This is a genomic window from Alistipes sp. UBA1686, from assembly GCF_002320215.1.
Classification (GTDB): Bacteria; Bacteroidota; Bacteroidia; order Bacteroidales; family Rikenellaceae; genus Alistipes; species Alistipes onderdonkii.
Map to the genome: position 1 here is coordinate 517,684 of NZ_DCKA01000021.1, position 57,671 is coordinate 575,354.

At 58.0% G+C, this 57,671-nt stretch carries 48 protein-coding genes, 1 tRNA gene and 1 pseudogene (1 of these 50 running past the window's edge); 27 read left to right on the forward strand and 23 right to left on the reverse strand.

Annotated elements, in window-relative coordinates; all coding sequences use genetic code 11:
- From B3C38_RS12250 to B3C38_RS12280, 7 genes are all read right to left on the reverse strand, one after another.
- Positions 1–638, reverse strand: the beginning of a protein-coding gene (locus B3C38_RS12250; RefSeq protein ID WP_022333461.1) for a beta-N-acetylhexosaminidase. Its footprint begins 997 nt before the window's first position; 638 of the gene's 1,635 nt are visible here — the first part of the coding sequence; the start codon lies at positions 636–638; the stop codon falls past the left edge of the window.
- Between the two features lie 83 nt (positions 639–721).
- Positions 722–1,543 carry an ROK family protein gene (locus B3C38_RS12255; RefSeq protein WP_055211164.1) on the reverse strand — a complete coding sequence of 274 codons (822 nt, stop codon included), beginning with the start codon at positions 1,541–1,543 and terminating at the stop codon, positions 722–724.
- A 7-nt stretch (positions 1,544–1,550) separates the two neighbouring features.
- On the reverse strand, positions 1,551–2,555 hold the full coding sequence (locus B3C38_RS12260) for a metallophosphoesterase family protein (RefSeq protein WP_237957693.1): 1,005 nt from the start codon (positions 2,553–2,555) through the stop codon (positions 1,551–1,553).
- 16 nt (positions 2,556–2,571) lie between these two features.
- Positions 2,572–4,155: an MGH1-like glycoside hydrolase domain-containing protein gene (locus B3C38_RS12265; RefSeq protein WP_286727299.1), complete on the reverse strand. Its 1,584-nt coding sequence runs from the start codon at positions 4,153–4,155 to the stop codon at positions 2,572–2,574.
- Between the two features lie 39 nt (positions 4,156–4,194).
- Entirely contained in the window at positions 4,195–6,126 is a 1,932-nt protein-coding gene (locus B3C38_RS12270; RefSeq protein WP_286727270.1) for an alkaline phosphatase, read from the reverse strand.
- Positions 6,127–6,135: 9 nt separating this feature from the next.
- Positions 6,136–6,978, reverse strand: a complete 843-nt coding sequence (locus B3C38_RS12275; protein WP_022333457.1) for an endonuclease/exonuclease/phosphatase family protein — start codon at positions 6,976–6,978, stop codon at positions 6,136–6,138.
- Positions 6,979–6,989: 11 nt separating this feature from the next.
- Positions 6,990–9,902 carry a GH92 family glycosyl hydrolase gene (locus tag B3C38_RS12280; RefSeq protein WP_256166445.1) on the reverse strand — a complete coding sequence of 971 codons (2,913 nt, stop codon included), beginning with the start codon at positions 9,900–9,902 and terminating at the stop codon, positions 6,990–6,992.
- A 311-nt stretch (positions 9,903–10,213) separates the two neighbouring features.
- Between B3C38_RS12280 and B3C38_RS12285 the strand changes: the two genes are divergently transcribed.
- From B3C38_RS12285 to B3C38_RS12310, 6 genes are all read left to right on the forward strand, one after another.
- Entirely contained in the window at positions 10,214–11,392 is a 1,179-nt protein-coding gene (locus B3C38_RS12285) for a DNA-binding transcriptional regulator (protein ID WP_286727271.1), read from the forward strand.
- Between the two features lie 124 nt (positions 11,393–11,516).
- Positions 11,517–13,514: a glycoside hydrolase family 97 protein gene (locus B3C38_RS12290; RefSeq protein ID WP_286727272.1), complete on the forward strand. Its 1,998-nt coding sequence runs from the start codon at positions 11,517–11,519 to the stop codon at positions 13,512–13,514.
- A gap of 192 nt (positions 13,515–13,706) precedes the next feature.
- Positions 13,707–14,807, forward strand: a complete 1,101-nt coding sequence (ychF, locus tag B3C38_RS12295; protein WP_022333453.1) for a redox-regulated ATPase YchF — start codon at positions 13,707–13,709, stop codon at positions 14,805–14,807.
- Positions 14,808–14,864: 57 nt separating this feature from the next.
- Positions 14,865–15,143, forward strand: a complete 279-nt coding sequence (locus tag B3C38_RS12300) for a hypothetical protein (protein WP_087403273.1) — start codon at positions 14,865–14,867, stop codon at positions 15,141–15,143.
- 1 nt (position 15,144) lies between these two features.
- Complete coding sequence (gene gltX, locus B3C38_RS12305; protein WP_286727274.1) at positions 15,145–16,680, forward strand: glutamate--tRNA ligase; 1,536 nt, start codon at positions 15,145–15,147, stop codon at positions 16,678–16,680.
- A gap of 1 nt (position 16,681) precedes the next feature.
- A complete protein-coding gene (locus B3C38_RS12310; RefSeq protein ID WP_286727275.1) occupies positions 16,682–17,737 on the forward strand; it encodes an aldose epimerase family protein in 1,056 nt (351 codons plus the stop codon).
- Positions 17,738–17,890: 153 nt separating this feature from the next.
- Here the strand turns inward: B3C38_RS12310 and B3C38_RS12315 are convergent, their stop codons facing one another.
- Complete coding sequence (locus B3C38_RS12315; RefSeq protein WP_237957690.1) at positions 17,891–19,591, reverse strand: SulP family inorganic anion transporter; 1,701 nt, start codon at positions 19,589–19,591, stop codon at positions 17,891–17,893.
- 276 nt (positions 19,592–19,867) lie between these two features.
- Between B3C38_RS12315 and B3C38_RS12320 the strand changes: the two genes are divergently transcribed.
- The gene (locus tag B3C38_RS12320) at positions 19,868–22,096 is read left to right on the forward strand and encodes a TonB-dependent receptor (RefSeq protein WP_286727276.1); all 2,229 of its coding nucleotides are present in this window, start codon (positions 19,868–19,870) and stop codon (positions 22,094–22,096) included.
- A 6-nt stretch (positions 22,097–22,102) separates the two neighbouring features.
- A complete protein-coding gene (gene pnuC, locus B3C38_RS12325; RefSeq protein ID WP_237957688.1) occupies positions 22,103–22,672 on the forward strand; it encodes a nicotinamide riboside transporter PnuC in 570 nt (189 codons plus the stop codon).
- 88 nt (positions 22,673–22,760) lie between these two features.
- Here the strand turns inward: pnuC and B3C38_RS12330 are convergent, their stop codons facing one another.
- Positions 22,761–23,393, reverse strand: coding sequence for a 3-keto-disaccharide hydrolase (locus B3C38_RS12330; protein ID WP_286727277.1), 633 nt, complete (start codon positions 23,391–23,393; stop codon positions 22,761–22,763).
- Between the two features lie 60 nt (positions 23,394–23,453).
- Positions 23,454–23,837, reverse strand: a complete 384-nt coding sequence (locus tag B3C38_RS12335; RefSeq protein WP_022333447.1) for an MmcQ/YjbR family DNA-binding protein — start codon at positions 23,835–23,837, stop codon at positions 23,454–23,456.
- 86 nt (positions 23,838–23,923) lie between these two features.
- Between B3C38_RS12335 and B3C38_RS12340 the strand changes: the two genes are divergently transcribed.
- Positions 23,924–24,499 (forward strand): hypothetical protein, encoded by a 576-nt coding sequence (locus tag B3C38_RS12340; RefSeq protein ID WP_022333446.1) that lies wholly within the window; start codon positions 23,924–23,926, stop codon positions 24,497–24,499.
- A gap of 92 nt (positions 24,500–24,591) precedes the next feature.
- Here the strand turns inward: B3C38_RS12340 and B3C38_RS12345 are convergent, their stop codons facing one another.
- The 5 genes from B3C38_RS12345 to B3C38_RS12365 are packed head-to-tail and all read right to left on the reverse strand — an operon-like array spanning position 24,592 to position 29,830.
- Positions 24,592–25,584 (reverse strand): diacylglycerol/lipid kinase family protein, encoded by a 993-nt coding sequence (locus B3C38_RS12345; RefSeq protein ID WP_018695337.1) that lies wholly within the window; start codon positions 25,582–25,584, stop codon positions 24,592–24,594.
- 6 nt (positions 25,585–25,590) lie between these two features.
- Positions 25,591–27,054 (reverse strand): aminoacyl-histidine dipeptidase, encoded by a 1,464-nt coding sequence (locus B3C38_RS12350; protein WP_153919504.1) that lies wholly within the window; start codon positions 27,052–27,054, stop codon positions 25,591–25,593.
- A 2-nt stretch (positions 27,055–27,056) separates the two neighbouring features.
- Positions 27,057–28,049 carry a PhoH family protein gene (locus B3C38_RS12355; RefSeq protein ID WP_022333443.1) on the reverse strand — a complete coding sequence of 331 codons (993 nt, stop codon included), beginning with the start codon at positions 28,047–28,049 and terminating at the stop codon, positions 27,057–27,059.
- Between the two features lie 3 nt (positions 28,050–28,052).
- Entirely contained in the window at positions 28,053–28,649 is a 597-nt protein-coding gene (locus tag B3C38_RS12360) for a porin family protein (RefSeq protein WP_022333442.1), read from the reverse strand.
- Positions 28,650–28,660: 11 nt separating this feature from the next.
- Positions 28,661–29,830, reverse strand: a complete 1,170-nt coding sequence (locus tag B3C38_RS12365; protein ID WP_229107374.1) for an MFS transporter — start codon at positions 29,828–29,830, stop codon at positions 28,661–28,663.
- Between the two features lie 514 nt (positions 29,831–30,344).
- Here B3C38_RS12365 and B3C38_RS12370 point away from each other — a divergent pair.
- Positions 30,345–31,079 (forward strand): hypothetical protein, encoded by a 735-nt coding sequence (locus B3C38_RS12370; RefSeq protein ID WP_055203192.1) that lies wholly within the window; start codon positions 30,345–30,347, stop codon positions 31,077–31,079.
- Between the two features lie 339 nt (positions 31,080–31,418).
- Positions 31,419–33,482, forward strand: coding sequence for a cation:proton antiporter (locus B3C38_RS12375; RefSeq protein ID WP_286727279.1), 2,064 nt, complete (start codon positions 31,419–31,421; stop codon positions 33,480–33,482).
- 649 nt (positions 33,483–34,131) lie between these two features.
- On the opposite strand, the gene B3C38_RS12380 is transcribed toward B3C38_RS12375, so the two are convergent.
- A complete protein-coding gene (locus tag B3C38_RS12380; RefSeq protein WP_256166443.1) occupies positions 34,132–35,475 on the reverse strand; it encodes a toxin-antitoxin system YwqK family antitoxin in 1,344 nt (447 codons plus the stop codon).
- Positions 35,476–35,783: 308 nt separating this feature from the next.
- Here B3C38_RS12380 and B3C38_RS12385 point away from each other — a divergent pair, with 308 nt between their 5' ends.
- From B3C38_RS12385 to B3C38_RS12415, 7 genes are all read left to right on the forward strand, one after another.
- Entirely contained in the window at positions 35,784–35,996 is a 213-nt protein-coding gene (locus tag B3C38_RS12385) for a 4Fe-4S binding protein (RefSeq protein ID WP_117506581.1), read from the forward strand.
- On the forward strand, positions 35,993–36,361 hold the full coding sequence (locus B3C38_RS12390; RefSeq protein WP_022332303.1) for a hypothetical protein: 369 nt from the start codon (positions 35,993–35,995) through the stop codon (positions 36,359–36,361). The genes B3C38_RS12385 and B3C38_RS12390 overlap by 4 nt, the downstream gene beginning before the upstream one ends.
- Positions 36,362–36,372: 11 nt before the next feature.
- Complete coding sequence (locus B3C38_RS12395; protein WP_022332302.1) at positions 36,373–36,546, forward strand: hypothetical protein; 174 nt, start codon at positions 36,373–36,375, stop codon at positions 36,544–36,546.
- Between the two features lie 20 nt (positions 36,547–36,566).
- Positions 36,567–36,980, forward strand: coding sequence for a hypothetical protein (locus tag B3C38_RS12400; RefSeq protein WP_276791293.1), 414 nt, complete (start codon positions 36,567–36,569; stop codon positions 36,978–36,980).
- 82 nt (positions 36,981–37,062) lie between these two features.
- Positions 37,063–37,941, forward strand: coding sequence for a hypothetical protein (locus tag B3C38_RS12405; RefSeq protein WP_286727281.1), 879 nt, complete (start codon positions 37,063–37,065; stop codon positions 37,939–37,941).
- A gap of 7 nt (positions 37,942–37,948) precedes the next feature.
- Positions 37,949–38,947 carry an XAC2610-related protein gene (locus tag B3C38_RS12410; protein ID WP_022332299.1) on the forward strand — a complete coding sequence of 333 codons (999 nt, stop codon included), beginning with the start codon at positions 37,949–37,951 and terminating at the stop codon, positions 38,945–38,947.
- Complete coding sequence (locus tag B3C38_RS12415) at positions 38,944–39,600, forward strand: hypothetical protein (RefSeq protein ID WP_022332298.1); 657 nt, start codon at positions 38,944–38,946, stop codon at positions 39,598–39,600. The genes B3C38_RS12410 and B3C38_RS12415 overlap by 4 nt, the downstream gene beginning before the upstream one ends.
- A gap of 79 nt (positions 39,601–39,679) precedes the next feature.
- Here B3C38_RS12415 and B3C38_RS12420 read toward each other — a convergent pair.
- Positions 39,680–40,116, reverse strand: a pseudogene (locus tag B3C38_RS12420) (Arm DNA-binding domain-containing protein); the annotation flags it as partial.
- 477 nt (positions 40,117–40,593) lie between these two features.
- Between B3C38_RS12420 and der the strand changes: the two are divergent.
- Complete coding sequence (gene der / locus B3C38_RS12425; protein WP_022332296.1) at positions 40,594–41,898, forward strand: ribosome biogenesis GTPase Der; 1,305 nt, start codon at positions 40,594–40,596, stop codon at positions 41,896–41,898.
- A gap of 245 nt (positions 41,899–42,143) precedes the next feature.
- Here der and B3C38_RS12430 read toward each other — a convergent pair whose 3' ends face one another.
- On the reverse strand, positions 42,144–42,737 hold the full coding sequence (locus tag B3C38_RS12430; protein WP_286727283.1) for a DUF417 family protein: 594 nt from the start codon (positions 42,735–42,737) through the stop codon (positions 42,144–42,146).
- 87 nt (positions 42,738–42,824) lie between these two features.
- On the reverse strand, positions 42,825–43,658 hold the full coding sequence (locus B3C38_RS12435) for a helix-turn-helix domain-containing protein (RefSeq protein WP_286727284.1): 834 nt from the start codon (positions 43,656–43,658) through the stop codon (positions 42,825–42,827).
- A gap of 237 nt (positions 43,659–43,895) precedes the next feature.
- Between B3C38_RS12435 and B3C38_RS12440 the strand changes: the two genes are divergently transcribed.
- Entirely contained in the window at positions 43,896–45,395 is a 1,500-nt protein-coding gene (locus B3C38_RS12440) for a catalase (protein WP_286727285.1), read from the forward strand.
- A 253-nt stretch (positions 45,396–45,648) separates the two neighbouring features.
- Here B3C38_RS12440 and B3C38_RS12445 read toward each other — a convergent pair whose 3' ends face one another.
- From B3C38_RS12445 to B3C38_RS12455, 3 genes are read right to left on the reverse strand one after another with little or no spacing between them, the layout of a single operon-like run.
- Positions 45,649–47,142 carry a DEAD/DEAH box helicase gene (locus B3C38_RS12445; protein ID WP_286727286.1) on the reverse strand — a complete coding sequence of 498 codons (1,494 nt, stop codon included), beginning with the start codon at positions 47,140–47,142 and terminating at the stop codon, positions 45,649–45,651.
- 24 nt (positions 47,143–47,166) lie between these two features.
- Positions 47,167–48,543 (reverse strand): tRNA (N6-isopentenyl adenosine(37)-C2)-methylthiotransferase MiaB, encoded by a 1,377-nt coding sequence (miaB, locus tag B3C38_RS12450; protein ID WP_390613183.1) that lies wholly within the window; start codon positions 48,541–48,543, stop codon positions 47,167–47,169.
- On the reverse strand, positions 48,540–49,529 hold the full coding sequence (locus B3C38_RS12455; protein WP_117506571.1) for a YitT family protein: 990 nt from the start codon (positions 49,527–49,529) through the stop codon (positions 48,540–48,542). The genes miaB and B3C38_RS12455 overlap by 4 nt, the downstream gene beginning before the upstream one ends.
- A 141-nt stretch (positions 49,530–49,670) precedes the next feature.
- Between B3C38_RS12455 and plsY the strand changes: the two genes are divergently transcribed.
- The 4 genes from plsY (at position 49,671) to B3C38_RS12475 (ending at position 54,182) form a co-directional block, all read left to right on the forward strand.
- Positions 49,671–50,375 (forward strand): glycerol-3-phosphate 1-O-acyltransferase PlsY, encoded by a 705-nt coding sequence (plsY, locus tag B3C38_RS12460; protein WP_018695323.1) that lies wholly within the window; start codon positions 49,671–49,673, stop codon positions 50,373–50,375.
- Positions 50,376–50,501: 126 nt separating this feature from the next.
- Positions 50,502–52,202, forward strand: coding sequence for an AMP-binding protein (locus B3C38_RS12465; protein ID WP_018695322.1), 1,701 nt, complete (start codon positions 50,502–50,504; stop codon positions 52,200–52,202).
- 173 nt (positions 52,203–52,375) lie between these two features.
- Complete coding sequence (locus tag B3C38_RS12470; protein ID WP_286727288.1) at positions 52,376–53,446, forward strand: sensor histidine kinase; 1,071 nt, start codon at positions 52,376–52,378, stop codon at positions 53,444–53,446.
- Positions 53,439–54,182: a LytR/AlgR family response regulator transcription factor gene (locus tag B3C38_RS12475; protein WP_055211197.1), complete on the forward strand. Its 744-nt coding sequence runs from the start codon at positions 53,439–53,441 to the stop codon at positions 54,180–54,182. Before B3C38_RS12470 ends, B3C38_RS12475 begins: the two co-directional genes overlap by 8 nt.
- On the opposite strand, the gene B3C38_RS12480 is transcribed toward B3C38_RS12475, so the two are convergent.
- A complete protein-coding gene (locus tag B3C38_RS12480; protein WP_055203175.1) occupies positions 54,177–54,629 on the reverse strand; it encodes a type I restriction enzyme HsdR N-terminal domain-containing protein in 453 nt (150 codons plus the stop codon). The genes B3C38_RS12475 and B3C38_RS12480 overlap by 6 nt on opposite strands.
- Positions 54,630–54,749: 120 nt before the next feature.
- On the opposite strand from B3C38_RS12480, the gene B3C38_RS12485 reads away from it, so the two are divergent.
- The 3 genes from B3C38_RS12485 to B3C38_RS12495 all read left to right on the forward strand — a co-directional run bounded on the left by B3C38_RS12485 (position 54,750) and on the right by B3C38_RS12495 (position 57,632).
- On the forward strand, positions 54,750–56,054 hold the full coding sequence (locus tag B3C38_RS12485; protein WP_279143657.1) for a glycoside hydrolase family 2 TIM barrel-domain containing protein: 1,305 nt from the start codon (positions 54,750–54,752) through the stop codon (positions 56,052–56,054).
- A 127-nt stretch (positions 56,055–56,181) separates the two neighbouring features.
- A tRNA-Lys gene (locus B3C38_RS12490) sits at positions 56,182–56,254 on the forward strand.
- Positions 56,255–56,420: 166 nt separating this feature from the next.
- Complete coding sequence (locus tag B3C38_RS12495) at positions 56,421–57,632, forward strand: site-specific integrase (protein WP_117506566.1); 1,212 nt, start codon at positions 56,421–56,423, stop codon at positions 57,630–57,632.
- The last annotated feature ends 39 nt before the right edge of the window (positions 57,633–57,671 follow it).

A 57,671-nucleotide genomic window follows, 5' to 3' on the forward strand; every position in this document is an offset into this window, starting at 1 on the left:
GGGTATTTCTTAATCTCGATACGCCATCCCTGGTCGTCGGTCAGGTGCCAGTGGAACACGTTGAGCTTATGCAGGGCCATGATATCGAGCGCCTCCTTCACTTCGTCGACCGTGAAGAAATGGCGGCAGACGTCGAGCATCATGCCCCGGTAGCCCAGGCACGGTTTGTCCTCGATCGTCACGACGGGCAGCTCCACGGCCCGCACGTTGGCCGCACCGTAAGCCGCAGCGGGGATCAGCTGGCGGAGGGTCTGCACCGCATAGAACGCCCCGGCTGCGCTCCCGGCAACAATCTCCGCACGCCCGGGCGTAATCTCCAGGCGGTAGCCATCCGCCGGCATCGCCGCGTCGCACGAGATATTCAGCGCCCCGTCGAGGGGCACGTCGGCATGCCGCACCCGCAACCCTTTGCCGAACACCGGTTCCAGTACCTGGTCGAGCGCCCCGGTCACACAGGCCAGACTGTCGTCGCCGGACAGCAGCACCGCTTCGGTCGAAGCGGTCAGCAAAAAAGTTCCCTGCCCCTTCGCGACGCGTTCGGGGAGCGGTACCACCGCGACTTCATCGTCGGCGGGGATTACCTTACCGCAGCCGCAGAGGGCTGCACAAAGGACAACGAGGGGTATAAGTCTCTTCATATCCGGGTTATTTTAAATGGAGGTTCCTCCGAAACACAAGGTAAAAATAAGGCAAAAAACGGACAAATCAAAACCCCGGCCCGTTATTCGCACGCCGAAGCCCCCAGCAGCCCCACGTGTTCGACCGACGAACAGCAGATATGGAGCCGTTCGACCGTCTTGGCATACGGGAACTGTTTCAACTGCTCGTACATCGCTTCCCGGAAAAACCCGAAGGCATGGGCGATGCTCCCGCCGAAAACGATCGCTTCGGGGTCGTAGGCATAGAGGATCATCATCACCAGCCGCCCGATATGTCCGCCGAATTCGTGCCACAGCGCCAGCGCCGCGGGATCGCCCGCCAGGGCACGCTCGTAGGCTTCCTTGCCCGTCGTGCCGCGGCCTACGAAGAAACGGCTGCTGCAATAGTATTCGTAATCGCGGTCGAGGTACGGAATGCTCCCGATCTCCCCGGCACCCGTATCGTGCCCGCAATAGAGTTCGCCACCGATCACGATCCCTGCGCCGACACCCGTGCCGAGCGCCACGCACACCACGTCGCTATATGCGCTCGCCTCGCCGAAGCGGCTGACGCCCAAAGCAAAGCAATTGCAGTCGTTGTTGACATATACGGGGACACCGAACCGTTTTTCGAGCAGGTCTTTGAGGTATACCTCGCGCCACGACGGGATGCCTACGACATTGTAGACGATCCCGCGCGCCGCATCCACGACCGACGGCACGCCGATACCGATGCGGGCGACGTCGGGGGTGATGAGCTTCCCGATGAGCGAGGCAATTTGATCCACGACCTCCCCTTCGGGGCGGTCGGCTTTGCAGGGTTCGGAGAGCAACCGCACGATGCGGCCATCCTTCACCAGGCCGGCGCGCACGTTCGTGCCGCCCAAATCCACACCAATCCTCATCGTGCAATCAGTTGTTATTTTTGACTTTCGCAACTTTCCCGCCGCGGAATTCCACATGGTCTGCAATTCGGCCGTCGCGCTCGTGTATCCACGTCTCGAAGCCTCGTTCGCCCTCGGTCAGCACGAGGATGCGCACCCCCGGCCGCAGGTTGTTGTAGGTCGTATCGTCGCCCGAAAAACGGCCGTAACCGAGGGCGATACCCTTCTCGGCCACCACATAGTCGATGTCGTGGTCGTGCCCCACGAAGATGCCCATCACATCGCCGCACTCGGCCATCGCGGCGAACATGCCGGGGTTCAGCGCCCCGGGGCATTCATCCTCGGCGGCACGGCCGACATGCGTATTGTCGGGGTTCCGCCATGCAGCGACGTATTCGGGCAGGGCGATATGGAAAAACGCCAGCGCCGGCAGCGGCTTCCCGCCGTTGGCCGCGGTATAGGCGGCGCTGCGGGCGCGGTACCAGCCCACCTGCTCCTGCGTGAACCAGCCGTAGCCGTCGATAGACGGGATTGTTGAATAATCGTGCGAATCGAGGCAGTAGAGCAATGCCGCAGGTTGCGTCGTCCCGGCGATCTCCAGCACCACGTCGGCCAGTTCGCCCCCGGCGCCGAGCGTATTGAGCGTGCCGGCATACGAGGTGACGATGCGGCCGATCTCCGCGCGTGTGAGATCCTGCTCGGCGTCGTGGTTCCCCAGCACCACGCAAAACGGCAGGTTGCGTTCCGCGACGGGCTCCAACACGCGGTGCCACGCTTCGGCGGCGGGCTTGCCCGTCACCACGTCGCCCGTGAAGACCACCAGGTCGGGATGCTCCGCATCGAGGATGTAGCGCATTTGGGCGATGGTTTTTTCCGCCTGCGCCCGGCGGTAAGGCGTACCGAGGTCGAGGTGCACGTCGGTGAACTGTGCGATCCGGAATTTGCCGTCCCGGCCGAAATGCAGGGCGGGCGCCTGTGCCTGTGCCGAACACCACAGGGCGACGGCACACATAAGAGTCGTTATCTTTTTCATAGGTAGGTTAGGTTCCTTAGTTCAGTTTCACGCTGCCGCTTTTCTCCACGCGGACGGTGCGGCTCTGCCCGTCGCCCCACGTCACCGTCAGGTCGAACGGCACGTTGGTCGTAACGCTCACCGCAGGCACGTCCCCGGCTGAATTGCGGCCCTTGACCTTCAGCCCCACGACACCCTCGGGGCCATAGGGATAGCGGTCGATGCCGTGGGCCTCGGTATGGTTGATATCCCATACGATACGCCCCTCGGAATAGTCGGATTTGATGCCGAGGATATACTCGATGAACACCGCGATCGGCGGCAGCCCCGCCCAGCCCACGAAGTCCTTGCGGGCCATGAACCCGGGTTCGATCTTCTCCGGGGCATAGTACTCCCAGAAAGTCCCGGTATTCTTCCACACTTCGAATACGGCGTTGAAATGGTTTTCGGCCACCTCCAGCGCAAGGTCATGGTAGCCCTTGCGGTAGAGGCCGTCGATGACCATGTAATTGGCACCCGGCCATACGCCGCCCTGCCAGTAACGGCCCGTCGGGTTGTATTTCGGGTGGTCGGCCGAGAGCGACGGCACGCGGTGCGGACGGTCGAATTCGGCCGTGTCCGCCAGGTGCGCCACCATGCGATCCATCCGCCCCTTGTCCAGCGCGTCGGCCTGCAGGGCCCAGAAGGCGCCGATCCCCTTGGTCGTGCAGAGCGACCCGTCGCCGTAGCGGTCGTAGAGGAAACCCGTCGCGTCGTTCCACAGGTGCTCGTTGACATAGGCGCGCAGCCGTTTCATCTCGTCCTCCATGTCCTCGATCTCCTGCCAGCGTTCGATGTGGAAACCGATGTTGAGCAGCGATTCGTCGACCAGCATCTGCTGCAGGTTGGTGTCGAGCCATACCATGTGGCCGTGCGAGAAGATCGGGTTGTATTCGGGCTTCACGCGGGGCATGTTGTCCATGCCCGTCCCCCACCCGCTCGACCAGTAGGTGCCGTCGGGCCACGTGCGGTTGAGCCGCCACCACTTGGCATAGGCGCACAGGGCGGGGAAAACCTTGTGCAGGCGGTCGATGTCGCCGAACTGGCGGTAATACATCAGTTCGACCCACGGCAGCAGGTTGGGCCCCGTCGAGGTGGGATCGTAGCGCTCGAAGCAGTCGGAGCCGTCGGCACGGATCTCGCGGCAGATAAACCCGTCGGGATGCTGCTTGGCGTAGAAGTTGTCCAGCGTGCGCTGGAACGGGAAAAAGCGGTAACCGTAGCGGGCGAACATCATCATGAACGAAGCGTCCCACATGAAGATATTGCCGTTGTAGGCAATATCGAGGTAAGGCGACACGAACCCGGAGCCCTCCTGCGGCTGGCGGATGTTGCCCACGGCGATCTGCCAGGCGTGCCAGTACATCTCGACCTCCTTTTCATGCCCTTCCCACACGGGCGAGGGCAGGATCTTGCGCGCCTCGGCGAACGTCCGGGGTTTGATGTGTTCGGGTTTGGCCGTGCGGAACTCGTTCTCGGCCACGAATACCTCCTTTACATAGGTGTTTTTGTAGGGCAGCTTGTAGGGCCCCGATTTGAGGTCTTGCGCCCCTGCCGTGCCCGCTGCGAAGACCAGCGACATGAATGCCGCGATTTGTTTGCGTAGCGTCATAGTATGCGGTTATTTTATCAGTGATTTTATCCTGCGTGCGATCTCCGTGTTCATGTAGGTGCCGCAGAACTTGTCGGCGCCCGGGCCGTAGGCGAATACCGGAAGCATAGCGGGCGTATGGTCGTCGGAGACATAGACGCCCGTCACGCGCCCCGTATGCTCGTCGCCGTCGACCACCACCAGGCCGCCGGTTTCATGGTCGGCCGTGACGATGACGAGCGTCTCGCCGTTCGTGTCGGCGAATTTCAGCGCCTCGGCAACGGCCAGGTCGAAGCTCAACATTTCGATAATAGAACCGGGCAGGCAGCGCGAGTGCCCCGCATAGTCGATCTTGGCACCCTCGACCATCAGGAAAAACCCTTCGCCGCCGCGTTCCCGCAATTTGGCGATCGAAGCGCGCGTGGCATCGGCCAGCAGCGTAAGGTTGGCCTCCTCGGCCGCGTCGTCCATCGCCTCGTCGATGCAGATGACCTTGCCCTTCGCGGCATCGATCCCATCGACCGAACGCACGAAATCGTATTGTTTCTCCAGCTCCCCGACCAGGTCGATCCCGTCCTTGCGGCGCGTAAATTCACGGATGCCGCTGCCGCAGAGCAGGTCGATGCGCCCGTCCATGAGGCAGCGGGTCAGCTCGTCGGCATTGTCGCGCTCGACCGAATGCCCGTAGAAGGCCGTCGGCGTGGCATCGGCGATGTTACCCAGCGTCACGACGCCCACGGGCAGCCCCCTGTCGTGGAAGAAATCGCTCAGCGAGGGATAGGGCACGCCCTCCGGGCTCATCGAGATATGGCGGTTATCATGGCGTTCGCCCGTGGCCAGGGCGCTGCCGCCGGCAGCCGAGTCAGTCGTGAAGGCATCCAGCGCATTGTTCTGTTGCAGGCCGATATATTTCATCTGCAGGGTCGACAGCCCCTTGTTGGCATAGAAAGCCGCCACGATCTGCGACAGCCCCATGCCGTCGCCGATCAGGTAGATCACGTTGCGAACCCGTCCCCGGCCCCCGTCGTTGCGGTAAGTCGGAGTGTAGACGTCGATGCCCTTGGAGAGTTGCAGCTTGTCGTTCTGGAAGCCCCGGAAATCGCGCGTGGTCTTGTCCAGGCGCTTGGTGCCCGTCACGCCTTCGGCGGCCGTGCGGCATTCGCCGATCTGGAAATTCTTGTTGCCGAAATCATCGAAGAACGCGGCGCACGCCTCGGGGTGGTCGGTATTGAGGTAGTCGATACCCATATTATAAAAGGTATAGTAAACCGTCGTCCCTTCGGGGGCGCCCCAGAAACGCACGGGTTTTCCCCAGGCGTGCGCGCGGTCGATGACCGTCTCCAGTTCCGCACGCTCGGCCGGGATGATCGAGCCCTTGCCGTTCCACTGCGAATAGTCGCTGAAATCGGCGCTTACGAGGGCGATGCGCTCCAGTTGCGCGGGCGTATAGTCGGCATCCCACACCCCGTCGAAACGGATATAGGAGGGATATTTGCCGAAATCGGCCGGTGCCGGGACACGCCCCGTGACGGCGACGCGCACGGCCTCGGGGTTCACCGCCGGATCGAACACCTCGGGATAGCGGCCCAGCAATGCCGCAACGGCCTGCAAAGTCGGTTCGGTAGCAGACTTGAGCTCGACCATCAGTTGAAGGTGTTCGCCGGAATCCTTCCACGCCCGCCCGCCGTTACGCCCGAAGAGCGTCACCAGCGGTTCGACGTAGAGCGCCTCGAAGGTCATGCCGGGCGAAAGGTCTTCGACCTCGTGCCCCACGAGCAGCTTGCCGTCGTGCAGGAACACGTCGGCCTCGATGGAATAGACCTGCTGGGCGTACGCCTGCCAGAAGGGGGCACGGCGGCAATAATCGTTGTGCGAATGGATCAGGATGGGGCGCTCGGCCACAGCCGTGGCGCAGGTGCACAGTGCTGCGAACAGCAGCCAGATTTTGAGTATCTTTTTCATTGCGGGATGTTATTTTTCGAATTTGACGATGGCCATCACGGGGGCATGGTCGGAGACATAACCGCCACCGAGCGTATCGGGCAGCACCTCGTAAAGGTCGGCGGCGATGCCGTCGCTCACGAAGATGTAGTCGAGCAACGGGCGTTCGGCCTCGGGTATCTGCCCGAAGTCGGAAAAGCTCCACTCCGTGCCGGATTTACGGGCGGCGACCTGCTTCACGTCATGCAGTACGCCGTCTTTCTGCACGTGCGCCACGACCGACGAGCCGGGCTCGGAATTGAAATCGCCCGTCAGGATCACAGGCCGATCCCCGCGCAGCGCTTCGATGCGCTCCCTGAGCAGGTTCACGCCTTCGTCGCGGGCGACCTGCCCTACATGGTCGAGGTGGGTGTTGACGAAGAGGAACTCCCGGCCCCCTTCCCTGTCATGCAGTACGACCCAGGTTGCCACGCGCTCGCAGGCGCCGTCCCACCCTTTCGAGCCTGCGACGTCGGGGGTTTCGCTCAGCCAGAAAGTCCCGGATTCGAGGGGCGTAAAACGATCCCGCCGGTAAAATACGGCACTGAACTCGCCCGCCTCGGCACCGTCCTCACGGCCGACGCCCACCGCAGCATAGCCGGGCAGCAAACGCTTCAGGTCGCCGAGCTGGTTGGCAAGCAGCTCCTGCGTGCCGAAAACGTCGACGCCGTGCGAAGCGATCACCTCGGCGACCCGCCCGCGGCGGAAACGCCAGTTGTCCGCCCCGTCTTCGGGGTTGTCGTAACGCATGTTGAAGGTCATGACGCTGAGCGTCGTGGCCGAACCGCAGGCAGTGAACGCCGCTGCCGCAAGAAGATAGAACAATCGTTTCATAACTTTATAGTTTAATCAGCGGGACAATCGGGAAATTCAACGTACAAACGCTCCGCGGGGATCTGCTCGAAGAGAGCCGCTCCGGGCGCCCTCCAGCCCCAGGAGAGATCCTGCCCCTCGTAATCCTCGAAATACATGAGCGTATAGGGATGCAGACCCGCTTCGAGCGCCACGCGCCCGGTCGCCATGACCGAAGCGTGCGACCCATCGTTGTCGACCACCTTCCGGTCGCCGATCACGAGCACGCTGCCGTCATCGCTCTTGGTCATGAACTCCCACACGCCCCGTTCGGGAATACGGATCCAGCCGTTGAAAATATATCCGAAATGGTCTTCCTGCGGGGCATCGGCAATCGACGGCTCGGGCATTGTCCCGGACGCCACGAGCTTTCCCCGGCGAATCTCGTCCACATGCGAGAACACGCCTTCGTAACAGGCATAGGCGACACCCGGACGCATGGCCGCGCCCGCTCCGGGCAGTCCCTTGCGGAATACGGCCTTCTCGGCTTGGAGCGTCAGCGTACGGCTCGGTGCGGCTCCGGGTTTGAATCCCCGCGCTTTGAGCGTCAGCGAGCGGTCGACAACGACGGGCCCGGCATAGAGCACCGAGGTTTCGTCCGGCTCCGAGCCGTCGAGCGTATAGCGGATTTCGGCTCCGGCCGTCGTCGTGGCCAGGGCGACGGGCACAGGCTCGGTGAAGAGGCTCACGTTCTGCGTGGTATAGGGAATCGAAACGACCTGGCCGCGCGTAAGCGAATAGGGCTCTGCTGCGGCATCCGTTCCACGGGCGTAATCGGGTTCCGCACGGAGTTCGAAATGCAGTTCCCCACCCTGCATCAGTTGTTCGTAGGTGATGAAATTTTCGGTCACGGGCACTCCGTCGAGCGTCACCGAAGCGATATAGGTATTGCGGCGGGGGTTGTTTGCCGTAACGGTCAGCGTGCGGCCGTTGGCCAGGCGCACGACGGCCTTCGGGAATTGGGGTGCGGTCAGCGCAAACTGGTTCGAGCCGGGGCAGACGGGATAGAAGCCCAGGCTGGAGAAGATGTACCACGCCGACATCTGGCCGCAGTCCTCGTTGCCGATGATCCCCGCGGGCGTCGGGGCGTACATCCCGTGCAGCAGGCTGCGCGTGAGCTCCTGTGTCCGCCACGGCTGCCCGACATAATTGTAGAGGTAGGCCATGTGGTGGCTGGGTTCGTTGCCGTGGGCATACTGCCCCATGAGCCCCGTCACGTCGCTTACGTCGAGCTGCATCTCGTCCGATTCGAGCGTAAAGAGCCGATCCAGTTCACGGACGAATGCCGCGCGGCTGCCGAAAAGCCCGGCGAGCCCGTTCACGTCGTGCGGCACGAAGAAACGGTAGTGCCACGGCGTGGCCTCGGTATAGTCGCGCCCCGTGGCGAACTCTTCGAACGGCTCAGACCAGTTGCCGTCCGTCCCGCGGCCGCGGAAGAAACAGGTCGATCCGTCGAAGACATTGGCGTAGTTGAGCGCCCGCTGCGCATATTCCCGGGCGACGTCGTCCCGGCCCATAGCCCCGGCCATGCGGGAGATCGCCCAGTCGTCGTAGGCATATTCCAGCGTGCAGGAGACCGACTCGCGCTTGATATTGGAAGGTATAAACCCCTGTGCCACATAGTAATCGGAACCTTTCTTATTGATGTTCGACGAGCGGATCATCGCATCGAGCGCCTTTTCGGCATCGTATCCGCGGATACCTTTCAGGTAGGCGTCGGCAATGACCGACGCGGCATGGTAGCCGATCATCGTCCCCGTCTCGCCCGACGCGAGCGGCCAGATCGGAAGCTCGCCCGTTATGTCGTACATGTCGAGCATACTGCGGATCATGTCGTTGACTAACGTCGTATCCACCAGCGTCTGCAACGGGTTCCACGCGCGGAAAGTGTCCCACAGCGAGAATGTCGAATAGTAGGCACCGCCCTGCGGCATACGCGCGATGCGCTGGTCGTGACGGCGGTACTCGCCGTTGACATCGCTCATCAGATTGGGCGTCAGCTTGGTATGGTACTGCGCCGTATAGAAATTGACCATTTCGTCGCGCGAACCGCCCTCGACGACGATGTCGCCCAGCGCTTCGCGCCACAGCGCGGCGGCACGCGCATGCACGGCATCGAAATCCAGCTCCGGCACCTCGGCGACGCTGTTGAGACGGGCATTCTCAGCGCTGACCGACGACAACCCGACGGCTATCGTAAGCGTTTCGGTGTCCGGCGCAAAGGTCAGCACGGCCTGTTTGTCGCCCAGCAGCCGCACGTCGGCGAAAGGCTCCGAAAAACGGGCGGAGAAAAAGACATACTGGTCGGGCACCCACCCCTGCGTGCGGCGCATCCCGGCGATCTCATCGGGCGCCGTCGTCCGCAATTCGCGCATGTCGACCTGCTCCTCGGCGATCGTGTGCATCAGGTCGACGACCACCTGCCGCGGCCCCTTGCCCGTAAAGGTATAGCGATGCACGCCCGTACGGGGCGCCGCCGTAAGCTCCACCCGGATATTTTCACCGGGTAACTCCACGGCATAATAGCCGCAGGAGGCCTTCTCGTCCCCGTGCGAAAAGAAATAGGGCTGCAGGACGCAGGCGCCGTCGTGCAACACGATTTCGCGCGTGGTGGGATGGAACAGGATGTCGGCCAGGTCGGCACACCCCGTACCGCTGAGGTGCGTATGCGAAAAACCGTCGATGGTCGTATCGTCGTAATGGTATCCGGCGCAGGCGTCCCAGTCCCCGGCACGCGTGTCGGGGCTGAGCTGCACCATGCCGAACGGCGTCGTTGCGCCCGGGTAGGTATGCCCGTGGTAACCCGTGCCGATGAACGGGTCTACATAATCGACCGGGCCGGCCGGCCGCGGCGCGCACGCAAGGAGCCCGAGGGCCAGCAAGGCGAAGGTAAGTTTTTTGGTCATGGCAGTTTCGGTGTATGCGCCCCGTCCGTAAAGCGTTCCATCAAAGATAAGGATTCCGGGGCGGTATTGCAAACCCCGGCAGCCGTATCTGCGCAGCATCGGAACCGGTCGCAGTTTAGGTTATACAAATATAAGAGAAGAGAAGCGTCCCGTCCGTGGCTATTTGCGCTTTTACATCCTCACATCGCGCAGAACCTTCCTATCCGGCGCCGAAACCCCGGCAGGAGTGCCTTTTCGCCCGAAATTCTGTCCTGGGGCAGAAAATTCCCGAAAAAAAGCTATCTTTACCCTCGAAGAGACCCAACCAGACCATGGCACGCGTAATTTTCCTGACCGATTTTTCCGAAGCCTATGCCCGCGAACTGCTGCTCGGCATGGCCCGCTATGCGCACGACACGGCGCAGGCGTGGAGCCTTTGCCGGCTGCCGTTGTCGATACGCGACAAGTTCGGCATAGAGGCGGTGGTCGAATGGGCCGTGCGGATGAAGGCCGACGCCGTGATCGGGCAGTTCTACAACACGGACAACGTCGGTCTGTTCCGCGAAAACGGCATCATCGCCATCGCGCAGGATTTCAAGAAGCGTTTCACGACGATCCCCAACATCACCGGGCCGCACCACCTTGCCGGCCGCATGGCCGCGGAGTATTTCCTGAAAAAGGGGTTCCGCAATTTTGCCTTCTACGGGACGCGGGGCATCGACTTCTCGGACGAACGCTGCCAGGGTTTCCGCGAGACCGTCGAACAGGCAAACCCCGATTTCACCTTCTCGTCGCTGCGCAGCGGCGCCCAGAACGACCTGTGGTACTACGACACGGCGCAGCTCATCACGTGGCTGCAATCGCTGCCCAAACCGGTGGCCATCATGGCCTGCGACGACAACCAGGCGTACCATATCACCGAGGCGTGCCTCCAGATCGAGGGGGGGGGAAATTCGCGTATTCCGAACGACATAGCCATCCTGGGGGTAGACAACGACGAGACAATCTGCAAGCTCTCCGCCCCGAACCTTTCGTCGCTCAGCCAGGGCGTCGAGCAGGGCGGCTACGACGTGGCACGGCTGATCGACCGGCTGATCCGCAACCCTGAAGCGGAATGGGAAGACGTCATGGTGATGCCGCTCAACATCATCACCCGGCAATCGACGGACATCTATGCCAACAACGACCCGCACATCGCCGAGGTATTGCGCTACATCCATGAGAATATCAGCCAGAAGATCACGGTGGACGATCTGGTGAAGCTGGTACCCCTGTCGCGCCGCCTGCTCGAAACCCGTTTCAAAAAGAGCATGGGCACCTCGATCTACGATTACATCATCCAGACTCGCATCGAAAAGATGATGCAGCTGCTGTGCGAAGGGCTGAGCGTATCCGAGGCGGCCGCCGAGCTGGGCTTCTCCGACATCAAGAACGTCTCGCGCACCTTCAGGCAGCTAAAGGGCATCACCCCGTCGGAATACCGCGATCAGGTAGCCCCGAAAAGGCGTTAGCACCGTCCCGCAAACAGGTGTCCCGCCCCTTCCGTTCCGCGCAGAGATCAAAATTCAGGCATATCGGCCGTTTTTTGCGGAGGATTTACTATCTTCGGGGCAAATTAACCTTCAAACCGAATCTATGTCCTTAAAACCGTTATTCCTATTCGCATGCACCGTGTGCGCGCTGCCGCTCATGGCACAGAAAAACTACACGCTCACCTCGCCCGACGGCACGCTGCAGGCCACCGTCGCCACCGGTTCCGACCTGAGGATCTCGCTCTCGGCCGACGGCGAAACGCTGCTCGCCCCGTCGCCCGTCTCGATGACGCTCGGCGGCGGCGAAGTACTGGGCAGCAACCCCAAAGTCACCAGGGCCAGGAAAAATACGGCCGACGCACGGATCGCCTCGCCGTTCTACAAAAAGAGCAGCGTCCGCGACCACTACAACGAACTCGAGCTTACGATGCGCGGCGATTACGGGCTGGTAGTCCGCCTTTACGACGACGGGCTGGCCTACCGTTTCACGACCCGGAAAAAGGACGGCATCCAGGTCGAGAACGAGCAGGTCGCCTATACCTTCCCGGGCGATTATACGGCGTACGCCCCCTATGTCGGACACAAGCGGCAGCTCGATTTCGAAGGGCAGTTCCGCAATTCGTTCGAGAACACCTACACCCGTCTCCCGCTGACGCAGCTCGACCCCCGCAAACTGATCTTCCTGCCCGTGCTGGTGGAACTTCCCGGCGGCCGCAAGATGGTCATCACCGAGGCCGACCTGCAGGGTTATCCGGGCCTCTTCCTCAACAACTCGACGGAGGCCCCCGTGCTGAAGGGCGTGTTCGCCCCCTATCCCAAAAAAGAGGAACAGGGCGGCCACAACCAGTTGCAGATGCTGGTCACGGAGCGCGAACCCTACATCGCCGCGACCGAAGGCACCCGGTCGTTCCCGTGGCGCGTAATGGCCGTATCGAAGGACGACAGCCAGCTGCTCGACAACGACCTGGTCTACCGCCTCGCCCCGGCCTCGAAGATCGCCGACACCTCGTGGATCAAACCCGGCAAAGTGGCCTGGGAGTGGTGGAACGCCTCGAACCTCTACGACGTCGATTTCAAGGCGGGCATCAACAACGAAACCTATAAGTATTATATCTGGTTCGCCTCGCAGCACGGGATCGAATACGTGATCCTCGACGAGGGATGGGCCGTGAACAAACAGGCAGACCTGATGCAGGTAGTGCCGGAGATCGACCTGGAAGAACTGGTCGAATACGGCCGCGAGCGCAATGTAGGCATCATCCTCTGGGCGGGCTACTACGCCTTCGAGCGCGACATGGAACGCGTCGTGAAACATTACGCCGACATGGGCGTCAAGGGTTTCAAGGTCGATTTCATGGATCGTGACGACCAACGGATGGTCGATTTCCTGCACCGCGCCGCCGAAGTCTGCGCCGAACATAAGATGCTGCTCGATTTCCACGGCGTATTCAAGCCCACGGGGCTCAACCGCACATGGCCCAACGTACTCAATTACGAGGGCGTGTTCGGCCTCGAACAGCTGAAATGGTCGGCCGAATCGACCGACATGGTGAAATACGACGTCACGATGCCGTTCATCCGCATGGTCGCCGGGCCGATGGACTATACGCAGGGAGCCATGCGCAATGCCTCGCGCGGCAACTACCGCCCGGTGCACAGCGAACCCATGAGCCAGGGCACCCGCTGCCGCCAGCTGGCCGAGTACGTGGTCTTCGAGTCGCCGATCACGATGCTCTGCGATTCGCCGTCGAACTACATGAAGGAACCCGAGTGCTTCGCTTTCATGGCCTCAGTCCCGACCGTATGGGATGAAACGGTGGCCCTCACGGGTTCGGTGGGCGAATATATCGCCATCGCCCGCCGCTCGGGCGACACGTGGTACATCGGCGCCATGACCGACTGGACACCCCGCGAACTGGAGCTGGATCTGTCGTTCATCGGCAACGGCAACTACGACGTCGAGAGTTTCGCCGACGGCATCAACGCCGACCGGGCAGCCCGCGACTTCAGGAAGACCGTATCGGAGCTGCCGCAGGATCGCAGGCTGAAGATCCGGATGGCCCCGGGCGGGGGCTATGCCGCCCGCATCTACGCACGATAAACCAGCCTGCCCCCAAAAGGCAGCGGCCTGCGCAGGCCGCTGCCTTTTCATTGCGGGCGATCCGTCCGGCGCTGCCCTGCAAAGCGGGAAATCGCAGGCGGAACCGTGCGAAACCCCCTGCCTGCGATGACAATATGAAAAGAATTTCGTATCTTTGCAGGCGTTATTGAAATCTAACGACAAATAAATAGAATGGCTTTACAATGCGGCATCGTAGGTTTGCCCAACGTGGGTAAATCGACCCTTTTCAACTGCCTGTCCAATGCGAAGGCGCAGGCGGCGAACTTTCCTTTCTGTACCATCGAGCCCAATGTGGGCGTCATCACGGTTCCCGACCAGCGGCTTGTCAAACTGGCGGAGATCGACAATCCCAAACGGGTGATCCCGACCACGATCGAGATCGTGGACATCGCCGGGCTGGTGAAAGGGGCGTCGAAAGGCGAAGGGCTCGGCAACAAATTCCTGGCCAACATCCGCAACACGCACGCCATCATCCATGTATTGCGCTGCTTCGACAACGGCAACATCACCCATGTGGACGGGTCGATCGACCCCGTGCGCGACAAGGGCATCATCGACACGGAGTTGCAGCTCAAAGACCTCGAAACCATCGAAAACCGCCTCGCCAAGACGCAGAAGCAGGCCACCTCGGGCGGCGACAAGAACGCCAGGCGTGCCGTGGAGCTGCTGCTGCAATACAAAGCCGCACTCGAACAGGGCAACAGCGCCCGCACGGTGGAACTGGAGAAGGAAGACCGCAAGCTGGTCGCCGACCTCAACCTGCTGACCGACAAACCGGTGCTCTACGTCTGCAACGTAGACGAGAAAAGCGCCGTGACGGGCAATGCCTATACCGAAGCGGTGAAGGCGGCCATCGCCGGCGAGAAAGCCGAAATGCTTGTCGTCGCAGCAGCGACGGAGGCCGACATCGCCGAACTGGAAAGCTACGAGGAGCGGCAGATGTTCCTCGAAGACCTCGGCCTTGAGGAATCGGGCGTGGCACGCCTGATAAAATCGGCCTACAAATTGCTGAACCTCGAAACGTTCTTCACCACGGGCGCCGACGAGTCGCGGGCCTGGACATACGTGCGCGGCATGAAAGCCCCGCAGACGGCAGGTATCATCCACACCGACTTCGAAAAAGGATTCATCCGCGCCGAGGTCATCAAGTACGACGACTACGTGGCGCTGGGCTCGGAGAAAGCGTGCCGCGACGCCGGTAAAATAGGCATCGAGGGCAAGGAATACGTCGTGCAGGACGGCGACATCATGCACTTCCTGTTCAACGTCTGACGTCCCCATCCGGCACACCGAAACGCAGCGGACACCCGCAATAAGGACACCCCGGACATGGACACGTTGTGCAGCATACTGTTCTCCCGCCGGACGCAGGGAGTGCTTTTCGGCCTGATCCTCGCCGCTGCGATCCTGCGTAACCGCACGATGTGGATTATCACGGCGGCAATCGTGGGAACAGCCTGCGCGGGCATGGCAATCGTCGCGGCCGCCGGGCTGCGCAGGTGCGGCAGGGCGTGGCGCGATTTCCCGGATACGCCCGAATACGACGCTTACGCCCGGCGCAGGGAAGACGAACTGAAACGAAACGACAAAAACAAAATAGAATCATAACATGGCAAGACCCGTAAGAGTGCGCTTTGCGCCGAGCCCCACGGGGCCGCTGCATATCGGCGGCGTCCGCACGGCCCTTTACAACTACCTATTCGCCCGCAAGATGGGCGGCACAATGATCCTCCGCATCGAGGACACCGACTCGCAGCGTTTCGTACCGGGCGCCGAAGAGTATATCCTCGAATCGCTCGAGTGGTGCGGCATCCGGATCGACGAAGGCGTAGGCGCGGGCGGCCCCCACGCCCCCTACCGCCAGAGCGAACGGCGTGAAATCTACCTCAAATACGCCCTGCAGCTGGTCGAAGCCGGATGGGCGTACTATGCGTTCGACACGGCCGAAGAGCTGGACGCCCTGCGCAGGGAGGCCGAAGGACGCGGCGAGGCATTCGCCTACAATTACACCGTGCGCGAAAAGCTGGCCACCTCGCTGGCGCTGCCCGCCGAAGAGGTCAGGGCGCGTATCGACCGCGGCGACCAGTGGGTGATCCGTTTCAGGATGCCTGAAAACGAAGTCGTCGAAATGGACGACCTGATCCGCGGCCACGTGGAGGTCAACACCTCGACGCTCGACGACAAGGTGCTCTACAAATCGGCCGACGCACTGCCCACCTACCACCTCGCCAACATCGTCGACGACCACCTGATGGAGGTCTCGCACGTCATCCGCGGCGAAGAGTGGCTTCCTTCGCTGCCGCTGCACTACCTGCTATACAAGGCATTCGGATGGACGGCGACGCAGCCCGCGTTCGCCCACCTGCCCCTGCTGCTCAAACCCACGGGCGGCGGCAAGCTCTCGAAACGCGACGGCGACAAGATGGGATTCCCCGTATTCCCGCTCTTCTGGAAATCCCCCACGACGGGCGAGACCGCACACGGATACCGCGAGGACGGCTATTTCCCCGAGGCATTCATCAACATGCTGGCGCTGCTGGGGTGGAACCCCGGCACCGAGCAGGAGATTTTCTCGATGCAGGAGCTGATCGACAATTTCTCGCTGGAACGCGTTTCCAAGTCGGGCGCACGCTTCCAGCCCGACAAGGCAAAATGGTTCAATGCACAGTACATGCACCATAAGAGCGACGCCGAACTGGCCGCGCTCTACCAGCCGATCCTGCGCGGGCACGGCATCGAGGTCGCGGACGAGGTCGCAGGCCGCGCCGCCGGCATCATGAAGGAGCGCGCCACGTTCATCACCGACCTGTGGGATCTAACGTCGTTCTTTTTCGTGGCCCCGGCCGAATACGAAGAGAAGCAGACCAGGAAATACTGGAAGGGGCAGAACTCCGAAATCCTGCGCGAACTGCGCAGCGTACTGGCCGCGATCGACGATTTCTCGCTGGAAAATACCGAGCGGATCGTACACGGCTGGATCGAGCAGAAAGGCTACGGCATGGGGCAGGTGATGAACACGCTGCGCCTGGCCCTGGTCGGCGCCGGCAAGGGCCCCGGCATGTACGACGTGACGTCGTTCATCGGCAAGGAGGAGACCCTGCGCCGCATCGACCATATCCTGGCAACCTTAAAACCCGCAGAATAATATGGTAACTATCGAACAACACGTATGGGGCATGACGCCCGAAGGAGAGGCGATCATCCTCTACACGATGCGCAACGACAAGGGCGCCAAAGTGAAGCTCTCGAATTTCGGGGCCGCGATCGTCTCCGTGACGATGCCCGACCGCGAAGGCCGCATGGACGACGTGGTGCTCGGTTACAAACATCCCGAAGGCTACTTCTTCGACGGCGCCGCCTCGGGCAAGAGCGTCGGCCGCTGCGCCAACCGTATCGCATCGGGACGCATGACCATCGAAGGCAAAGAATACTCGCTGGAGGTCAACAACGGCCCCAACCACCTGCACGGCGGCACGAAAAATTTCGCCAACCGTCTTTGGGAAAGCCGTGTCGAGACCAACCGCGTCGTCATGTCGCTCCTGTCGGAGGACGGCGACCAGAATTACCCCGGCGAGCTGAACGTCGAAGCCGTATTCGATTTCGACGACGACAATGCCCTGGAGATCACCTACCTCGCCAAGACGGACAAAACGACGGTCGTGAACCTCACGAACCACGTCTATTTCAATCTCGCGGGCGACGGAAGCGGTTCGATCCTCGACCACGAACTGCGCCTGAACAGCTCGAAGGTGCTCGAAATGAACGACAAGCAAATCCCGACCGGGAAATTGCTCGACGCAGCGGGCACCCCGCAGGACTTCCGCCAATTCAGGCCCTTCCGCCCCGGCATCGGCTCGGAGTTCAACCACATCCGCGATTTCAAGGGGTACGACCATCCTTTCGTCATCGACGGGTGGCAGCCCAACATCCTGGGCGAGGTCGGCGAACTGCGCGAAAAAAGTTCGGGGCGCTGCGTAAAGGTACTTTCGTCGCAGCCCAGCGTGATGGTCTACACCGGCAACTGGCTCGCAGGCGGATGCCCCGAAACCAAGACCGACGGACGTTACAACGACTACGACGGCGTGGCGATCGAATGCCAGAACTACCCCGACGCCGTGAACCACCCCGATTTCCCGTCGCCGCTGCTCAGACCCGGCGAACTCTATTGCCAGAAGATTGTCTTCCGGTTCGGCACCTTTTAGGCTGTCCCGGCAAAACGAAAATCCCTGCTACATGTAGCAGGGATTTTTCGTACAAGAACCCGGCGTGAACGAGCGGACGGACACGGGAGATTCCGCTCCGTATATGCGGCCTGCAGGGTTTCTTACTCCTTTTCCGTCCTACCTTTTTCCGCCCTACTTCCCCGTCCCGGACTGGGCGGCCAACACCCGGGCGCGCTCGAGCGCCGCATGGATGTCGGGGCAAATGTTCTCCTCGCCGAGCAGGTTGCAGATCCCGGCATTCTCCAGCGTAGCGCGCACGCCCGGGTTCACGCCCGACAGCACGAGGGTACTCCCCGCCCGCTGCGACATCCGGCACAGGGTTTCCAGATTATGGAGCCCCGTGGAGTCGATAAACGGCACGCGGCGCATACGAATGATCCGCACCCGGGGACGGTCGCCCATCTGCATCATCAACTCCTCGAAGCGAGTAGCGATGCCGAAGAAATAGGGGCCGTCGATCTCATACACCTCGATCCCGGAGGGTATGGCCAGCGGCTCTTCGTGCAGCCGGGCGTCGGAACCCGCCGAGGGGTCGATTTCATTGCGTATCACCGATATTTCGGTCGTCTCCATCACACGCCGCAGGAACAGCACGCAGGCGATGAGCAGCCCCACCTCGATGGCCACCGTCAGGTCGAAGACCACCGTCAGGAAAAAGGTAACCAGCAGAACGGCCCTGTCGGAAAGGGGCGTGCGCAGCAAAGCCCGGAAAGTCCGCCAGCCGCTCATGTTATAGGAAACGACCACCAGTACGCCCGCAAGGCAGGCCATCGGGATATACTGCGCCAGCGGCATCATCAGCAACAGGATCAGCAGCAGCACTCCGGCATGGATAATGCCCGCCACGGGCGTCCGGCCGCCGTTGTTGATATTGGTCATCGTCCGGGCGATGGCACCCGTGGCCGGAATGCCGCCGAACAGCGGAGTGAGCAGGTTGGCGGCACCCTGCGCCATAAGCTCGGTATTCGAATCGTGGCGGTCGCCGGTCACACCGTCGGCGACCGTCGCCGAAAGCAGGGATTCGATAGCCCCCAGCAGCGCAATGGTCAAAGCCACGGGGAACAGGCTGCGCATCACCTCCCAATCCATCGCGGGCATGGCCGCGGCAGGCAATTCGGCACGGATCGTAAAGCGGTCGCCGATGGTATCGACGCCCTCCATGCCCGCATACGTCCGAAGCGCCCAAACCCCGGCCGTCAGCACGACGATGGCCACCAGCGACCCCGGGATACGGCGCGAGAACCTGGGTGTAAGGACAATCAGCAGGATGCTGCCCAACCCCACGGCCAGGTTCGCCCAGTTGACCGAACCGAAATGGCGGAAATAGAGCATCCACTTGCCGATGAAATCCCCCGGCACGGGTTCCCCGCCGAAATTCATCCCGAACAGGTCTGCGATCTGCGTCGTGAAAATCGTCAGGGCGATGCCGGCTGTGAACCCCACCACGACGGGATAGGGAATGAACCGGATGACGGCGCCGAGTTTGAACAGCCCCATCGCGACCAGCAGCACGCCGGCCATGAACGTCGCAACCAGCAGCCCCGTTTCGCCGTATTGCTGGACGACGCCGTAGACGATGACGATGAAGGCACCCGTAGGGCCGCCGATCTGTACCCGGCTTCCGCCCAGCAGCGAGACGACGAACCCCGCGACCACGGCCGTGATGATTCCCTTTTCGGGCGACACGCCCGAAGCGATACCGAAGGCGATAGCCAGCGGCAGGGCCACGATGCCAACGACCAGGCCGGCCATCAGGTCGGCCGAAAACGTCTGACGCGAATAGCCCCGGAACACTTCGAAGAACCGGGGACGGAACGATGCGATATGTTTCATAGACCGTTAAAAAAATTTGAAAGTGCAAAAGTAGGCAATTTTCGGCTTATATCCCCCTTTTCGGCATTTAATTATTCGGGCCTGCACGGGCCGGGACAAATAAATTTGGTATTGCCCCGGACAATCACTACCTTTGCCGTCGAATTTCTAAGGGGTGCTCGCAGTGCGCGGGCTGAGATTATACCCATTGAACCGGACACGGGTAATGCCGAGACCGGGATGCATAATCAACATTACATACCCCTTTTCAGTTCTTTAACTTTAAAAAGTTTAAACATGAAAAGGTTTTTACTACCCATTGCGGCCGCCGTCATAGGCACCGCCGCACATGCCCAGGCCGTGGAGGCCGGGCAGGAAGACTCGCTGCGCATGTACCGGTTGCAGGAGATCGAAGTCACCGCCACACGCGCCGACGCGGCCACGCCCGTGGCCTACACGGACATCGCGCGCGACGAGATCGCCCGCAACAGCTTCGGATCCGACATCCCGTCGGTACTGGCGCTGACCCCCTCGATGGTCGCCACCAACGAAACCGGCATCGGCATCGGCGCCACCTCGGTACGGCTGCGCGGCACGGACGCCACGCGCCTGAACGTGACGATCAACGGCGTTTCGATGAACAACCCCGACTCGCACTCGATGTACTGGTACGACACGCCCGACCTGATCTCGTCGGTAGGGACGGTGCAGGTGCAGCGCGGCGCAGGCATCTCGACCAACGGCACGGGTGCCTTCGGCGGCGCGGTGAACATGACCACCGAGGCACTCCCGACCGATTTCAACGGCTCGGCATCGCTCTCCTACGGATCGTACAACACCAACAAACAGGCCGTGCAGGTTTCGTCGGGCCTCATGGGCGGCCACTGGGCCGTGGATGCACGCCTGACCCATATCGGTTCGGACGGCTACATCGACCGCGGAGCCACGGATCTTAAATCCTACATGTTCCAGGGTGCCTATTACAACGGCAATACGATGCTGAAACTGGTATCGTTTGGCGGCAAGGCCAAGACCTACCTCACCTATAACGGCGTCACGAAGGAGGACATGAAGCGCTACGGACGCCGGTACCACGACAGCGGGCAGTACGTCACCTCGGACGGCCCCTTCGTACTGGCCGATGGCACGCACGTCGACTACTACGACGACCAGACGGACAACTACCTGCAAATCAACAACCAACTGATACTCAATCACCGCATCGATGACCGCTGGGTGATGAACGCCACGGCGTTCTACACGTACGGGTACGGTTATTACAAGCAGTACAAGGACGACGCATGGCTTGCGGGCTACACCAACCTGCAGAGCGACATCGAACAGGCCGACCTGATCCGCGAAAAGATCATGCGCAACCACCTGGGAGGCATCAACGCCTCGGCAGCCTATTCGGTACGCAACCTCGACCTCACGTTCGGCGGTTCGTGGAGCTATTACTCCTGTCCCCACTGGGGCACGCTGGACTGGGTGGACGGCCTGAAGAAAAGCGACATCCGGGGGCGCTGGTACGACAACGATGTCGACAAACAAGACGCCAACGTCTTCGTGCGCGCCAACTGGACAGTCGCCCGGGGGTTGCGCCTGTTCGCCGACATGCAATACCGCTATGTGCATTACCAGGCATGGGGCGTCAACGACAACTACAACTGGGACACCTCCGCGATGCAGCCTATCGACGTAGATAAGAAATACCATTTCTTCAACCCGCGCGCGGGCATCCATTACACGCTCGCCGACCGCCACAACTTCTACGCATCGTTCGCCGTCGCACAGAAGGAGCCTACGCGCAGCGACTTCACCGACCGTTATATGTTCTCCGGCGACAACTCCTATCCTTCGTCCGAGAAACTCTACGACTATGAACTTGGCTACCGGTACGACACACCGAAATTCAGCGCAGGCGTAAACCTCTACTACATGAAATACAAGGATCAGCTGGTCGCCACGGGCATGGTCAACGACGGCGACGATGCCCTGAACACGAACGTGGAGGACAGCTACCGCCGGGGCATCGAACTTTCGGCGCAATGGAAAGCCACGGGCTGGTTCACGCTCAGCGGGCACGCAACGTTCAGCCAGAACAGGATCGAGGATTACGTCGACGCCCTCAAGGACAGCCCTACCTTCGGGCAGAACCTGGGCGACATGACCATCTCCTACTCGCCCGACGTAATCGCCGGGGTGCTCTTCGACTTCCACTACAAGGGCTTCGAGGCCGTATTCCACACGCAGTATATTGGCAAGCAGTATTTCACGAACAACGAAATCGACGCCCTGTCGCTTGACAGCTATTGCACGACCAACCTCAACCTGGGCTATACGCTCCGCACGAAAGCCGCCCGCAGCGTCCGCTTCGGGCTCATGGTCTACAACCTCTTCGATTCGGAGTACTGCGGCAACGGGTACGGCTATTCCTACATGGACGACGGCAAGCGTACGGACGTCGCCCTCTACTTCCCGCAGGCCCCGCTGAACGTGCTGGCCAACGTGACGGTGAAATTCTGAGAACAGATGGACTGGAAACTCGTACTGCAAATCGCCGGGGTCGTGCTGGGGCTGCTCTACCTGTGGCTGGAATACCGGGCCGACATCCGCCTGTGGATCGTCGGGCTCATCATGCCGCTGGTGCACGGCGCCCTCTACTACAAAGCGGGGCTTTATGCCGACTGCTCGATGCAGGCCTACTACGTACTGGCCGGCCTTTACGGGTGGATCGTATGGCATAACGCACCGCGCAGGAAAGCAGCGGCCGACCGGATCGGGCATACGCCCCTGCGCCAGGCTGCGGGGCTGGTCGCCGTCTACGCCGCAGCGCATACGGGCATCTACTTCCTGCTCGTAGCATTCACCAACAGCACCGTGCCGTTCTGGGACGCGATGACCACGGCCGGAAGCATCGTGGCGATGTGGATGCTCTCGCGCAAGTACGTCGAGCAATGGCTCGTATGGCTGGCCGTAGACCTGGTAACGGTGGGGTTGTACCTCTACAAGGGCATCCCGCTGACGGCAGGCCTGTACGCCCTCTACTCGGCGCTGGCAGTCGCGGGCTACCTTCGCTGGAAAGCAAAAATGCGCGCATAGCAATCCGGCCTCAAAACGACGGAAGGCCGTCCCCTGCTGCGGGGACGGCCTTCGCTTTCCGAGTATCCGGGCCGCTGTGCCGGATGCCCTATTTCACATCGGTGAGGTAGACATTACGGAACTCCAGGGTGCCGCCTTCGCTCTGGAGCGCAATGTAGCCCGTACGGTTCGTACCCGAACATTCGTTCTGCAACACGCCGTTGATATAGACGGCCATCCGGTCGCCCTGGCAAACGATCTCGGCCTCGTTCCACTCGCCTGCAGGCTTCTCGCAACCGGCATCGCCGATACGCGCCTTTATAGGGAATTTGCCGACGGGTTCGATCCCGGCGGCCCTTGCACCCCCGAGCAGCACCAGGTCGCCCGCACGCCCTGCCATGAGCTGGCATTCGATCCCTTGAGGCCAGACCTTATCGCCCTCCTGCACGCGCTGGAAAATGCCGCTGTTCGTTGCTTCGCCGATCCAGCGCCACTCGGCGTGGAGCCTGTAATCGCCGTACTGCCGCACAGTACGCATGTAGCCGAATGGCTGCCCCGCGATACGGATATTGCCGTCCCGGACGGTGAATACCTCCCCGGCAGGCACGTCGCCCAGGCTGTCGACGACGCATACCCAACCCGCAAGGTCTTTGCCATTGAAAAGTTCGGTTCGGGCATTTCCGCCGCATGAACCCAAAGCCAGCGCACAAACCAGCGCTGCGAAAAGAAATCGGATATTCATAGTTTATCGAGTTATTTGATCGGACAATCTCAGGGCCGGAGCAGGATTCCCGCACAGCGGCTATTCGGGCAGGCCGTGTTCCCCGACATAGGCCAGTATCTCTTCGCGCAGGGACTTGGGCGTAACGTTCTGCCGCAGCACGAGCAGGTAGGAATTGCGGATCTGCGCCCGGATAAAGGCATCGGGCAGGTCGCCCGTCGTGCGGATGTCGTTCCAGTGCTTTTTGCTCGAATGCCACGCAGGCGTGACGTCGGGATACTCCTCGCGCAGGGAAACCGCCTCGTCGGGGTCGCACTTCACGGCGACCCGCCCGAAATTCTCCATATCGGCATAGGCATACATCTTCCCGCCGACCTTGTAGACCAGCGTAGTTTCGTCGAAGGGCGTACATTCCTCGGTCAGGGGCAGCGACAGGCAGTAGTCGCGAAAAGCCAGGACATCCATAGCAAACTGATTTTCGGGTAAAGATATGAAATTTTTGGCACACGGATTGCGTTCCTGCCATAAGTAAAACCAAAATCAAGGAAACGATGAAAAAAATTCTCCTCTGTGTATCCCTGCTCTCGATGTTCGCGGCAGGCTTCGTAGGCTGCTCGCAAAAGCGGGAGTGGAACCACGAACAACGCAAGGCCATGCGCGAAGCGCTGCGCAGCTACCGCCAGATGGTTTACCTCGACGACCTGACCGACGCCGAGTTCGTACTCTTCACCGACCAGGTGGCCGGGGAGCTGGAAGGCACCTATCCCGTCTACGCAACCTTCGTGGAGATGCCGGGCGTAACCGACACGGTTGACATGGTGGTCGTCACGACCATCGTGGACGAACTGAACGCCGACGCACGCAACATGCGGCATATCTTCCCCTACAACTACCTCGTAGCGCAGGGCGTGCTCCCCGCGGGCCTCGACCACGACCAGCAGAAGGCTTTTTACAACTGCTTCGCCGGGAAGGTGAACGACACCTACGACACGATGTCGCAATTCTTCAACGCCATCCTGGCCGATACGACCGACATGTCGCAGCTGCGCCAGTTGCAGGGGCAGTGCGCCAACGACCTTTTCGAATGGGTGATTACCGAAGTCGACGTGATCGAGAGCGTCAACTGACGCATCGCACGACCAAACGCAGCCGGGCGGGATTTTTTGAAAAAATCCCGCCCGGTTATCTTTACCCCGCCACTCCGGCGGCGTAACAAGCGCTACACCTCCGGCACCGTGCACGAACACGACGTCTCGGGGCGTTTGTCGTAAAATTCCTTGGACACCACGATCCGGATCGCCTTGTGGAGGATCGAGAATTCGAGCGGCGTTTCGCCCAGCAGCTCCCCGTCCACCTCGACCGATATTTCGGGCGACGACTCGATGCGGATACGGCTACCGCGCTCCTGGAGGATATGCCGGATACGGTAGATACCGCCGTTGAACAGGTAGTGGAACCGGAACAGCAGGTGCCAGAAATGCACCGGCCGGATGAGCGACACGTCGAGCATGCCATCGTCGGCCACAGCCTCGGGAAGCTGCTGCATACCGCCGCCGTTGTACTTGCAAATACCGATGGCGATGCTTAGCAGCAGGTTGTTGTAGACCAGCCGGTCATCGACCCACACCTTCATTCCGGTGGATTTATAACGAAAGAATTGCCTGACCAGACACCATGTGTAGATCCAGCGGTTCTTGCGCCCCTTCTTCTTGAGGTGCGAGAACTTGCGCACCACATGGGCGTCGAAGCCCGCACCCGCGACATTGGCCATGTAACGGCTCTGGCGGTAGTGCGACTCCTCGTAGGAGACCACGCCCACATCCTGCAGGAACGAATACCCTTCGCTGATCGCCTTCACGGCGTCCTGGTAGCGGTTCGAAATACCGAACGTGCGCACCCAGTCGTTGCCCGTACCGACGGCGACCACCGCAAGCAGCACCTCGTCGGGGCAGACCTTCTGCTGGATGAACAGGCCGTTGACCACCTCGTGCAGGGTGCCGTCGCCCCCGACGACGATGATATGCCGATACCCCTCATTGACGGCCGTCACGGTAAGTTCCGTGGCGTGGAACTTATGTTCGGTGAAGACCGGTTCGCAGAGTATCTGCGCATCGCGCAGGTAGCGCGATATCTGCGGGAAATGGTCAAGCCCGCGGCCGCCTCCGGCCACGGGATTGACGATGACGAACCATTTGACCTTTCCGGCTTCCAAAACACGCTACTTTTTGGGGATGTTGCGCAGCGTGTCGACCATGAACTCGTAGAACTTGCCGACCGATGCGATCTCCACCTTCTCGTCGGGCGAGTGCGGGTAGCAGATCGTGGGGCCGAACGAGATCATGTCCATCTTGGGGTATTTGCTGCCGATGATGCCGCACTCCAGCCCGGCGTGAATCGCCGTCACGGCGGGCTGCTTGCCGTAAAGGGCTTTGTACGAAGCGGTCATGGCCTTCAGGATCGGCGAATCCATGTCGGGGTTCCATCCGTCGTAGCTGCCCGAAAGCTGCACCTTGGCGCCGGCCAGTGAGAACACGGCGGCAATGGCCTCGCCCAGCGCGGCCTTTTCGGTGTTGACCGAACTGCGCAGCAGGCATTGCAATTTGACCGTCTTTCCGTCGGACACCACGCGTGCGAGGTTGCTCGAAGTCTGCACCAGCCCCGGCATGGCCATCGACATCTTCTGCACGCCGTCGGGGCAGCCGACCACAGCCTTCGTAAGTTTCTCAGCCACCTCGCGGGCAACCATCTCCGCAGGGGCTTCGCACTCCCTGATCTTGACCGACACGGCATCCTCGATGCCCGCGTACTCGGCCCTGACAACCTTCTCGTACGCCTTCAGCTCCTTGGCGAATGCCTCGTACTCTTTCGTTTTGACCATCACCACAGCCTCGGCCTCGCGGGGGATGGCGTTACGCAGGCCGCCGCCGTCCACCGAGCACAGCAACACGTCGCACGACGCCGAAGCGGCGTTCAGGAAGCGGAACAGCACCTTGTTGGCATTGGCACGCTGGCATCCGATCTGGATGCCCGAATGGCCGCCCTTGAGCCCCTTGACCGTGATCTTCGCAGCGGTATAATTCCGTGCGGGCGTCTTCTCCGCCGTATATTTGAAGGTGACGTTGGCATCGAGCCCGCCGGCACAGCCCACATACAGCTCGCCTTCGGTCTCCGAATCGAGGTTCAGCAGGATATCGCCGCGGAGCAGGCCCTTTTTCAGCCCGAAGGCACCGTCCATGCCGGTCTCCTCGGTTGCGGTAAACAAGGCCTCGAGGGGGCCGTGCACCAGTGTATCGTCCTCCAGCACGGCAAGGATCGCCGCGGCGCCGATGCCGTTGTCGGCCCCGAGCGTCGTGCCGTCGGCCGTGACCCACTCGCCGTCGACGTAGGCGTCGATGGGGTCTTTTGTGAAGTCGAACTTCTTATCGTTGTTCTTCTGGGGCACCATGTCGAGGTGCGCCTGCAGGATGACGCCCTTGCGGTCTTCCATCCCTTTCGAGGCCGGCTTGCGGACATAGACGTTGTGCGCAGCGTCCTCCTTGCATTCCAGTCCCCGGGACTTGGCGAAATCCATGACGTACTTGCGGATCTTCTCCTCGTGCGACGAGGGGCGCGGGATGCGGACGATCTGAGCAAAATGTTTCCAGACGAGCGCGGGCTTGAGCGCAGACAGGTTCTTGTCCATAACTATTCGGTTTTTAGGTTTGATTGTTCGGGTTCTCTCCGGGTATCCCCGGCATATTTGTCGAATGCGTCGACGATGTATTTGACCAGTTGGTGGCGCACGATGTCGCGTTTGTCGAACTCCACGATGCCGATCCCCCCGACACCGCGCAGGATCTCCATTGAGCGGGTCAGCCCGCTGTCGCTTTTCTTCGGCAGGTCGATCTGCGTCACGTCGCCCGTGACGATGAACCTGGCGTTGCGCCCCATGCGCGTGAGGAACATCTTGATCTGCGACAGGGTCGTATTCTGCGCCTCGTCGAGGATGACGAACGCATTGTCGAGCGTACGGCCGCGCATGTAGGCCAGCGGCGCGATCTGTACCGTCCCCTCTTCGAGGTATTTCGCCAGCTTGGCCGGCGGGATCATGTCGTTCAGCGCATCGTAGAGGGGTTGCAGGTAGGGGTCGAGCTTCTCCTTCAAGTCGCCCGGCAGGAACCCGAGCTTCTCGCCCGCCTCGACCGCCGGGCGCGTGAGGATGATACGCCGCACCTCCTTCTCCTTCAACGCGCGCACGGCCAGCGCGATGGCCGTATAGGTCTTGCCCGACCCGGCGGGGCCCACGGCGAACAGCAGGTCGTTGCGCCCGTAGAGCGACACCAGCTTCTGCTGGTTGACCGTGCGGGCACGGATGATATTGCCGTTGTTGCCGTAAACGATGACGTCCTTGTCAGCCGGGGCTTCCTGTCCGGCGATATCACCGGCGAAAGCCTGGCCGATGACTTCGGACGAGATATGCCCGTATTTGAGGTAATAGGCCACCAACCCCTCCATATGCCGGCCGAACCGTTGGGTTTCGGCCTCCGAGCCCAGCACTTTGAGCGACGAACCGCGCGCTACGATCCTGAGTTGGGGATGGAGCGCCTTGATCTGGTCGAGGTAGACATTCCGGGGGCCGTAGAGCTCCCGGGGGTCGACACCCTCGATGGCGATCTCTTTTCCGACAGCTTCGGTCATAGGCTAAAACAGGTAACCGACGCTCAGGGCGACGTTATACGAACGGAGCTTGTCGAGGCGGCTGCCGTCGGGCAGCACCACGTCCTCCTTGCCTTTGAACTGGCCGTTGTAGCGGAGGTCGATGAGCATGTGACCCAGCAATTTGACGCCCGCACCCACCGTATAGGACATCGTGGGACGTACGCGGCCGAAATCCAGCAGGTCGCCGCCCGACTTCTGTTTGCAGTCGTTCATCACGGTGAACACCGGGCCCGCATAGAACCGGAACGGCCTGAGCAGGCGCAGCGACACGAGCACCGGGACGTCGATCGAATTCGACTTGAGGTTGATCTCCTTCGCCCCTTCGGGTTTGATGCGGAGCCCCTGGCGCACATACAGGATCTGCGGCTCGATGGCGAAGGCGCCCAGATTTACCGCCGTGACGATACCGGCCTGCCAGCCCAGTTTATTCTTGACATCGGTCTTCGACATGTTGGTCGTATAATCGGGGACGTTGATACCGCCGATCACCCCCCACTCGACCCGCGTGCGGGGGCGCTGCGCTAAAGCCGGCCATACGCAGGCCCCCAACAGCAGGGTTATTACAATTTTACGAATCATTGAACAACTGTTTATTTGATTTTCAACTTGATACTTGCCCAGAGCATATAACCCACGCAGAGGGCGACGAACAGCATCCCCAGGTGGGGGTTCCCCGTCCAGCGGATGATTGCCCCGCATACGGGCCCCGAGACGGCCCCGGCGGCAATCGCCATAATCATCAGCCCCGCGACCCCGTTGGCCTGTTCGGGTACGGCTTTGGTCGCCACGGCATAGAAGGTGGCGAAAACGCAGGCCATGGCGAAGCCCATCAGCCCGACGGCCGCATAAATCGCAGCCTCGTTGCGTACGAAAAGCAGCACCACGCAGAGCACCAGCGCCCCGGCCATATTCCAGCTCAGGTATTTCACGTCCGAAAGGCGCACCAGCACCCAGGCCCCGACCAGCGTACCGACGATGCGGCAGGCATAGAAACCCGTAGTGGTGAGGATCGAATCGGGGTTGTCGATCAGCCGTACCGAGAGGAACCCGATCCCGACGTCCCCGGCGATGAAACACGCCACACCCAGCGTACACAACAGGACGGCCCTGTTCCTCAGCAGCCGGAAACAATCGGACATCCCCGCCGCATGCCCGCTGCGTTCGGGTTCGGCCACGGTGGTAAATTGCAGCCAGATGCCGCCCAGCACGGTGAGCCCGGCATAGATCGGCAGCAGCAGACGCCACGAACCCGTGAGCGCCACGAGCGCCGTGACGATGGGCGCCAGCAACAGCAGCGAGGTGTTGCGGAAAATCTGTCCCACGGTCAGGTAGCTCGTCATCCGCTCGCCCGGCACGATGGTCGCCAGCAGGGGGTTGACCGCCACCTGGAGCGCCGTATTGCCGATGCCGAGCAGCCCGAAGCCGGCGAAGTACCAGCCCAGTGCGCAGCCCTCGCCTGCGAGGAAGGGCACCAGCAAGCCGGCGATCGTGAAGGCATAGCCGATCATCGACATGGCCTTGCGGCCGATGCGGTTCATCAGTGCCGCCAAGGGGGTCGACAGGACGAGGAACCAAAGGAACACCATCGTAGGCAGGAAACTCACGGCCGCCTGCTGCGATGCGGGAAATTCGGTGGCGATACGCCCCGAGATCGGAGCCACGATATCGCAGAACCCCATGATAAAGAAGCCCATAAGCACGGGCCCGAGAACACGTTTATCTACTTTGTCGACACGCATCGGCGACGATTTTTTATCCATACGATTTTTCAAAGTTACGTTTTTTTTGACAAATTTCCTGCTCTTGGCCCCCATTATTTCACAATTCGGCATCATTGCGATCAGACAGCCACATTCCGCCGGACAAAAAATGTGCAAGACACACGGCATCGCGGGAGGGGGCAGCGATTGCCGGCGCAAATATTCCCGAGCCTCGCCGAAGCATGCAGATGGCTAATTATCAATTTGAAGGCCATCAGACACGACGATCCCGCAATGAACAAAAAAAATATTTTTTCTCTTGCCCGAAAGAAAAATATTTACTATATTTATACCATACATTATTTTTATAAACCAACATTATTTATCGCATGAGGCTCAATAAATATACGCACAAAGTGGTATTATACATCTCTATTGCCCTATTTATCTCATATTTCGTTTTGACATCTGTGCCTAAATTCGACACCGAAGAAAATAAAATTTACTTCAAATCACTTTACATCATCTCATTTGTCCTGCTAATCATTTACTCACTTTTAAAAAATGGAAAAAAATGAAACAGTTGCTGTTTTACACCGGTTTGTCTATTATTTTAGTAGCCGCATTTTCCTCCTGTTCTTCTGAAGTAGAAACGACGTCAAGTTTACAACAAATTTATGAAGAAGATGTTGATGTCCTATCTAGTGAATATGCTTCTTTATACAAAAATTTGGTCGGAACAATTTTTAAGGAATGTAAAAAAATTTCAGTATCCGAATCTGATATTGATTTAAATGAACACTTTAAGAATTTTTCAGATGTATATTTTAGCCAATTATCACCCAAAGAACTCGCCCTTATAAATCGGAAAAGCTATTCTTCCGAAACGCGTAATGATAACTCATCGGCAATAGTCATTCCTGAAGACTTTATCATGCAGATCAAATCTATAATGTTTGATGCGAATGTAAATTTACTAACTGAAAAAATAGAGGAGTTTTACGTTAGCCCATATTTTTTAACGCTACACCAAAATGAACAGAAAGAGTTAAAACTTCAACTTGAAACTCTTGCAAAAATACGAAATTCATGGATTGAGATTTTAATTGAATATTATCAACCCCAGGCAACAACCAGAATGTCGCCCGGTGACCGTATGATTTGGAGCGACATTGCAAAACAGATGAATCATAAACAACAAAGTAATTTAATCGATGCAAGTCTCTATGGCATAGGAATCGTATGTGGCCCAATTCCCGCTGGAGTCGTAGGTGCCATAGCTTTGGCAAAATCAATTTTTTGGCCATAGTCGATATTGATAAAAATAAAGATCGGCGAAAGACTTTTGCTTTCGCCGATCTTTATTTTTTAAAGGCTCTTGGAACACGACAGTAAAATCTACGACAAATCAGTCGTTAAAAAAGACTCTTTGAACTAATGCCCCTCATCCTTCTGCTGACTCCGAGCAAAAATCGGTTATCCCACAGTTCGTTACCAGTGTCGCAATCCCATCGACAGTGAGTTGTCCTGGACACAAAAAAACCGGCCGCAGCATAGGCAGACTAATCGGCGGCAGGGCAAAACGCACCGTCGTTTGGATTTTACCGCGGATTTTCATATTTTTGTATAAATACATCAATCCGACCGTATGTTCCTATTCGCACATATAGACTCCATAACGTTGCCGCTCGAAGACCCGATCCTGAAATTCCTGCTGATCCTGGTCATCATTCTGGCGGCACCGTTGTTACTGAACAAACTCAAAATCCCCTATTTGCTGGGGCTCATCATCGCAGGTGCGGTGATCGGCCCCCACGGCCTGAACCTGGTTCTGCGCGATAGCAGCATCATCCTCTCGGGAACGGCCGGCCTCCTGTACATCATGTTCCTGTCGGGGCTGGACATGGACATGTCCGATTTCAAGAAAAACAGCTGGCGCAGCCTCATCTTCGGGCTCTACACCTTCTGCGTGCCGCTCGGACTCGGCATCCTGGCCGGGTATTACATCCTGGGCTTCCCGATTTACTCCTCGATCCTGCTGGCCGGGCTCTTCGCCTCGCAAACCCTTATCGCCTACCCCATCGTCAGCAAACTCGGCATCTCGCGCGACAAGGCCGTCACGATCGCAGTCGGCGGCACGGTCATCACCGACACGCTCGCCCTGCTGCTGCTCACGGTCATCGTCGGGATGGCCACGGGCAATGTCGACGAAACATTCTGGTGGAGGCTCAGCGCCTCGGTACTGCTTTCGATCGGCATCATCCTGTTCCTGTTCCCGCTGCTGGCGCACTGGTTTTTCAAACATTGCAGCGACAGCGTATCGCAGTATATCTTCGTGCTGGCGATGGTATTCCTGGGAGCCTATCTCGCGCACATGGCCGGGCTGGAGCCGATCATCGGTGCATTCCTCTCGGGGTTGGCCCTCAACCGCCAGATCCCCCGCACCTCGCCCCTGATGAACCGGATCGAATTCGTGGGAAACGCCATCTTCATCCCCTTCTTCCTGATCGGCGTGGGCATGCTCATCGACTACCGGGCGTTCTTCCGCGACTGGGAAAGCATCGAAGTGGCGATGGTGATGATCGCCCTGATTACGCTCGCGAAATTCCTCGCGGCCTATTTCACACAAAAGACCTTCCGGCTCTCGAACGACCAGCGTACGGTGATCTTCGGGCTGAGCAGCGCCCATGTGGCGGCGACGCTCGCGGCCGTCATGGTCGGCTACAACGTCATACTCGGGCATACGGCGAACGGCGAACCGATCCGCCTGCTGAGCGAAAGCGTCCTGAACGGCACGATCCTGATGATCCTCGCCACCTGCACCGTCTCGACCTTCGCCACGCAACGGGGCGCACACAACATCGCAATGCGCAATGCGCAGGACGACGACAAGGAGCCGCAGGAGGAAGACCATATCCTGATCCCGCTCGCCAACGAGCAGACCGCCTACGAACTGGTCTGCCTGAGCATGACGCTCAAAAAGGCCAAGGAGCGGAACGGGCTGTATGCGCTGAACGCCATCGACAACAAGGTCGAAGACCCCAACCTCGAAAAACAGGGGCGCAAACTGCTCGACATGGCGGCGCAGGCGGCGGCATCGGCCGACAATTACATGCAGCAACTGCTCCGCTACGACGTGAACATCGCCAACGCCATCGTCAGCGTGGTCAAGGAGCGCAATATCTCCGACATCGTGATGGGTATGCACCACGACCGTACGCCGGGCGGGTCGGGCATCGGCAGGATGGCCGCAGACCTGCTGGGCTACAGCAACGTCACCACGTTCTTCTACCATCCCGAACAACCGCTCACCACCGTCAAGCGGCACCTGGTCATCGTACCCGAGAAAGCCGAGAAAGAGGCCGGGTTCCAGCTCTGGATGCAGAAATTACGCAACCTGGCCGAGAATTCGAGTGCCAGGATCGTCTTCTACGCCCCGGCCAGCACGATGCAATACCTGCGGCCTTCGCGCGGAAAACGCTCGTCGAAAGCCGAATACGTGGTTTCCGACTGCTGGGACGACCTGACGGCGCTGACCTATGAAACCAAACGCGACGATTGCCTGTGGGTGGTGATGAGCCGCCGCGACCGGCTCTCCTACCACCCCGCCATGAGCAAGGTGCCGGGGTATATGGAGCAGTTCTTCGCCGGGCACAGTTTCGTGCTGATCTATCCCGTACAGGCGGGCGATACGGACAACCGCTATCTGTAACGTACGCCCGGGCCACCGGTGCGGGGAGTTTCCCGTTTCCGGATTTTATACTACCTTTACGGGCGACGGACGCCCCCGGAAAACCCCGGACAGGTTTGGTTTTGCGTCCTCGTTGTATTATCTTTGCAGCGGATAAGAAACTTTTGCATATCTGCCTGAATGACAGCGTTGAGTAGAGAGAAAGAAAGTAGTTGGTAACGATTTAGCAACAATGCAACTGCGCTGAACCGCTGCGCTTGTATCTCGTCAAACAACTCTATGCAAATATAAATCAAAATCGGATATGGCAAAAGATATCCGTACATTATAATCCGTTCTCCAGTCTTTTCTCCAACAATGGCATAACCGTATAAAGGCTCTCCGCTTCTTGCGAAGCGGAGAGTTTTTCTTTTTCGGGGGGGGGCTCCGCCCTTTATATTGCGAATAGCGCAGGCACTATTCTTACCGTCTTGAATCTGCCTAACAATTCGTTTACCTCCGGTTTTGCTGTCTTCCCATCGTATTGTGGCGTCGTTACGTTGCAGGTGCAAAGATGTTTACGAGGTCTTCACGTACAAGGTCGCGTCTTGCGGTTTGGCGAAAAATCTTCCCTGCGCCTCGATGGGACTGCTGCTTTTTTATGCACCTTAACCAGGGAGGGCAATAAATATCATTTGATGAGTTCCCCGTTTTTATCGTAATTATTTTGGATAAATCCGCCGTCGTCTGTCCATTCGGAGGTGGAACTCAGCGAGCCGTCGGAACGATACGTTTCACGGTAAACCAGCTTGTCGTTCTTGTAGCGCCCCTTGTAATACCATCCGTCGCTGTCATGCGTTTCATAGGGTCCTTCTTTTCTGTCATCACGATAGGTATACACCGAAAGGAGTTTTCCGTGGCTGTCATAGCGTTTTACAGCGCCTTCGAGTTTGCCTTCGACATACTCCTCCTCCATTCTGAGTCTCCCGTCCTCATCGTACCAACGGGCCGTACCATAGCGTTCGTCGTCGAGATAGTCGCAGCAATATTCGATATTTCCATGCGGCCGGAACGCCGTCGAATCGGCATGGTAGGTCGTATATCGGCCTTGGGTCTCTCCTCCGGCATAGAAACCCTCGCTTCTCAGCTGTCCGTTGGGGTGATATGTTTTCACGGCGCCGTCGAGCTTTCCGTCGATGTAAGTCGCAGTCTTGGCAACGGTCAGTCTGCCGTCTATGGTGTAATATTCGCAATACCCGCCGTCGCATACCCCTTCTTTGACCTGTGTCGTAAAGAGATTCGGGAAAAAGGCCTTTCTTACAATTCCGGTCTTTTCGAGTCTGCCCGTAAAGGGCCTGCGATCCGCGATCGTGCAGATAAGCCCGGCGGAGTCGCAATAGTAGAGGTATTTTTCGGAGCTGAGCAGTTCGCCCTTTTCGTAGATCCGCCTGTCGTCCAGCCTGCCGTCTTGGCGGTAGTAGCTCCACGTACCGTCGGGAATCCCCGTCAGTTTCCGGTCGTGGCCTTTTTCACGGCCTTTGGCCATCATCTTGCCATCAGGGTAGAAGAACTCGCAAGGGCCGTCCGGTTCCCCATGCCGGTAAGTTTCGACAGACCAGACCGTGCCGTCGGAACGGTATTCAGTAATCTTACCGTGCCTTCGGAACCTGAGTTTTTTCCCGGTTTCGCAAACATTACCGTCCGCATCGTATTCCGTGTAGGAATGGGGCACATGATCCCGGATGTAGTTCTGGCCGAAAAAGATCGCCTGCAAGATTATGGCTACCGTTACCGGCGCAAGAAGGCCGATCCACCACGCACGGAAGTATACCTGTGCCAGGACGATAGAGAGAATGAACCAGACGATGCATACGAAGATGCTTGAGTAGATAAACGTAAAACCCCTGGCCATGCCCGCACCGGCCGGGTCGGTTCCGGCACTGAAATTTATAAGCCGGACAATCAGCGCAACGGCTCCTACCAACAACGGATAGACTGCCGCGGTCACAAAGAAGAAGAGGAGTTTCATTTTCATTTTAGGTCGGGGTAAAGATTTTTTTTACGGGTTTTCCGGGGACACTGTCCCGGCATATAAAGATAAATTAAAAATTACCTCCGGTTGTTATCCATTCGGATCAATTAGTTATTATTCGTCATTATTTTACGCTTTTTCCGCAAACCGGATCGGAGGCATACACATTCCCGGAAAACGTATGCAGCACTCCTTGCGGGCCGCTGCTTTCTATGCACTTTCCCCGAACACTCCGGAAAATTCGCAAACTTTACGCAGGATTTAAAATATCCGGGCTGCCGGATCGTCTGCATAAGTAGAACGCAGCGGCAATGACAGCACAAAAACGAAAGACCGTACTTTACACCTTCGACTGCTCCGGATGCGGTTACTGCACCGAAGTCTGCGACAGCGGGATCCTCAAGCTGGTCGACAACGGCACATGCCGCTTCGTCAACGTCGCAGACGCTTCGCGCTGCACGGAATGCGGACGGTGCGAACGGCGATGCCCGAACAATGCGATTTTACTTAAACCAATAGCATGAAAGAAAAACTAAAAATTGCAGGATACGCCCAGAGAGGCGTGGTTCCGCTCGCCCTGGGCGTCGCCGTGACCATGTGGCTGTGGAATGCGCTGATTCCCGAGATCGTGGGCTGGAAAGCCATCAACCACGGGCAATCGCTGGGCCTGCTGGTACTGCTGCGGCTGCTCTTCGGGCATTTCGGATACTTCGGCCGCGGAGGTTTCGGCCGTCCGCACATGTCGCGCCGGGAGCACCGCCGCCTGCACGAGGCTATGAGGGGCATGTCGCACAGCGAAAAGCGGGAGTTCATCCGCCGCCGGATGCGGGAATTATGCGAACGGTGCCGCCGACACACGGCAGGCGGAGAAAACACGCACCCATTTTAAAATCTGAACCGATGTATAGTAATGAACAGGCAAAGAATGTGACCTTCCGCACGGACGAGCGCATGACCTACGGTGCAATGAACTACGACGGCGCGGAGCTGATGGAGCAACTGTTGGCGCAGAAAGTATCGCTTGCTCAACAACCGGCCGTACAAACGCCTATTCTTCCCAAAGAGACACCATGAACGAAGATACACAACAGAATATGGAACTGACCGCACAGGAGGAGGCTTTCTGCGACCTCTATGTCCACGGAGGAATGGAGTTCGCAGGGCAGATCCTCAAATGCTACCGTAAGATCTTCGGCGGCACGGCATCGATGCGGGATTCGGCACAGGCTCGCAGCCTGCTGCTCCAGCCCCGCATGATGGCCCGCGTCAAGGAGATGATCTCAACGGAACAGTACGAGATGGAGACGGCCGCCGTGAAACTCCAGGTCGCCGAGCCCCTCAAGGCCGTGATGGCCGAGGCGGCGACACAGAACTACATAGACCGCTTCGGGGCGCCTCTCTCCCCGGCGTCCGTCGTTGCCGGCGGGCTTCCTGTCCGCGGCGGTGCGGTGCGCAATTCGAAAGACGCCGTCGACAAATGGATTTGGGGCCTCGGGCTGGGCATATGATAAAAAAAGGCTTTTGCCGCCGCCTGCCCTCCCATTTTCGTTTCCTGCAGCTCTGATTTGTGTTCAAAAAGTTGGAAAATGTTTGCTGTTTGTCCGAAAAAATCCATATATTGGGCATATAAACACTAAACATGCAAACATGTTCTTACGCTCCATTTTATCCGTCGCGGCACTGTTGTGCCTCGTCACGCCCGCCGTGTTGCGCGGCGCGGCGTATGCCGATTACGATCAAACAATATCCGAACCGCTGGAAATACGGATCAACGACAGCCTCAGCATCCGGATAAGATCGATCTCCAAAGAGGAATATGAAACCCGGAAACAGGCGGCGGAACACTTGCGGCATAAACCTTACCGGAAAATCGAGGATCTTGCCAAAGTGCAGAAAATCCTCGGCCGGAGACTGAAGGTTATCCCCAAAGATTATGGGGGCCGTATTGTCAAGGAGTTTGAAATCACTTTCGACGACGGAACCAAAGAGTACAAGGAGTACTTGGATTTGGAATTCGTCTTTTACGCCTACTATCCGGAGCTCAGGATATTGTGTTTCGATTCTGCCGGCGGTTACAGTAAGGTCGACTTCAACACCAATTCGGAAGAGTGGAACGGAAATATAAGCCCAGAGGAGTGGTCTGTTTCGCCCGACAAACAGTTGCGGATCAATGCCGATGGTCCCGACTGTATAGCGAGAGACGGCTACAGCTATTTTTTAGAGAAATGGAACAAGGAAAAGAGACGGTACGAGCATATCGGCGATTTGTTTTATACCGAGAATTTGCTCCGGTCGTGGACGGACGACGGCGACGGTTTAAATTTCGAACGTGTACAACATGTGATTCTGTGCTGGTACTACGGTACGGACTGGTCGTGGACGGACAATAATACGGTATTGTATACATGCCCCGATTCCTACACGGAAGGAGGCCGTCTCTACGGTGAAATGGAGATTATCGTAAAATAACGATCCTATGAAAAAAACAGCACTTCTATTGAGCCTGTTGATTTCCCTGTTCCTGCCCGGACTGCAGGCGCAGGAGAATTCCGCGATGCCGCGCTTCACGGAGTTTCGTACTCCCGAAGAGTTCGATAGCGGCGGGTGGCAAAACAAAATTATTGATGAAGCACAAATCGATTCCCGTATACTGCAACTGGTAACATCCAAGGATACAGTCGATTACTACAATCGATGGATATGTGTTCAGGTGCTCGATAAAACCACGCGCCGGCTCCTGCAGGAAATCGACCTGGCACCAGACGAAGAAGGGGGTGTGGGTGACATGCTTTGTGTCGATGACTACAATTTCGACGGCTACGACGATTTTTCCATGTTGGAAGGGGTATATGCGAGTGGGAATACATCGAGTGTTTATTTTCTGTTCGATCCCGGAACCGGCACTTTTTTCCTGAGTAATATCGGCGGAACCAACCTGGAATTTAACGACGTTTCCAAAACGATCACTTCGACGAACTATTGCTGCGCCGGAAGTAGAAAGATGGAGCAAATCTACAAACTGGTGGATAACCGGGCGGTGCTTATCGAACAGCACTGCCTGACCTGGGTAGAGGTAGAAGAAAAGGGCACGTATTTGGAGGACGAAGATGGATATCCGGTCTTCGAAGAAGAGGATTGCTATCCCGACAGCTATATCGATGTGGAATTGGAATCCGTCGGATCGAAAGATACTTGCCGGCTGAGGCTTGCGATTTACGATGAAGATATGGCAGGCGGTTTTGTTCAGTATAAAGATCAGAAGGAGCGGATACCCCTGTATCTGAATCATTCTCAAACCGTAGAGCCAGGCAGCGGCGGCGATCCCGATACACGCCGCCTGTTCTATAACGAAATGCGTCAGGGCGTTGCCGACGGGGAGTATGTGGTGACGCTCCGGTATCCAGACGTTATCGAGGTATATTATCTGCGCGGGAAAGAGGAACGGGAATTCATGTTGAAAAAAACAACGGAATGAAAAGAACTGCGGTCTTATTGAGTGTGTTGCTGTCTTTGCTTTTCTCTGCGCTGCACGCGCAGAGAACAAAGTGCCTGCGCATAACGAAGAAGGCGCTGGATATAGGGGTTTACGATTACGGAAAGGTCAAAAAATCTCCGTATAAAGTTTACTACGGGAAGCAGGCCGAGGACAAATTCACCGAAGTGCTGATGAAAAGCGAGCGGCTTATGAATTCGGGTAAATTCGGTCAGTATCGGACACCTGACGATTTTGTTACGGACGATGTTGTGGCTTACGAATATTGTCCTGAACTGAACTATGTGATGACCACGGGCGGGCATGGCTATGCCTTTGCGTATGATTTGGAAACTTTGGAAGAGATCTTCGTCAATCCCTCTACTTTTGTCTATTCTCCGTCGGGTTGCTATCGCTTTGGAACATTTGACGTCGAAGCAGGAACGGAGATTTATTTGGAGGTAAAGCAGGGTGATAAATGGGTTTCACATCTTAGAGGAGTCTGCCCGACCATGATAGAGGGCGTTTACTGGTTCGACGATCAGACGATACATTATCTGAAAAAAAAGGAAAGCCCCTCTGGCACAAGCTACTGGATCGGATATTCGATGAAATTCTCTTTTGAAAATGAACCGGAAGAATCCATCCGGCCATGACGCAGGCGGCTGCCCCGCATGCCGCGGCGGCAGGTCGCGGGCCGGATTGATCGCATAGCCCGCCGGACTGATTTCCGGCAAACTCCGTGAGGTGGTTATACACGGTGCAGTATTTCCAATAGCTGCGCAGGCTTTTGAGCTTGCCCACCTGCTTTTCGTAATCTTCGTTATGCTACCGGAATACCGCCAGCAGCGTTTCATGGTTCATACCCAATCCCAGATAGGCGTTACGCACTTTCTCGGCGGTTACATAGTTATCCCGGTCGGCGATCTTCCGGTAGGCCTGATTGATACCCACACGGATTTTATCCAGCATCCGGTTGTCCTCCTGCGCCACCACGCTGCGACCGGCCCGCGGCCGAACTCCACGCTCCATGATTTCTCCTCCACGTCCAGCTTGCAACTGCACTGTGCGATTTTACCGTTTACCGTAATCCGGCACATCACCGAAGCAAGCCCGTTCTTTTTCGTGGCGTTGCGTTTCAGATAGAATAAAACTTTAAATGTCGATCTCATAACTCTACAATTTTTTAGGGTTCAACCTCCGATCACAGATGGAGCAGAATATGCTTGCATACTATGCCCTGCAAGGAGGAGGTCGCCGCCGTTTCTTTGGCGGCAAAAATATTTCTTGCAGAGCTGTTTATCGATACGCAAAGACACAGCGAATCAGTGTAATAGCATTCGGAAACCGACTTTTTTCGAGGTGTGCTGCCCATAATCCGAAAATCCTGCTACATTTGCAGTCGCAATCCTCCGAATCAGGCTTGTAATTCAGCGTTTTGAAAGCCTCCCAAAATCTCCGCCGCCGTTTTGAAAAGAGTAACGGGATAGTAACGTAACTCCGGTTTCATTTGGCTTTTTGGCGGTTTCGCCTGGCTTTGCCTTTGCAATACGTTTTCCTCTAAACCCCTTATTTACAACCTTCCTGCGCTCATCTGCTCAATCTCTCATTTTTTATTCTTATCTTTGCAGCGGAAAAAGAAATAAAGTATGAGTCTCGTAGCAATCGTGGGCCGTCCGAATGTCGGCAAAAGCACCCTCTTCAACCGTCTGGTAGGCCAGCGAAAGGCCATCGTCGATGCCACGGCCGGAACCACCCGCGACCGCCATTACGGTAAGACCGACTGGAACGGCCGGGAATTTTCCGTGATAGACACGGGCGGCTACACCGTCAATTCGGAAGATATCTTCGAGGACGAAATCCGCCGCCAGGTATTGCTGGCGATCGACGAAGCCGACGTGATCCTCTTCCTGGTCGAAGTCAAGACCGGCATCACCGACCTCGACATGCTGATGGCCGACCTCCTGCGCCGCACGTCGAAAAAGGTGATCCTCGTTTGCAACAAGGTCGACAACAACGACCAGATATACTCTTCGCACGAGTTCTACGCCCTGGGGCTGGGCGACCCCTACTGCATCAGTTCGATGAGCGGCAGCGGGACGGGCGACCTGATGGATGCCATCCTCGCGGCGCTGCCCGCCGAGGCCGTGGTCGAAGAGGAGGAGAACCTGCCGCACATCACCATCGTGGGCCGTCCCAACGTCGGCAAATCGTCGATGACCAACGCCCTGCTGGGCGAAGAACGCAATATCGTGACCTCGATCGCCGGCACCACACGCGACTCGATCCACACCCGCTACAATAAATTCGGGATGGACTTCTACCTCGTGGACACGGCGGGCATGCGCAAGAAAGGCAAGGCGATGGAAGACCTCGAATTTTACTCGGTGATGCGTTCGATCCGCGCCATCGAAAATTCCGACGTCTGCATCCTGATGCTCGACGCACAGCAGGGGCTCGAATCGCAAGATCTCAACATCCATAACCTGATCGTCCGCAACCGCAAGGGTTGCGTGATCGTGGTCAACAAATGGGATCTGGTCGAGAAGGACAACAATACGATGAAGGAGTGGACGGAGTTCCTGAAGAAGAAACTCGCACCGTTCAACGATATTCCGATCATCTTCACCTCGGTTCTGAGCAAACAACGCATTTTCGACGTACTCCAGACGGCTATCCGGGTCTACGAGTCGCGCAAACGCCGCATCTCGACCTCGGCGCTCAACGATTTCCTGCTGCCGCTGATCGAAAATTACCCGCCCCCCGCGACCAAAGGCAAATACATCAAGATCAAATATGTAACCCAGTTGCCGACGCCGACGCCGCAGTTTGCGTTCTTCGTCAACCTGCCGCAGTACATCAAGGAGCCTTACCGCCGCTTCCTCGAAAACAACATCCGCGACCACTGGGATTTCTCCGGTGTACCGATGCAGATCTATTTCCGGCAGAAATAAGGATGGGTTGCGGCATCGCCCGGTCTCGTCACCGGAGAAATCCGGCCTCGACATTCCCCCTAAATCCCCCTTTGGCAAAGGGGGACTTTTACAAACCGGGATGCCGATGCAAATCTACTTCCGGCAGAAATAAGGATGGGCTGCGGCATCGCCCGGTCTCGTCACCGGAGAAATCCGGCCTCGACCCTGTCATTCGCACAAAACAAAAAGGGACGACATGCAGTGTCGTCCCTTTTTAAACTCCGTTACGCCTCCCGCCGTCGCGCCAATAGCTTACGCGCCGTATCGGAGAGCAGCACCACGGCACCGGCAAGGATCGCAGTATCCTTTATCACCAGCCGCCCGGCGCCCGAGAGCAACGGGAACCCGTATTCCCCGCTGCCCAGATCCGGCACCCAGACTTCGGGCGTAGTCACCAAAAACGACAGCGTGCCGAGCGTCATAATCACTGCCAGCACCTCCCCGGCCAGGCCGATGCGGGCCGAGAAAAACCCCAGGAAGGTCAGGATGCCGATTCCCATGATCAGCAACCCCAACCCGTGGGAAAAACCATAGGTGTTATTCTTTTCATGCCACGCATGCTTTGCAGCGTCGTATTCGCCCTCCTTGAGTTTATAATCCCTGTACTCGGGTGCTTTTTCGTTGTAGAAGAAACTCATGAAGGGACTGTTCGCCACGAAGGGCACGATGCCTTCGGCTTCGTAATTCCGGAATTTAAGTCCGCCGATCCAGACAAAAATAATAAGGATAGCCACCCGGATCATCCCCAGGCCGAGCCGTTGCGCGTTGGCCGCAATTTTCAGAAAGCCGTAAAACAGGCAGGAAAGTCTTTGCATCATATTCGTTTTTCGTTAATTGTCCGATGATGCAAAGGTCTGGATTCCGGATCGGACATACGATGGCAGGAATGCCGGAAATGTTGGAAATTATTCCCGTTTTTCGCGCTGCCGGAACCCGGTGATGCTCTCGCCGTTCATTTTGGCGAAGAAACGGCTGAAAGCCGCGGTATCCTCATAGCCCAGCAGATAGGCAATCTCCTTGGCGCTTTTCGTAGTATAGAGCAGCAGGCGGCGCGCCTCGGCATTGACCCGATCGTGGATAATGTTCAGCGGCGAGGGCTGTCCGCACGAGGCGAAAAGGTTTGCGAGCGTCTTGGGCGACCGGTGGAGCAGCCCGGCATAGTCCTGCACCCGTTTCTTCGTCCGAAAATGCTCGTCGACCAGCACATAGTAGCGGCGCACCGTGTCGAAGAGTTTTTCACGGTCGGCACCGACGGAGAAATGCTCGCGCGCGATGCGCGTACATATAATAATGAACCGCTTGAGCTGCATGCGGAGCATCTCTTCGCGCAGGCCGTCGACCACCCCGTATTCGGCCCGCAGATCGTCCACCACCCGTTGCAGGGCGGCCGTGCGCATTTCGGAGAGTTCGAGCCGCAACACTTCGGAACTGCCGTTGAAAAGCAGCCCGCTGCACGACACCTCGCCGTCATGACCGAAGATGCAGTAGAAATTGCTGTCGAAAGCAAGGATCAGGTATTCACCCTCGGCGCGCGTCACGTCGAGGGTATGGAGCGGCGTCAGGGGCAGCAGCATCCCAGCCCGGAGCTCCATGGGAATATGGTCGACTTCGAGCCGAAGGCATCCGCGCCTTACCCAGACGAATTTATAGAGCCCGGGGCTGCGATGCAGTGCGGCAGCGCGGTAGTCGCTGCACAGGACGAGGTTGCCTTTCAGGGGCGTGCTGAACGTCAGATCCATGGTTCGAAGGTTTAGGTTCGGGGAAACAATCGCAAGCGGTATCTCAAAGATAATGCACAAAAATAAAAATACCCGCATTTCGGGCCGAAAAATCGCATCCGCCTTCGGAGGCAGTCGGGCACGGTTTTCGACCTGTATAACTTCAGGTTATACCATCATCAGAATTACCGATTTGCAAATCCGTCAAACATAACTTATATTTATAAAAAATTCCAAACCGCATAATCAGAAAACCCCATGGACAAAAAGAAACAGCTTACCGCAGAGAACGGCCGGCCGATCGCCGACAACCAGAACATCCAGACCGCAGGCGTCCGCGGCCCCGTGACGCTGCAAGACCCGTGGTTCCTCGAGAAACTCGCGCATTTCGACCGCGAAGTAATCCCCGAGCGGCGCATGCACGCCAAAGGCTCGGGCGCATTCGGCACCTTCACGGTGACGCAGGACATCACCCAATATACGCGTGCGTCGATCTTCGCCCGGGTCGGCAAGAAAACCGAATGCTTCGTGCGCTTCTCGACCGTCGCCGGCGAGCGCGGCGCTGCCGATGCCGAGCGCGACATCCGCGGCTTCGCCATGAAGTTCTACACCGATGCGGGCAACTGGGATCTCGTGGGCAACAACACCCCCGTGTTCTTCCTGCGCGACCCGCTGAAATTCCCCGACCTGAACCATGCCGTGAAGCGCGACCCGCGCACCAACCTGCGTTCGGCCAACAACAACTGGGATTTCTGGACGCTGCTGCCCGAAGCGCTGCACCAGGTGACGATCACCATGTCACCGCGGGGCATTCCGGCATCGTACCGCCACATGCACGGATTCGGAAGCCACACATACAGTTTCTATGACAAGGACAACAAGCGCACGTGGGTGAAGTTCCACCTCACGACCCAGCAGGGGATCAGGAACCTGACGGACGCCGAGGCCGAAGCCCTTGTGGGCAAAGACCGCGAGTCGCACCAGAGGGATCTCTACGAATCCATCGAACGCGGCGATTTCCCGCGCTGGACGATGTACGTGCAACTGATGACCGAGGAAGAGGCGCGCAACTACAAGCTCAACCCGTTCGACCTGACAAAGGTGTGGTACCACAAAGATTTCCCGCTGCACGAGGTGGGCGTACTGGAATTGAACCGCAACCCCGAGAATTACTATGCCGATGTCGAGCAGGCGGCGTTCAACCCGATGAACATCGTCGAAGGCATCGGCTTCTCGCCCGACAAGATGTTGCAGGGGCGCCTGTTCTCCTACGGCGACGCACAGCGCTACCGCCTGGGCGTGAACCACACGGAAATCCCCGTGAACAGGCCCCGCTGCCCGATCCACGCCTTCCACCGCGACGGGCAGATGCGCACCGACGGCAACTACGGATCGGCAAAGGGTTACGAACCCAACAGCTACGGCGAATGGCAGGACACCCCCGCCCTCAAAGAGCCGCCCCTGGCCGTGAACGGCGACGTTTACAACTACGACGAGCGCGAACTGGACAGCGACTATTTCACGCAGCCCGGCCTGCTGTGGCGCGTGATGTCGGCAGAAGACCGGAAAGCCACCTGCGAGAATACGGCGCGCGCCATGGGCGATGCCGAGCTGTTCATCAAGCAGCGCCACACGCGCCACTGCTACTATGCCGACCCGGCATACGGCAAGGGAGTGGCCGAGGCGCTGGGCATCTCGCTCGAAGAGGCCCTCAGGGCCGAAGACCCGGCGCATCCTTCGTGGGATCCGCGTAAATGATCGGCGGAATTCCGCGCAGGCAATCCGCGCAGCCCGCTCCGGCAAACCGATTCGCACCCCACCGCCGGCCACGGCAAGCCGATGCCTGAAAACGGCAGGAGGAAAAACTGCCGGACAATAACGGCAAGGCCGGGCTTTCAGAAAGCCCGGCCTTGCATTTTACCCATGCAGGGGTATTTACGGCTGCTGCCGATTACGGAAACCTTCAGCCCGGCAACCAGCATGCCGTCTTTCCCTGTGTATCCCGCACGGACTACTCCCGGGGCACGCTACCGTCCGGCTGCGGGGTTTCGCCGCCCTGAGGCTTATCGCCGCGGCGACGGTTCCTGCCCCCGCGATGGCGATGTTTGCGGTCACGCGTCCCACGATTGCCTTCGCCGCGCCCGGAGGCGTGGTCGTTATCGGCAGGTGCCGCCTGAGGGACTGCGATCCCGGGATTTTCGGCAGCCGCCGTACCCCGTTCCCGGTCGTTGCGGCGTTCGCGCCCTGCGCGTTCGCCCTTGTCTGCGCGTCCGCGCCCACGGCTTCCGCCGTTCGAACCGCCGCGGCCACGGCCTCCGCCACGGCCACCGCGCCCACGGCCGTTATTGACGGCGGGATTGTATACGGGGCCCGCGCCCACGCTGGCCGGCAATTCGGCCTTGCGGATATCTTTCTCGATGAACTTCTCGATCGCGTGGAACTTGCCCTGCTCGTCCTCGCTGACGAACGTCACGGCGCTGCCCGTAGCCGCGGCGCGCGCCGTACGGCCGATACGGTGGATGTAATCCTCAGGGTCGTGCGGCACGTCGTAATTGATGACCAGCCCGATATCCTCGATGTCGATGCCGCGTGCCACGATGTCCGTAGCCACCAGGATCGACACCTTGTTGTTCTTGAAGTCGAGCATCACCTCCTCGCGCTGCGCCTGTTCCAGGTCGGAGTGCATGGCGGCCACATTGAGTTTCATGCGCTTGAGCGTGTGCGCCAGCTCCTTGACCTTGAGCTTCGACGACGAGAAGATGATCGTCTTCGAATCGGTCGGCTCGGCAAACATCTCGCGGATGATGCCCAGCTTCTGGTTCTCGTAGCAGACATAGGCCGACTGGTCGATCGCCTCGTTGGGTTTCGAAATGGCGATGTTCACCTCGGCGGGATTGCGCAGGATCGTCCTGGCCATCTCGCGTATCTTCGGGGGCAGCGTCGCCGAGAACATGATCGTCTGCCGATCCTTGGGCATATAGGAGACGATCTTCATGATGTCCTCGCTGAAACCCATGTCGAGCATACGGTCGGCCTCGTCGAGGATCAGGCATTCGACGTGCGAAAGGTCGATGCCGCTGTTCTGGATGTGCGAGATCATGCGCCCGGGGGTAGCGATCACCACGTCCGAACCCATCAGCATACCGCGCTTCTGCACATCCCAGCCCTTGCCGTCGCCACCACCGTATACGACCGTGGTCGACACGGGCAGGTAGTACGAAAATCCCTGGAACTGCTGGTCGATCTGCTGCGCCAGCTCGCGCGTCGGCACGATGATCACCGACTTTATCACATTGTCTTCGTTGCCTTCGATCAACAGCCTGTTGAGCAGTGGCAGCGTGTAGGCCGCCGTCTTGCCGGTTCCGGTCTGGGCGCAACCGATGATGTCGCGGCCCTCCAGGATCACCGGGATGGTGTGTTCCTGAACAGGAGTCATCTCCTGGAAATTCATATCGTCGAGTCCGTCGAGGATCTCATCCTCCAAATCGAGTTCGTCAAATCGCATCTTACGTTTCAGTTTATTATATCCTTAAATGATTTCTTCTCCGAACAGCGTCGCCGGGGTGCACCCCGTAATGCGCACGCGCACATAGTCGCCGACGTCGTGCCGGCCGCGGTCGAAGACCACGACCTTGTTCTGCGACGTCCGGCCCGAGAGCTGCTTTTCGTCGCGCTTCGAGCGCCCCTCGACCAGCACTTCGAACTCGCGCCCCACGTCGCGCAGGTTGCTCGCATGCCCCAGTTCGTTTTGCAGGGCGATGATCTCCGAAAGCCGCCGCGACTTCACCTCGTCGGGCACGTCGTCCGGCAGATGCTCGTGCGCGAAAGTCCCGGGACGCTCCGAGTATTTGAACATGTAGGCGAACTCGTACCCCACCTCGCGCATGAGCGAAAGCGTCGCTTCGTGCTCCTTCTCGGTCTCGCCCGAGAAGCCGGCGATCAGGTCGGTCGTGACGGCGCAATCGGGCAGGTAACGGCGGATGGCGGCGACGCGGCCGAGATACCATTCGCGGGTGTATTTGCGGTTCATACGTTCGAGCATCGACGTGGCACCCGACTGCGCAGGCAGGTGGATGGCACGGCAGATATTGGGCATCGAGGCCATGACCTCCAGCAGGCGGTCGCTCATGTCCTTGGGGTGCGACGTGGCGAAGCGCACGCGCAGCAGGGGCGAGATCGACGCCACGAGGCGCATCAGTTCGGGAAAGTCCACCTCGCCGGCCTTGTACGAATTGACGTTCTGCCCCAGCAGCGTCACTTCGCGGTATCCGTTCCCGAAGAGCGAGCGGGCCTCCGCAACGATCGTTTGCGGGTCGCGGCTCCGTTCGCGGCCGCGGGTGTAGGGCACCACACAGTAGGAACAGAAATTATTGCATCCGCGCATGATGGCCACATAGGCGCTCACGCCGTTGCGGTCGAGCCGCACGGGGGCGATCTCGGCATAGGTCTCCTCCGTGGAGAGCAGGACGTTCACCCCCTTGCCGCCCGCCTCGGCCTCGCGCACCAGGCGCGGCAGGTCGCGGTAGGCATCCGGCCCGGCCACGACGTCGACGCCGTAAGGGCCCTCGACCAATTTCTCCTTGAGGCGTTCGGCCATGCAGCCGATGATGCCCACGACGAGCCCCGGTTTGGCCCGGCGGTAGCGTTTCATCTCGGCCAGACGCCCCCAGATACGCTGCTCGGCATTGTCGCGGATCGAGCAGGTGTTGATCAGGATGACATCGGCCAGGCCGATATCCTCGGTGTAGACGTATCCCTCCCGCTGCATCAGGGCAACCACGACTTCCGTGTCGCCGACATTCATCTGGCAGCCGTAGGTTTCGACGAAAAGTTTGCGTCCGGCGCCCGACAGGGGGCGCAATGTATTCGTATTGAGTTTAAATTCCACGTTCCAAATTTCCGTTATTCCGCATGTATCTCGTTCTTGTCGGGGAACTGTTTGAACCCTTCGCCGAACGTCTCGTAGGCATCGGTCACGACTACGAACGCCGCCGGGTCGATCTCTTTGATCTTATGTTGCACGAGGTGCACCTCCTTGCGGCTCACGACCAGGAAGATCATGTCCCGCGAAGCGTCCGTATACATCCCCTTCGACTTGATGTAGGTCGCACTGCGGTCGAGGTCTTCGATGATGAAGCGTTTGAGCGCCTGATGGTGGTCGCTGATGATGAAGAGCAGCTTGTCGTACGACGCACCGTTGAGCAGGTAGGCGATCACACGCGAGGTGATATAAATCGTGATGAGCGAATAGAGCGTCAGCATCCAGCCGTTCGAAGCGGCTTCGCCCGTCCCCAGCCCGAAGCCGATGACGGCCAGGCCGGACAGCACGACGAAACCGTCGGCCAGGAAGATGCCCGACGAGAATTTGATGCCCGCGAATTTCTGCAACAGCATCGCCACGATGTCGGTGCCGCCCGTGGTCGCCTGCTGGCGCACGACGATGCCCTGCCCCACGCCGATGACGACGGCGCCGATGACGCACGTCAGCAGCAAGTCGTTCGACAGGTCGAGCCGCCCGCCCAGCAACAGCGACGGGTCGAGGCTCTCGACCGCCGCGGCGTCGGGATAGACCAGCCGCGTGAGCACGTTCATAAAGCCGGGCGTATAGAGCGCGGCCAGCACCGTACGCGTTCCGAACTGCCCGCCGAAAACCAGCATCGCAACGAGCATCAGCGGCACGTCGAACATATAGCCGAACGTACCCACCTGGATCGACGGAAAAATGTTGTGCAGCACGATACCCATACCGTACACGCCTCCCGGCACGAAATTGTAAGGGTTCACAAACAGCACGAAGCCGGCACCCATGACCGAACACCCGAAAAAGATCAGGAACCACGAGCGCCACCACGCCCACGAGCCCATAGGTTCCAGTAATGCTTTCGTATTCATACCCTGTTATACATTTAAAGTATGCAAAGATACGATATTCCCCCGAATCCGCCAGCAGAACGGCGCGGATTTTTCACGCAGGGCTTCCGTTTCCGGATTTTTTAATTATATTTGCATTACACAAACCCTTGGAAAACCGTTATGATCCTCACATATTACACCGCTACCACCATGATTATCATCGCCTATCTGCTGGGCTCGATTCCGAGCGCCGTGTGGATCGGCAAGAAATATTACGGCATCGACATCCGCGAATACGGCAGCAAGAACGCCGGCACGACCAACATGCTGCGCGTGCTGGGCAGGCGGGCCGCACTGCCCGTATTCGGACTCGATTTCCTGAAGGGTTTCGTGGCAGTGACGATCATCGACCTGATGAAATACGACAGCGTATTCGCCGACGGGGCCAATGAAAACTGGTTCTACATCCTGCGTTTCATCGCCGTGTTCGCCGCCGTGGTGGGACACATCTTCCCGATCTTCGCCAATTTCCGGGGCGGCAAGGGCGTAGCGACGCTCGTCGGGGCCATCATGGGCGTCAACGCCCCGCTCGTACTGCTCTGCTTCGGCGTATGGTTCCTGGTGCTGATGGTCACCCACTACGTGTCGTTGGCCTCGATGGTCGCAGGCTGTTCCTTTCCGATCTTTACGCTCATATCGCCGAAGGTCAACCACCTGGTGCCGTTCGTGGTTTTTTCGTTCATCATCGCCATCCTGCTGATTTACACCCACCGCAAGAACATCGAGCGGCTGAAGGCCGGCACCGAATCGAAGATATACATCTGGAAACCCCGGCATGTAAAAGTCGACCCGGAAGAAGCCAAGGACAAGGGAGCAAACAAATAAGGCTCCGGAAGCTTCCCCACAGGACTTTTTGGAGCAAAAAGTAAGCACAATAGGATAAAAAATGCGGGCACCCTGCTGGAAAATCGTTTTTTTGTCTATCTTTGCACCGGACATTAGGACGCAATCATGTTAGAGGAAAACCTGATAAAAATATACGAGACGAGTTTCCGCGAGAACCGTGAAATGCCAGCACTGACCGACTATTTCAAGGGCGAAACCTTCTCGTATTACGAGATGGCCAAGGAGATCGCCAAGCTGCACCTCCTGTTCAAAAAGGCCGGCGTAAAGAAGGGCGACAAGATAGCGCTGATCGGGCGCAACAATCCTCGGTGGTGCATCACCTACATCGCCACGATCTCCTACGGCGCCGTAATCGTCCCGATATTGCAGGATTTCGCTCCGGCCGACATCATCCACATCATCAACCACTCGGAGAGCAAGCTGCTCTTTCTGGGCGACAACTTCTGGGACATCATCGAAGAAGACCAGATACGCCAGATCGAGGCCGTGTTTTCGCTCACCGATTTCCACGCCATCTACGAACGCAACGGCAAGGCACTCACCAAGTTCCAGCGCGATATCCTGAAAAACTACCGTTCGAAATATCCGCGCGGGTTCAGCGTAAACGACATCAAGTACCCCGAGATCCCCAACGACGAGGTCATCCTGCTCAACTACACGTCGGGCACCACGGGCTATTCGAAGGGAGTGATGCTCACGGTGAACAACCTCACGGGCAACGTAAGTTTCGCCCGCGGCATGGTCAACACGCAGACCGGCACCCACTATTTCCGCAAGGGCGGACGCACGCTGTCGTTCCTGCCGCTGGCCCACGCCTACGGCTGCGCCTTCGACTTCCTCTCGCCGCTGGCCGTCGGCGGGCACATCACCCTGCTGGGTAAAATCCCGTCGCCCAAGATCCTGCTGGAAGCCATGTCCGTGGTCAAGCCGACGATCATCTGCTGCGTACCGATGATCCTCGAAAAGGTCTACCGCAAGCAGGTGATGCCGATGCTCGAAAAAGGCCCGATGTCGATCGCCGTCAAGATTCCGCTGCTCAACACGGCCATCTACTCGGTGATCCGGAAAAAACTGCTGGATGCCTTCGGCGGCAACGTCGACATATTCATCGTCGGCGGCGCCCCGATGAATCAGGAGACCGAATCGTTCCTGATGAAGATCAAGTTCCCGATCACCATCGGTTACGGCATGACCGAATGCGCGCCGCTCATCAGTTTCACACCCGACAACGAATTCAAGGCGGGCTCCTGCGGCCGCTACCTGAAAGGACTGCTCGACGTCCGGATCGACTCCCCCGACCCGGAACACGTGGCCGGCGAAATCGTCGTGCGCGGCGAGCATGTGATGAAAGGCTACTACAAGAACGAAAAAGATACGGAGAAGGTACTCGAACCCGACGGCTGGCTCCACACGGGCGACATGGGCACGATGGATCCGGACGGGACGCTCTACATCCGCGGACGCTCGAAGACGATGATCCTCTCCGGAAGCGGGCAAAACATCTATCCCGAGGAGATCGAGGACAAGCTCAACAACATGTACCTCGTACTCGAATCCCTGATACTCGACTCGGGCAACGGCAAGCTCAAAGCGATGGTCGTCCCCGACTACGAACAGGCCGAGGCGGAAGGCGTGGACAAGAACGACCTGCCGCAGATCATGCAGAACAACCTCACGGAGCTGAACTCGCTCCTGGCGGCATACGAACGGGTGTCGGAAATAATAATTTATCCGACGGAGTTCGAAAAGACACCAAAACGGAGTATCAAACGTTATTTATACAGTCCGTCGCTACTGAACAAATAAAAAAACATACACATAAAGGCTCAGCAGGTAACCACTTGGATTCTCTATCCCAAATTCTTCATAGTCACTGAATCCATTCCAACAATGAGGCGTCACTAATAGTTCGGTTACCTGCTTTTTTTACGAAAGCTACCCGGGAGCACCGGGTAACTTTTTTTTATTATCTTTACGACATGAAAATGACCCGCAAACAAACCGTCGGAGAAAACCTGCTCTACGTAATGGTGTGGGCAGCCATCATCCTGGTGCCGGTGCTCAATTCGCAGATGATGTCGGAACTGCACATCAGTTTCGAAAACGTACTCATCGCATGGCGGCAGATAGCCCCCTATTTCATTATCTTCATCATCCATAATTCCGTCCTCGCCCCGCGGCTCATGCTGCGCCGCAAGTACAAAACATACCTGCTCTGCGACCTTGCACTCATCATCGCCGTATTCTGGCTGGTGAACATATACGAAGAACACCTCACCGACCGCTTCCTCCCCCACGGCGACCCCGAAGCGTTCGACGCCTACCGGAAAGCTTCGTTCTCGAACCTGGAAATGTACTGGAACGTCGTGCTGGGGTTCTTCATGACGGGGGCCAACACGGGTATCAAGCTCATCTACCAGTCGATGCGCGACGAACAGCAGATGGAGGAACTCAAACGCCAGAACCTGGAAGCCGAAATGGACTATCTGAAATACCAGATAAACCCCCATTTCTTCATGAACACGCTCAACAACATCCACGCCCTGATAGACATCGACACCGAATATGCCAAAAATGCCGTGATCGAGCTGTCGAAGATGATGCGCTATGTGCTCTATGAATCGGGGCGCGAGATCATCTCCCTGAACAGGGACATCCAGTTCGTACAGAATTACATCGGGCTGATGCGCATCCGCTACACCGACGCCGTGGACATTCGCGTGGAATACCCGCACGACCTGCCGCCCCAGGTTTCCATCCCGCCGCTGTTGCTGATCGTATTCGTGGAAAACGCCTTCAAGCACGGCGTGAGTTACAGCAAACCGTCGTTCATCCACCTACGGATCGACTACGCCGACGGCAAGGTCGTCAGCACCATCGGCAACAGCCTCCACAGCCCGCAGGCGGAGAAGCACAACGCCGGAATCGGACTGGAGAACGTCCGCAAACGCCTCTCGCTGATCTACGGCCCGAAAAATTATTCGCTCGATATCGAAGAGACCAAAGAGACCTATACCGTAAAACTCGTAATACCTACCCTCAATGCTTAAATGTATCGCCATAGACGATGAACCGCTGGCCCTACGCCAACTGAAAAGCTACATCGAGAAAATCCCGTACCTGGAACTTACCGCGACGTGCAACAACGCGCTCGAAGCCCAGCAGTTACTGGCTTCGCAGCATGTAGACCTGATATTCGTCGACATCAACATGCCCGACCTGAGCGGCGTGGAGTTCGTCCGCTCGCTGGTCGACAGGCCGATGGTGATTTTCACGACGGCCTACTCGGAATACGCTGTCGAAGGGTTCAAGCTCGACGCCGTGGATTACCTGCTCAAACCCTTCAGCTTTGCCGACTTCAGCCGCTCGGCGGGGAAAGCCAATTCGCTCTACGAACTGCGCCACAACCAGCGTGCGGGGGAACCCGAGGCCACTCCCGAGGCACTGCCCAAAGACAAGGAATACATCTCCGTGAAAGCGGATTACAAGGTTTCGCTGGTCAAGATCAGCGACATCGTGTACCTGGAAAGCGAAGGGGAGTACGTGCGGATGCACCTTGCCGACGGCACGACGATCACCACGCTTTTCCGGCTCAAGAACATGGAGGCGGCACTCCCGTCGGATATGTTCATGCGCGTGCACCGTTCCTATATCGTCAACCTGCGTTGCATCAAAGGCTATGTCCGCGGCCGCGTGTTCCTGAGCGATACGGAATACGTCCCCATCGGCGAAAACTACAAGGAGAGTTTCCAGCACTACATCGAATCGAATTTCAAGAATTTATAGGGCCGAGAAATCGGGGAATCCCGACAACTGGACGTATTTGCCGTCGCGGTACTCGCAGCAGTAGTGCCGCAGGCCGTTGGTCAGGATCACGAACCGCGCCCCCAGCACCGAATTGTAGCGCACAGCCTGCGCCAGGGTTCGCTCGCCGATCCGGATTTCCGGCGCTTTGCATTCGGCCAGCACCAGCGGCTCGGCACGGTCGCCGACCACCACCACGTCGGCCCGCTGCGGCTGCCCGTTGACCGGCACGGCATATTCCTGCACGACGCGCTTGGGCAGCACCCCGCAGTGCGAAACGAGGTAAGCGATCAGGTGGCGCCGCACCCACTCTTCGGGGGTCAGCACGAGGTAAATACCCCGCAGGTCATCCCACACCTCGACCTGTCCCTCGCGGCGGCGGGCACGCAGCCGGATGGCAGGAAAATTGAGTTTGGGGAGCGCAGACATCTTAGTTCCGGAAAATTTACTATCTTTACGTGCACAAATATACGAACATTTTCGATACGCCGGGCCGCACGGGGCACTCGTTTGTCCGGGCGCAAGGAAATGGTCACAAAAAACAACCTTATGAGGAGTATTCTTTCGATCATAGCACTTTTTTCGTGCTGCACGCTGGCGGCACAGGAGTATATTCCGACCTACGGCCGCGAACCGATGCGCGGTGAACTGCTCGTCTACCCAAGCGCCCGGGAGGCTGCGGAGGCCGACGGCAGCGACAACAAATATTTCAAGCGCCTGAACGAATGGACGCAAAAGGGGAACAGTTTCACGACGGACTTCACCGTACCGTTCGCCTGGGCCAACCGGCAGGTATTGTTCCGGCTCGGGTGGGCATCGGCCGACTATGAGATCCGCGTAAACGGCGAGGCGGTAGCCTACAACAGCGACTGCAACGCCCCGGCTGAATTCAACCTCACGCGCCATGCCAAAGAGGGGCGTAACACGCTGGAGGTCATTCTCAGTTCCCCGTCGAAGGTCGAACGGCTCGAAAGCTGGAAAAACGACGCGTCACCGGCCATCGGAGCGGCATGGGTCATGAGCCAGCCCACATTGCGCGTACGCGACATACTCACCAAGACATGGCGCAGCACCGAAGAGGGAGACAACGTCATGGCCGAAGTCGGACTCGTCGTCAAGAGCGAAGCCCTCAACCCGCGCACGTCGCGCGTTCACTACGAATTGCTGTCCCCAGCCGGTAAGACCTCGGCAACGGGCTACAAGGACATCAAACTCAACATGCGCGGCGAGGACACCCTGCGGTTCCTGGCACGTATTCCGGACAGCCTGCTTTGGAACCCGGAAAAGACCACACGCTTCACCTTGCGGGTCAAAACCCAGCACGAAGGCCGCTACATGGAATATATCGAAGTCCCGCTGGGGTTCCGCACCGTAGAGGTGCAAAACGGACAGCTGGCGGTGAACGGCACACCCGTCACGCTCCGCACGCGCGAGATTCCCGCCCAGGCCTCGGCAGACGAGATCGCGGCATTGCGCGGACAAGGGTACAACACGCTTAAACTCCTCCCGGGGTCGGTGTCCCCAACGCTGTATGACACCTGCGACACGCTGGGAATGTACGTGATCGTACAGGCGCCGATCGACACCCGCAGCAGCGGTGAATCGAGGCGGATCGGCGGCAATCCGTCGAACGCCCCGGAATGGCTGGGAGCATATGTCGAACGTACGGCGGACAGCTACCATGCCTCGAAACGGCATCCGTCGGTAATCGCTTTTTCGCTGGCCACGCAATCGGCCAACGGCATCAACCTCTACGAAAGTTACCTGAACATGAAGAAGTCCGGCGACCCGCGGCCGTTCATCTATCCCGATGCCGCCGGAGAGTGGAACAGCGACAAACTGGAGATGCAATAAACCCGAAGTGGCTCTGCGATAACGCGAAAAGCTTTTATTGCAAAAAAATCCCGATTTTTTTGCAGGATTTTTTTGCAATAAAAAAAATTATCACTAATTTTGCACTCGCAATCGGATAACGATTGATGCCTCTTTAGCTCAGTTGGTAGAGCACGACACTCTTAATGTTGGGGTCCAGGGTTCGAGCCCCTGAGGGGGTACAAAGCAAAAGACTGATAATCAATGATTATCGGTCTTTTTTGTGTTTATACTATTCCTTCCCCTTTGGCATTTTTAGGGCAAAAACAGCCCGTTTGAGGGTGCAGAGTACACATTAGGCTCCACATAGAGAACTACACACCCAACTGCATATAACAATGTAATCAAATGACATTCAAAGTTATATGCCGCAAAGAAATTATTTATAAAAATTCCACCTCTCCATTGTGCCTTTTATTCTTTCAGGGCAAACGCAAAAAGGCAGTCGGATTGGGCGTTTCCGTTGCGCTTAAACATTGGGACGCAGAAGCACAAAAGGTCACGGACGACTGCCCCGACAGGGACAATATTCAGTTTCAGATAACAGCCAAAATAAAAGAGTACGAGAAGAAAATCCAGCGTTTAGAGGTTATGGATATTCCCGTAACCTTTGAAAATCTCTTTGAGCAGAACAGCAAACGATTGAATTGTTCTGTTGGAGAATATCTGAAACAGACCATAGAACGGCTGGAAACGCTCGGCAAATACGGCTCGGCATCCAAACACCGTTCCCTACTCTCCCGCTTGTCTGAATTTAGGTCGCTGAACACTCGGTTCGATGAAATAGATTTAGCGTTCCTGCGTGATTTTGAATTGTTCCTGCGTAAAGAGGGCAATGTAAACAACAGCATAGCCACGAAATTTGCCATCTTTAAGGCCGCCTATAACAAGGCTCTTGCAGAGGGTTTGTTTCTCCAAAAGATAAATCCGTTTGCAAAATACAAGGTCGGTAGCCTATGGACACGGACGAGGAAACGAGCCATCACGAAAGAGGATATACAGAAACTCGTTGCATTGGAGATAGCCCCTAATTATAGGACGAACTATGCCGAATTTGCACGGGACATCTTTCTGTTCTCCTACTACACGGCAGGCATTAATTTTACGGATATGGCTACCCTGCGTTACTGCGATATTGTGGACGGCAGGATTTACTACTCCCGCCACAAGACACAGAAATTGCTGTCCTTTCAACTCGTACCGAACGCCATGCGGATTATCGAGAAATACAGCAAGGCCAACCACGCACAAGAAGATTATATCTTCCCTATTCTCGACCGCACGGAACACAAGACAGCACAACAGATTTTCAACCGCACACACAAGGTTCTGCGGAAAGTCAATCGGGAGTTAAAGACGCTGGGTGAGCAGATAGGATTGGAAATGCCATTGACTACCTATGTCGCTCGGCATACGTTCGCCACCGTGCTGAAAAGGTCGGGAGTGAATATTGCCATCATTTCCGAATCATTGGGGCATTCAGACCTATCCACGACACAGATTTACTTGGACAGTTTCGAGAACTCACAAATCGACGCTGCAATGCAACACTTGTTATAGGAGTTTGGAGGTCGGCGGCCAATATGGTAACCGACCTTC

Bases quoted from the DNA above. Each gene is read 5' to 3' on its own strand.
- B3C38_RS12255 (WP_055211164.1), bottom strand. From the start codon at position 1,543: ATGAGGATTGGTGTGGATTTGGGCGGCACGAACGTGCGCGCCGGCCTG.
- B3C38_RS12260 (WP_237957693.1), bottom strand. From the start codon at position 2,555: ATGAAAAAGATAACGACTCTTATGTGTGCCGTCGCCCTGTGGTGTTCG.
- B3C38_RS12265 (WP_286727299.1), bottom strand. From the start codon at position 4,155: ATGTCGCTGGTCTTCGCAGCGGGCACGGCAGGGGCGCAAGACCTCAAA.
- B3C38_RS12270 (WP_286727270.1), bottom strand. From the start codon at position 6,126: ATGAAAAAGATACTCAAAATCTGGCTGCTGTTCGCAGCACTGTGCACC.
- B3C38_RS12275 (WP_022333457.1), bottom strand. From the start codon at position 6,978: ATGAAACGATTGTTCTATCTTCTTGCGGCAGCGGCGTTCACTGCCTGC.
- B3C38_RS12280 (WP_256166445.1), bottom strand. From the start codon at position 9,902: ATGACCAAAAAACTTACCTTCGCCTTGCTGGCCCTCGGGCTCCTTGCG.
- B3C38_RS12285 (WP_286727271.1), top strand. From the start codon at position 10,214: ATGGCACGCGTAATTTTCCTGACCGATTTTTCCGAAGCCTATGCCCGC.
- B3C38_RS12290 (WP_286727272.1), top strand. From the start codon at position 11,517: ATGTCCTTAAAACCGTTATTCCTATTCGCATGCACCGTGTGCGCGCTG.
- ychF (WP_022333453.1), top strand. From the start codon at position 13,707: ATGGCTTTACAATGCGGCATCGTAGGTTTGCCCAACGTGGGTAAATCG.
- B3C38_RS12300 (WP_087403273.1), top strand. From the start codon at position 14,865: ATGGACACGTTGTGCAGCATACTGTTCTCCCGCCGGACGCAGGGAGTG.
- gltX (WP_286727274.1), top strand. From the start codon at position 15,145: ATGGCAAGACCCGTAAGAGTGCGCTTTGCGCCGAGCCCCACGGGGCCG.
- B3C38_RS12310 (WP_286727275.1), top strand. From the start codon at position 16,682: ATGGTAACTATCGAACAACACGTATGGGGCATGACGCCCGAAGGAGAG.
- B3C38_RS12315 (WP_237957690.1), bottom strand. From the start codon at position 19,591: ATGAAACATATCGCATCGTTCCGTCCCCGGTTCTTCGAAGTGTTCCGG.
- B3C38_RS12320 (WP_286727276.1), top strand. From the start codon at position 19,868: ATGAAAAGGTTTTTACTACCCATTGCGGCCGCCGTCATAGGCACCGCC.
- pnuC (WP_237957688.1), top strand. From the start codon at position 22,103: ATGGACTGGAAACTCGTACTGCAAATCGCCGGGGTCGTGCTGGGGCTG.
- B3C38_RS12330 (WP_286727277.1), bottom strand. From the start codon at position 23,393: ATGAATATCCGATTTCTTTTCGCAGCGCTGGTTTGTGCGCTGGCTTTG.
- B3C38_RS12335 (WP_022333447.1), bottom strand. From the start codon at position 23,837: ATGGATGTCCTGGCTTTTCGCGACTACTGCCTGTCGCTGCCCCTGACC.
- B3C38_RS12340 (WP_022333446.1), top strand. From the start codon at position 23,924: ATGAAAAAAATTCTCCTCTGTGTATCCCTGCTCTCGATGTTCGCGGCA.
- B3C38_RS12350 (WP_153919504.1), bottom strand. From the start codon at position 27,054: ATGGACAAGAACCTGTCTGCGCTCAAGCCCGCGCTCGTCTGGAAACAT.
- B3C38_RS12355 (WP_022333443.1), bottom strand. From the start codon at position 28,049: ATGACCGAAGCTGTCGGAAAAGAGATCGCCATCGAGGGTGTCGACCCC.
- B3C38_RS12360 (WP_022333442.1), bottom strand. From the start codon at position 28,649: ATGATTCGTAAAATTGTAATAACCCTGCTGTTGGGGGCCTGCGTATGG.
- B3C38_RS12365 (WP_229107374.1), bottom strand. From the start codon at position 29,830: ATGGATAAAAAATCGTCGCCGATGCGTGTCGACAAAGTAGATAAACGT.
- B3C38_RS12370 (WP_055203192.1), top strand. From the start codon at position 30,345: ATGAAACAGTTGCTGTTTTACACCGGTTTGTCTATTATTTTAGTAGCC.
- B3C38_RS12375 (WP_286727279.1), top strand. From the start codon at position 31,419: ATGTTCCTATTCGCACATATAGACTCCATAACGTTGCCGCTCGAAGAC.
- B3C38_RS12380 (WP_256166443.1), bottom strand. From the start codon at position 35,475: ATGAAAATGAAACTCCTCTTCTTCTTTGTGACCGCGGCAGTCTATCCG.
- B3C38_RS12385 (WP_117506581.1), top strand. From the start codon at position 35,784: ATGACAGCACAAAAACGAAAGACCGTACTTTACACCTTCGACTGCTCC.
- B3C38_RS12390 (WP_022332303.1), top strand. From the start codon at position 35,993: ATGAAAGAAAAACTAAAAATTGCAGGATACGCCCAGAGAGGCGTGGTT.
- B3C38_RS12395 (WP_022332302.1), top strand. From the start codon at position 36,373: ATGTATAGTAATGAACAGGCAAAGAATGTGACCTTCCGCACGGACGAG.
- B3C38_RS12400 (WP_276791293.1), top strand. From the start codon at position 36,567: ATGGAACTGACCGCACAGGAGGAGGCTTTCTGCGACCTCTATGTCCAC.
- B3C38_RS12410 (WP_022332299.1), top strand. From the start codon at position 37,949: ATGAAAAAAACAGCACTTCTATTGAGCCTGTTGATTTCCCTGTTCCTG.
- B3C38_RS12415 (WP_022332298.1), top strand. From the start codon at position 38,944: ATGAAAAGAACTGCGGTCTTATTGAGTGTGTTGCTGTCTTTGCTTTTC.
- der (WP_022332296.1), top strand. From the start codon at position 40,594: ATGAGTCTCGTAGCAATCGTGGGCCGTCCGAATGTCGGCAAAAGCACC.
- B3C38_RS12430 (WP_286727283.1), bottom strand. From the start codon at position 42,737: ATGATGCAAAGACTTTCCTGCCTGTTTTACGGCTTTCTGAAAATTGCG.
- B3C38_RS12435 (WP_286727284.1), bottom strand. From the start codon at position 43,658: ATGGATCTGACGTTCAGCACGCCCCTGAAAGGCAACCTCGTCCTGTGC.
- B3C38_RS12440 (WP_286727285.1), top strand. From the start codon at position 43,896: ATGGACAAAAAGAAACAGCTTACCGCAGAGAACGGCCGGCCGATCGCC.
- B3C38_RS12445 (WP_286727286.1), bottom strand. From the start codon at position 47,142: ATGCGATTTGACGAACTCGATTTGGAGGATGAGATCCTCGACGGACTC.
- B3C38_RS12455 (WP_117506571.1), bottom strand. From the start codon at position 49,529: ATGAATACGAAAGCATTACTGGAACCTATGGGCTCGTGGGCGTGGTGG.
- plsY (WP_018695323.1), top strand. From the start codon at position 49,671: ATGATCCTCACATATTACACCGCTACCACCATGATTATCATCGCCTAT.
- B3C38_RS12465 (WP_018695322.1), top strand. From the start codon at position 50,502: ATGTTAGAGGAAAACCTGATAAAAATATACGAGACGAGTTTCCGCGAG.
- B3C38_RS12470 (WP_286727288.1), top strand. From the start codon at position 52,376: ATGAAAATGACCCGCAAACAAACCGTCGGAGAAAACCTGCTCTACGTA.
- B3C38_RS12475 (WP_055211197.1), top strand. From the start codon at position 53,439: ATGCTTAAATGTATCGCCATAGACGATGAACCGCTGGCCCTACGCCAA.
- B3C38_RS12480 (WP_055203175.1), bottom strand. From the start codon at position 54,629: ATGTCTGCGCTCCCCAAACTCAATTTTCCTGCCATCCGGCTGCGTGCC.
- B3C38_RS12485 (WP_279143657.1), top strand. From the start codon at position 54,750: ATGAGGAGTATTCTTTCGATCATAGCACTTTTTTCGTGCTGCACGCTG.
- B3C38_RS12495 (WP_117506566.1), top strand. From the start codon at position 56,421: ATGACATTCAAAGTTATATGCCGCAAAGAAATTATTTATAAAAATTCC.